General features: G+C 59.6%; 48 protein-coding genes. 15 read left to right on the forward strand and 33 right to left on the reverse strand.

Translation table 11 applies throughout. The annotated features are described in order from the left end of the window. Nucleotides 1–78: 78 nt before the first annotated feature. Nucleotides 79–591, reverse strand: coding sequence for a dihydrofolate reductase (locus tag Q1W15_RS22375; protein WP_300732660.1), 513 nt, complete (start codon nucleotides 589–591; stop codon nucleotides 79–81). Nucleotides 592–681: 90 nt separating this feature from the next. Here Q1W15_RS22375 and Q1W15_RS22380 point away from each other — a divergent pair, with 90 nt between their 5' ends. Further along, nucleotides 682–2,061, forward strand: a complete 1,380-nt coding sequence (locus Q1W15_RS22380) for a DUF2868 domain-containing protein (RefSeq protein ID WP_300732663.1) — start codon at nucleotides 682–684, stop codon at nucleotides 2,059–2,061. Beyond that, complete coding sequence (locus Q1W15_RS22385; protein ID WP_300732666.1) at nucleotides 2,054–3,418, forward strand: GTPase/DUF3482 domain-containing protein; 1,365 nt, start codon at nucleotides 2,054–2,056, stop codon at nucleotides 3,416–3,418. Before Q1W15_RS22380 ends, Q1W15_RS22385 begins: the two co-directional genes overlap by 8 nt. A gap of 23 nt (nucleotides 3,419–3,441) precedes the next feature. On the opposite strand, the gene Q1W15_RS22390 is transcribed toward Q1W15_RS22385, so the two are convergent. From Q1W15_RS22390 to Q1W15_RS22420, 7 genes are all read right to left on the reverse strand, one after another. After that, nucleotides 3,442–3,999: a phosphonate degradation HD-domain oxygenase gene (locus Q1W15_RS22390; RefSeq protein WP_300732669.1), complete on the reverse strand. Its 558-nt coding sequence runs from the start codon at nucleotides 3,997–3,999 to the stop codon at nucleotides 3,442–3,444. Continuing rightward, nucleotides 3,999–5,126: a TIGR03364 family FAD-dependent oxidoreductase gene (locus Q1W15_RS22395; protein ID WP_300732672.1), complete on the reverse strand. Its 1,128-nt coding sequence runs from the start codon at nucleotides 5,124–5,126 to the stop codon at nucleotides 3,999–4,001. The genes Q1W15_RS22390 and Q1W15_RS22395 overlap by 1 nt, the downstream gene beginning before the upstream one ends. A 145-nt stretch (nucleotides 5,127–5,271) precedes the next feature. Next, nucleotides 5,272–6,294 carry a putative 2-aminoethylphosphonate ABC transporter substrate-binding protein gene (locus Q1W15_RS22400; protein ID WP_300732675.1) on the reverse strand — a complete coding sequence of 341 codons (1,023 nt, stop codon included), beginning with the start codon at nucleotides 6,292–6,294 and terminating at the stop codon, nucleotides 5,272–5,274. 26 nt (nucleotides 6,295–6,320) lie between these two features. Further along, nucleotides 6,321–8,045 carry a putative 2-aminoethylphosphonate ABC transporter permease subunit gene (locus Q1W15_RS22405; RefSeq protein WP_300732678.1) on the reverse strand — a complete coding sequence of 575 codons (1,725 nt, stop codon included), beginning with the start codon at nucleotides 8,043–8,045 and terminating at the stop codon, nucleotides 6,321–6,323. Beyond that, nucleotides 8,035–9,123, reverse strand: a complete 1,089-nt coding sequence (locus Q1W15_RS22410) for a putative 2-aminoethylphosphonate ABC transporter ATP-binding protein (RefSeq protein WP_300732683.1) — start codon at nucleotides 9,121–9,123, stop codon at nucleotides 8,035–8,037. Before Q1W15_RS22410 ends, Q1W15_RS22405 begins: the two co-directional genes overlap by 11 nt. A 131-nt stretch (nucleotides 9,124–9,254) precedes the next feature. Continuing rightward, nucleotides 9,255–10,118 carry a LysR family transcriptional regulator gene (locus tag Q1W15_RS22415; RefSeq protein ID WP_300732686.1) on the reverse strand — a complete coding sequence of 288 codons (864 nt, stop codon included), beginning with the start codon at nucleotides 10,116–10,118 and terminating at the stop codon, nucleotides 9,255–9,257. Between the two features lie 16 nt (nucleotides 10,119–10,134). After that, a complete protein-coding gene (locus Q1W15_RS22420; RefSeq protein ID WP_300732689.1) occupies nucleotides 10,135–12,408 on the reverse strand; it encodes a heavy metal translocating P-type ATPase in 2,274 nt (757 codons plus the stop codon). Between the two features lie 85 nt (nucleotides 12,409–12,493). Between Q1W15_RS22420 and cadR the strand changes: the two genes are divergently transcribed. After that, the gene (gene cadR / locus Q1W15_RS22425) at nucleotides 12,494–12,943 is read left to right on the forward strand and encodes a Cd(II)/Pb(II)-responsive transcriptional regulator (RefSeq protein ID WP_300732693.1); all 450 of its coding nucleotides are present in this window, start codon (nucleotides 12,494–12,496) and stop codon (nucleotides 12,941–12,943) included. A gap of 89 nt (nucleotides 12,944–13,032) precedes the next feature. Here cadR and Q1W15_RS22430 read toward each other — a convergent pair whose 3' ends face one another. Genes Q1W15_RS22430 through Q1W15_RS22440 form a run of 3 tightly spaced genes read right to left on the reverse strand, consistent with a single transcriptional unit; the run spans nucleotide 13,033 to nucleotide 17,170 of the window. Beyond that, nucleotides 13,033–14,622: an aldehyde dehydrogenase (NADP(+)) gene (locus Q1W15_RS22430; protein WP_300732696.1), complete on the reverse strand. Its 1,590-nt coding sequence runs from the start codon at nucleotides 14,620–14,622 to the stop codon at nucleotides 13,033–13,035. A gap of 21 nt (nucleotides 14,623–14,643) precedes the next feature. Continuing rightward, nucleotides 14,644–15,981, reverse strand: a complete 1,338-nt coding sequence (locus tag Q1W15_RS22435) for an MFS transporter (RefSeq protein WP_300732699.1) — start codon at nucleotides 15,979–15,981, stop codon at nucleotides 14,644–14,646. A gap of 46 nt (nucleotides 15,982–16,027) precedes the next feature. After that, entirely contained in the window at nucleotides 16,028–17,170 is a 1,143-nt protein-coding gene (locus Q1W15_RS22440; RefSeq protein WP_300732702.1) for an iron-containing alcohol dehydrogenase, read from the reverse strand. A 141-nt stretch (nucleotides 17,171–17,311) separates the two neighbouring features. Here Q1W15_RS22440 and Q1W15_RS22445 point away from each other — a divergent pair, with 141 nt between their 5' ends. Beyond that, complete coding sequence (locus Q1W15_RS22445) at nucleotides 17,312–18,256, forward strand: LysR family transcriptional regulator (protein ID WP_300732705.1); 945 nt, start codon at nucleotides 17,312–17,314, stop codon at nucleotides 18,254–18,256. A 56-nt stretch (nucleotides 18,257–18,312) separates the two neighbouring features. Here the strand turns inward: Q1W15_RS22445 and Q1W15_RS22450 are convergent, their stop codons facing one another. From Q1W15_RS22450 to Q1W15_RS22460, 3 genes are read right to left on the reverse strand one after another with little or no spacing between them, the layout of a single operon-like run. Next, nucleotides 18,313–19,284 (reverse strand): thymidylate synthase, encoded by a 972-nt coding sequence (locus Q1W15_RS22450; RefSeq protein ID WP_300732707.1) that lies wholly within the window; start codon nucleotides 19,282–19,284, stop codon nucleotides 18,313–18,315. A gap of 53 nt (nucleotides 19,285–19,337) precedes the next feature. Then, nucleotides 19,338–20,141, reverse strand: a complete 804-nt coding sequence (gene lgt / locus Q1W15_RS22455) for a prolipoprotein diacylglyceryl transferase (protein WP_300732710.1) — start codon at nucleotides 20,139–20,141, stop codon at nucleotides 19,338–19,340. A gap of 12 nt (nucleotides 20,142–20,153) precedes the next feature. Further along, nucleotides 20,154–20,936, reverse strand: coding sequence for a sulfite exporter TauE/SafE family protein (locus tag Q1W15_RS22460; RefSeq protein ID WP_300732713.1), 783 nt, complete (start codon nucleotides 20,934–20,936; stop codon nucleotides 20,154–20,156). A 119-nt stretch (nucleotides 20,937–21,055) separates the two neighbouring features. Here Q1W15_RS22460 and Q1W15_RS22465 point away from each other — a divergent pair, with 119 nt between their 5' ends. Beyond that, nucleotides 21,056–21,802 (forward strand): NRDE family protein, encoded by a 747-nt coding sequence (locus tag Q1W15_RS22465; RefSeq protein WP_300732715.1) that lies wholly within the window; start codon nucleotides 21,056–21,058, stop codon nucleotides 21,800–21,802. A 168-nt stretch (nucleotides 21,803–21,970) separates the two neighbouring features. Here the strand turns inward: Q1W15_RS22465 and ptsP are convergent, their stop codons facing one another. Together ptsP and Q1W15_RS22475 are read right to left on the reverse strand one after the other, a co-directional pair. Beyond that, on the reverse strand, nucleotides 21,971–24,250 hold the full coding sequence (gene ptsP, locus Q1W15_RS22470; RefSeq protein ID WP_300732717.1) for a phosphoenolpyruvate--protein phosphotransferase: 2,280 nt from the start codon (nucleotides 24,248–24,250) through the stop codon (nucleotides 21,971–21,973). 21 nt (nucleotides 24,251–24,271) lie between these two features. Next, a complete protein-coding gene (locus tag Q1W15_RS22475; RefSeq protein ID WP_300732721.1) occupies nucleotides 24,272–24,751 on the reverse strand; it encodes an RNA pyrophosphohydrolase in 480 nt (159 codons plus the stop codon). A 143-nt stretch (nucleotides 24,752–24,894) separates the two neighbouring features. On the opposite strand from Q1W15_RS22475, the gene Q1W15_RS22480 reads away from it, so the two are divergent. Then, nucleotides 24,895–25,551, forward strand: coding sequence for an HAD family phosphatase (locus Q1W15_RS22480; protein WP_300732724.1), 657 nt, complete (start codon nucleotides 24,895–24,897; stop codon nucleotides 25,549–25,551). A 66-nt stretch (nucleotides 25,552–25,617) separates the two neighbouring features. Here Q1W15_RS22480 and Q1W15_RS22485 read toward each other — a convergent pair whose 3' ends face one another. Beyond that, nucleotides 25,618–26,046 carry a DUF2269 family protein gene (locus Q1W15_RS22485; RefSeq protein WP_300732727.1) on the reverse strand — a complete coding sequence of 143 codons (429 nt, stop codon included), beginning with the start codon at nucleotides 26,044–26,046 and terminating at the stop codon, nucleotides 25,618–25,620. A 41-nt stretch (nucleotides 26,047–26,087) separates the two neighbouring features. Next, on the reverse strand, nucleotides 26,088–27,602 hold the full coding sequence (gene ilvA, locus Q1W15_RS22490) for a threonine ammonia-lyase, biosynthetic (protein WP_300732730.1): 1,515 nt from the start codon (nucleotides 27,600–27,602) through the stop codon (nucleotides 26,088–26,090). Between the two features lie 142 nt (nucleotides 27,603–27,744). Here ilvA and rpiA point away from each other — a divergent pair, with 142 nt between their 5' ends. Next, on the forward strand, nucleotides 27,745–28,416 hold the full coding sequence (gene rpiA, locus Q1W15_RS22495; protein WP_300732732.1) for a ribose-5-phosphate isomerase RpiA: 672 nt from the start codon (nucleotides 27,745–27,747) through the stop codon (nucleotides 28,414–28,416). A 69-nt stretch (nucleotides 28,417–28,485) separates the two neighbouring features. Here the strand turns inward: rpiA and Q1W15_RS22500 are convergent, their stop codons facing one another. Continuing rightward, complete coding sequence (locus Q1W15_RS22500; RefSeq protein WP_300732735.1) at nucleotides 28,486–29,394, reverse strand: SdiA-regulated domain-containing protein; 909 nt, start codon at nucleotides 29,392–29,394, stop codon at nucleotides 28,486–28,488. A 111-nt stretch (nucleotides 29,395–29,505) separates the two neighbouring features. Then, nucleotides 29,506–30,432 (reverse strand): SdiA-regulated domain-containing protein, encoded by a 927-nt coding sequence (locus tag Q1W15_RS22505; protein WP_300732738.1) that lies wholly within the window; start codon nucleotides 30,430–30,432, stop codon nucleotides 29,506–29,508. A gap of 647 nt (nucleotides 30,433–31,079) precedes the next feature. On the opposite strand from Q1W15_RS22505, the gene Q1W15_RS22510 reads away from it, so the two are divergent. From Q1W15_RS22510 to Q1W15_RS22540, 7 genes are all read left to right on the forward strand, one after another. Next, nucleotides 31,080–31,844, forward strand: coding sequence for a hypothetical protein (locus Q1W15_RS22510; RefSeq protein WP_300732741.1), 765 nt, complete (start codon nucleotides 31,080–31,082; stop codon nucleotides 31,842–31,844). A 209-nt stretch (nucleotides 31,845–32,053) separates the two neighbouring features. Beyond that, nucleotides 32,054–33,295, forward strand: a complete 1,242-nt coding sequence (locus tag Q1W15_RS22515) for an SfnB family sulfur acquisition oxidoreductase (RefSeq protein WP_300732744.1) — start codon at nucleotides 32,054–32,056, stop codon at nucleotides 33,293–33,295. Between the two features lie 15 nt (nucleotides 33,296–33,310). Beyond that, the gene (locus tag Q1W15_RS22520) at nucleotides 33,311–34,507 is read left to right on the forward strand and encodes an SfnB family sulfur acquisition oxidoreductase (RefSeq protein ID WP_300732746.1); all 1,197 of its coding nucleotides are present in this window, start codon (nucleotides 33,311–33,313) and stop codon (nucleotides 34,505–34,507) included. Then, a complete protein-coding gene (locus Q1W15_RS22525; RefSeq protein WP_300732748.1) occupies nucleotides 34,507–35,868 on the forward strand; it encodes an LLM class flavin-dependent oxidoreductase in 1,362 nt (453 codons plus the stop codon). The genes Q1W15_RS22520 and Q1W15_RS22525 overlap by 1 nt, the downstream gene beginning before the upstream one ends. Nucleotides 35,869–35,948: 80 nt before the next feature. Continuing rightward, complete coding sequence (locus Q1W15_RS22530; protein WP_300732751.1) at nucleotides 35,949–36,755, forward strand: MetQ/NlpA family ABC transporter substrate-binding protein; 807 nt, start codon at nucleotides 35,949–35,951, stop codon at nucleotides 36,753–36,755. A 2-nt stretch (nucleotides 36,756–36,757) separates the two neighbouring features. Continuing rightward, the gene (locus Q1W15_RS22535; protein ID WP_300732754.1) at nucleotides 36,758–37,879 is read left to right on the forward strand and encodes a methionine ABC transporter ATP-binding protein; all 1,122 of its coding nucleotides are present in this window, start codon (nucleotides 36,758–36,760) and stop codon (nucleotides 37,877–37,879) included. Continuing rightward, a complete protein-coding gene (locus Q1W15_RS22540; RefSeq protein ID WP_300732757.1) occupies nucleotides 37,869–38,513 on the forward strand; it encodes a methionine ABC transporter permease in 645 nt (214 codons plus the stop codon). Before Q1W15_RS22535 ends, Q1W15_RS22540 begins: the two co-directional genes overlap by 11 nt. A gap of 64 nt (nucleotides 38,514–38,577) precedes the next feature. Here the strand turns inward: Q1W15_RS22540 and epsC are convergent, their stop codons facing one another. The 6 genes from epsC to phoB all read right to left on the reverse strand — a co-directional run bounded on the left by epsC (nucleotide 38,578) and on the right by phoB (nucleotide 46,475). Then, nucleotides 38,578–39,504 carry a serine O-acetyltransferase EpsC gene (gene epsC / locus Q1W15_RS22545; protein ID WP_300732762.1) on the reverse strand — a complete coding sequence of 309 codons (927 nt, stop codon included), beginning with the start codon at nucleotides 39,502–39,504 and terminating at the stop codon, nucleotides 38,578–38,580. Nucleotides 39,505–39,600: 96 nt separating this feature from the next. Beyond that, nucleotides 39,601–40,983: a pitrilysin family protein gene (locus tag Q1W15_RS22550; RefSeq protein ID WP_300732765.1), complete on the reverse strand. Its 1,383-nt coding sequence runs from the start codon at nucleotides 40,981–40,983 to the stop codon at nucleotides 39,601–39,603. A 75-nt stretch (nucleotides 40,984–41,058) separates the two neighbouring features. Continuing rightward, nucleotides 41,059–42,717 carry a Na/Pi cotransporter family protein gene (locus Q1W15_RS22555; protein ID WP_300732768.1) on the reverse strand — a complete coding sequence of 553 codons (1,659 nt, stop codon included), beginning with the start codon at nucleotides 42,715–42,717 and terminating at the stop codon, nucleotides 41,059–41,061. A 190-nt stretch (nucleotides 42,718–42,907) separates the two neighbouring features. Beyond that, on the reverse strand, nucleotides 42,908–44,248 hold the full coding sequence (locus Q1W15_RS22560) for a hemolysin family protein (protein ID WP_300732771.1): 1,341 nt from the start codon (nucleotides 44,246–44,248) through the stop codon (nucleotides 42,908–42,910). A gap of 110 nt (nucleotides 44,249–44,358) precedes the next feature. Then, nucleotides 44,359–45,681, reverse strand: coding sequence for a phosphate regulon sensor histidine kinase PhoR (gene phoR, locus Q1W15_RS22565; protein WP_300732774.1), 1,323 nt, complete (start codon nucleotides 45,679–45,681; stop codon nucleotides 44,359–44,361). Nucleotides 45,682–45,785: 104 nt separating this feature from the next. Then, entirely contained in the window at nucleotides 45,786–46,475 is a 690-nt protein-coding gene (gene phoB, locus Q1W15_RS22570; RefSeq protein ID WP_300732777.1) for a phosphate regulon transcriptional regulator PhoB, read from the reverse strand. Between the two features lie 151 nt (nucleotides 46,476–46,626). Here phoB and Q1W15_RS22575 point away from each other — a divergent pair, with 151 nt between their 5' ends. Continuing rightward, nucleotides 46,627–47,004, forward strand: a complete 378-nt coding sequence (locus Q1W15_RS22575; RefSeq protein WP_300732780.1) for a hypothetical protein — start codon at nucleotides 46,627–46,629, stop codon at nucleotides 47,002–47,004. A gap of 111 nt (nucleotides 47,005–47,115) precedes the next feature. Here the strand turns inward: Q1W15_RS22575 and Q1W15_RS22580 are convergent, their stop codons facing one another. The 7 genes from Q1W15_RS22580 to Q1W15_RS22610 all read right to left on the reverse strand — a co-directional run bounded on the left by Q1W15_RS22580 (nucleotide 47,116) and on the right by Q1W15_RS22610 (nucleotide 55,546). Beyond that, a complete protein-coding gene (locus Q1W15_RS22580; protein WP_300732783.1) occupies nucleotides 47,116–48,006 on the reverse strand; it encodes an ABC transporter permease subunit in 891 nt (296 codons plus the stop codon). Further along, a complete protein-coding gene (locus Q1W15_RS22585) occupies nucleotides 48,003–48,923 on the reverse strand; it encodes an ABC transporter permease subunit (RefSeq protein ID WP_300732786.1) in 921 nt (306 codons plus the stop codon). Before Q1W15_RS22585 ends, Q1W15_RS22580 begins: the two co-directional genes overlap by 4 nt. Next, the gene (locus Q1W15_RS22590) at nucleotides 48,920–50,062 is read right to left on the reverse strand and encodes a polyamine ABC transporter ATP-binding protein (RefSeq protein ID WP_300732789.1); all 1,143 of its coding nucleotides are present in this window, start codon (nucleotides 50,060–50,062) and stop codon (nucleotides 48,920–48,922) included. The genes Q1W15_RS22585 and Q1W15_RS22590 overlap by 4 nt, the downstream gene beginning before the upstream one ends. Nucleotides 50,063–50,131: 69 nt before the next feature. Then, the gene (locus Q1W15_RS22595) at nucleotides 50,132–51,226 is read right to left on the reverse strand and encodes a polyamine ABC transporter substrate-binding protein (RefSeq protein ID WP_300732791.1); all 1,095 of its coding nucleotides are present in this window, start codon (nucleotides 51,224–51,226) and stop codon (nucleotides 50,132–50,134) included. 238 nt (nucleotides 51,227–51,464) lie between these two features. Then, the gene (locus Q1W15_RS22600) at nucleotides 51,465–52,580 is read right to left on the reverse strand and encodes a polyamine ABC transporter substrate-binding protein (RefSeq protein WP_300732794.1); all 1,116 of its coding nucleotides are present in this window, start codon (nucleotides 52,578–52,580) and stop codon (nucleotides 51,465–51,467) included. Between the two features lie 184 nt (nucleotides 52,581–52,764). Further along, nucleotides 52,765–54,129, reverse strand: coding sequence for an aspartate aminotransferase family protein (locus Q1W15_RS22605; RefSeq protein ID WP_300732797.1), 1,365 nt, complete (start codon nucleotides 54,127–54,129; stop codon nucleotides 52,765–52,767). Nucleotides 54,130–54,187: 58 nt separating this feature from the next. Continuing rightward, nucleotides 54,188–55,546: a glutamine synthetase family protein gene (locus Q1W15_RS22610; RefSeq protein WP_300732800.1), complete on the reverse strand. Its 1,359-nt coding sequence runs from the start codon at nucleotides 55,544–55,546 to the stop codon at nucleotides 54,188–54,190. Between the last annotated feature and the right edge of the window lie 51 nt (nucleotides 55,547–55,597).

A 55,597-nucleotide genomic window follows, 5' to 3' on the forward strand; every position in this document is an offset into this window, starting at 1 on the left:
TCGCGATCTTTTGATCATTAAAAGATCGCGAGCAATCGAGCGTCGACCGACTGCTCCTACGGGGATGTGAAGTGCGACTTACAGCCGCTCCCACACTTCAAAGCTGAACGCCGGCTTGCCCTCTGCGGCAGCCTGTTTATCTTCTGATACCAGGGTCCACTGCGCCTGATCAAACTCAGGAAACCACGCATCCCCTTCCGGGCTCAGGCCCACGCGCGTCAGGTACAAGCGGTCGGCATCGGCCAGCCCCAGCGTGTACAACTGCGCGCCGCCAATCAGCATGACTTCGCTCACGCCCTGTTCTACAGCCCAGGCTTCCGCGCGCTCAACCGCCGCTTCAAGGGACGCGAACACTTCGGCACCGTCCAGCTGCAAGCCGGCCTGACGGCTGACCACCAGATTCAGGCGGCCCGGCAGCGGGCGGCCCAGCGAATCCCAGGTTTTGCGACCCATGATGATCGGCTTGCCCAGGGTGGTGGCCTTGAAATATTTGAAATCCGCCGGCAAATGCCACGGCATGCTGTTATCGACGCCAATTACGCGGTTTTCAGCAAGTGCCGCGATCAGGCTAAGGGGGAGGGTTTTTTTCATGACGTCGAGGATACCAGAGCGACCCGCGTCGGCAGTACCCCGCCTGACTCACAGCGGTTATGCTCTGGGTTCACTTGAATGGACTGGCCTGTGACTCAACTCACTTCTCTGCAACGCCTGTGGCTGACTGAAACCGTGCGCCTGCGCGAGGAACACGCGGGCAATCTGGATGATCTGGAAGCCAATCGCCGTGCCCGCGCGCTGGGCGGCGACTTGGCCACACGCCTGCAACACCGTGCCCTGTGGCTAGCCGAGCGCGATGGTTTGACCACGGCGCTGCAGCACTGGCTGCAAGGCGCGCGCCTGGCTCTGCTGGCCCTCACGGTGCTGGCCATCATCAGCGGCGCGGGGCTGGCTTTCGCCGCGCTAGGCAATGGGCAAACCCCGGTCAATGTGTTCTGGGCACTCGGCAGCCTACTAGGGCTCAACCTGCTGCTATTGCTCAGTTGGTTGCTGGGCCTGCTGTTTGCCAGCGATCACGGCGCAACCCTGGGGCGGCTGTGGTTGTGGCTGAGCGAAAAACTGGCCCGCGATGCCAAGGCCGCGCAACTGGTGCCTGCGCTGCTGCTGGTGCTGCAACGGCGCAAGCTCAATCGCTGGGCCCTCGGCACGCTGGTCAACGGGTTGTGGCTGCTGGCGATGGTCAGCGCACTGGTGATGATGCTGCTGTTAATGGCCGCCCGAAAATATGGCTTTATCTGGGAAACCACCATCCTGAGCGCCGAGGTGTTTGTCAGCGCCACCCGCGCCCTTGGCACGTTGCCCGGCTGGCTGGGGTTTACCGGGCCGTCCGAAGCGATGATCCGTGCCAGCACCGACACCACGTACAGCAGCGAAGCCGTCCGTCAGGCCTGGGCCGTGTGGCTGGTGGGCGTGGTCGTGGTGTACGGCGTGTTGCCGCGCCTGTTGCTCGCGGCCTTCTGCCAGTGGCGCTGGGTTCGTGGGCGCAACGCGCTGCAACTGGATCTCAACCTGCCGGGCTACAGCCAACTGCGCGAGCGCTTGATGCCGAGCAGCGAGCGCCTTGGGGTCAACGATGCCGCCCCCGAGCAGTTGCACAACGTGCACGCCGGGCAGAGCGATGTGAACACCGATGGCGCGCTGATCGTTGCCATCGAGTTGGACGACCAACAGCCGTGGCCGCCCACGCTGGCGCCCACGGTCAAAGACGCGGGCATCCTCGACAGCCGCGAGTCCCGGCAAAAACTGCTGGAGCAAATGACCCGCTTTCCGCCCGCGCGGCTGGCGATTGCCTGCGACCCACGGCGCTCGCCAGATCGCGGCAGCCTGGCGCTGATCGGCGAACTGGCCCGCAGCGCAGCCGCCACGCGTATCTGGCTGCTGCAAGCCCCCCCCGGCCAGGCGCTGGACGCCGATCGCCTCAGCGATTGGCACACCGCACTGGACCAACTGGGGCTGCCCCACGCGGCCAGCCCACCGCTCACCTGGTTGGAGACCGGTCATGACTAAGCCCCTTGTGCTGGCGGTGGTTGGCCATACCAACGTCGGCAAAACTTCATTGCTGCGCACCCTCACCCGCGATGTCGGTTTTGGCGAGGTGTCTCACCGCCCCAGCACCACGCGCCACGTTGAAGGCGCGCGGCTGTCGGTGGACGGCGAGCCGCTGCTGGAATTGTACGACACGCCGGGCCTGGAAGACGCCATTGCCCTGCTCGACTACCTGGAGCGCCTCGACCCGCCCGGCGTACGGCTGGACGGCCCGGCACGGGTCGCCCGCTTTCTGGAGGGCAGCGAAGCGCGCCAGCGGTTCGAACAAGAGGCCAAAGTGCTGCGCCAGTTGCTGGCCTCTGACGCCGGGCTCTACGTGATCGACGCCCGTGAGCCGGTGCTGGCCAAGTACCGCGACGAACTCAGCGTGCTGGCCAGTTGCGGCAAACCCTTGTTGCCCGTGCTCAACTTTGTCAGCAGCCCCCAGCACCGCGAGCCCGAGTGGCGCGACGCCCTGGCCCGCCTCGGTTTGCATGCGCTGGTGCGCTTTGACAGCGTGGCCCCCCCTGAAGACGGTGAGCGACGCCTCTACGAAAGCCTCGCGTTGCTGCTGGAACACGCCCGTGGCGCACTGCAACGCTTGATCGATGACCTGGCGGCCCAGCGACTCGCCCGTAAACACAGCGCATTGCGCCTGATTGCTGAGTTATTGATCGATTGCGCCGCGTGCCGGCGCAGCGTGGCCAGCGAGAAAGCCGTCGAACAACAGGCCGTCAATCAACTGCGCGAAGCCGTGCGCCAGCGCGAGCAACGCTGTGTCGAGTCGCTACTCAAGCTGTATGGTTTTCGCCCCCATGACGCCGCGGCCAGCGACCTGCCGTTGCTGGACGGGCGCTGGGGCGATGACTTGTTCAACCCCGAAACCCTCAAGCAATTGGGTGTGCGCGTGGGCGGCGGCATAGCGGCCGGTGCCGCTGCCGGGGCGGGCGTGGACCTGATGGTGGGCGGGTTAACCCTGGGTGCCGCCGCGCTGGCCGGGGCCATTGCCGGGGGTGCCCTGCAAACCGCGCGCAGTTATGGCAGCCGCTTGCTGGGCAAGCTCAAGGGTCAGCGAGAGTTGACGGTGGACGACAGTGTGTTGCGGCTGCTGGCCTTGCGCCAACGTCAATTGCTGTTCGCGCTGAATGCACGCGGGCATGCGGCGGTGGACAGCATCAAGGTCGACACCCCGCAAGACAAAACCTGGCGCGAAGGCAAATTGCCTGAAGCCCTTAACAAGGCCCGCGCGCACCCCCAATGGTCGTCGCTCAACCCGCACCCCAAATTGAGCCAGGCCGAGCGCCAGGAACAGATCGAGTTACTGGCCAATACCTTGTAGGCGCGCTTGCTCGCGCCTACGGGTTAGGTGTTCAACAGCTTCAAGGCTTTGGCCTTGAGCAATTGCAACTCGATGATCGGGACGTGCCGTTGCTTGGCGTGTTCGTCCCAATGGCGCAGGCGCAGGCTAAGCGAGCACAGCGGGTCTTGCTCAAACGCATCAGCCTCGGCTTCGCTCATCACGCCACCTTGGTAACCCAACGTCTTGAGGCTGGCTTCGCTCAGCAGGTCGTAATAGCCGGGTTGACGCAACGTCAGGTAGCGCTTGGCCTGTACGTGGTATTCCACCAGTTTGGCCAAGCGCTCACTGAACCCCGCCCGGCGCAGGTAATCAGCGCCCAACTGCTCATGACTGACCACGCCATATCCGTCCATGTTAGGCGCATCTTTGACGCATAAATGCCCAATATCATGAAAGAACGCGGCCAATACCACTTCGTCGTCATGCCCTTCGGCCAACGCCCATTGCGCCGCCTGGGACATATGTTCGAGTTGTGACACCGGTTCGCCGATGTAATCGTCAGTGCCGAACTGCTCATACAAGGCAAACACCTGCGCTACCGCCTGTTGTGCCGGTGTCATCACGCCTCCTCCAGCAAGCGCGCCATGTTGCGCTCGGCCATCGCCGGGCCAACGCTCATGCCCACGCCGGTGTGCATCAGGGCGGCGCTCAAGCCCGGAGCCACGGGCAGCCAGGTAAACGGCTTGGCCCCGCGCGCGCCGTACACGCCCTGCCAGCGCTCGACCACCTGCACCTCACAGCCCAAGGTGTCTTCGCACAGTTGCAGCATCCAGTTATCCACTTGTTCGGCGTTAAACGGCGAAGGATCGCTGCCGTAATCGTGCGAATCGCCGACGATCAACTCGCCATAAGGCGTAGGGCTGATTAACAAATGAATACCGTGTTGATCCAGATGCGGGCTGTCACGCACGATTTCAGCCTGTACGGCGGCGGCTTCGGGCAGGTCGGAAAACGCGCCGTAATGCACACAGCTCAACCCGGTGAGCAAAGCATGTTGCAGGTTCAAAGGGGCCTTGGGCCGTACACGCAACATTTGCAGGCGGCAAATCTGCGGGTTGAGCTGGGCCAACGGTTGGGCCAGCAGGGTGTGATAGTCGTGCCCTGAACACACAATCACCTGGGCACCTTTAAAGCTGCCCGCTGTGGTGTGGATGTGGCCGGGCTCAACGTCGCGCACCAGTGTCGAGAAGTGGAACTCGACACCGAGGTCGCGTTGCAGGTACTGCACCAACGCTGGAATCGCCTCACGCGAGTACACCTGCTGGTCGTCCAGCCCGTGTAACGCGGCGCGGTGATGGCTGAATTGGCCGCCGTACAACGCGTGCAATTCAGCCCCGCGCAGCAGTTCGGCACGGTAGCCGAATTCGCGGGCGCGGCCTTCGCAGAAGGCTTCGAGCAGGTGGTGTTGCGCTTCGGTGCGGGCAAACAGGTACGAACCGTTGCGCTTGAGTTCGAACCCCGCCTGTTGCGCCCAGTCGGCCCAAATGCTGCGGCTGGCACGGGCCAGGTCGAGCATCACGCCCGGTGGCTGGCCGGTAACCAGCGCCTGACCGAAGTTGCGCACCGACGCGCCCAGTGGCGTGTGGGTGCGCTCGAACACATGCACCTTGAGCCCTCGTTTTGCAGCGGCATACGCATGGGACAGGCCCAGAATGCCTGCGCCGACGATAAGAATGGGTTGAGTCATAAACATGTCCTGAAGGGCACAGCCCTGTCGCCGCTGCCGCAGGCTGCGATCGAGCCCGCAGGGGTCGCGCTTTTCAAGCGCGAAGGTCCTTCGGCCCTTATCGCAGCCTGCGGCAGCGGCTACAGGGTTTAGCATCTATGCAACGTTATTTGGCTACTTTCTCGGACTTGCCGTCGTAGCGTTTGCGCCATTCGGTCAAAATCTCATCCCGGTTTTTTGAGGCCCAGGCGAAGTCGTTTTTAATCAGGCGCTGCTCGTAGTCGGCGGGCAACTCGGTCTGCGGCTTGGCAATGCCCGGCTGCGCGAGCACCGCGAAGTTCTCTTTATAAAGCTCCATGGCCGCCGGGCTGGCCGAGAAGTCAGCCAGCTTTTGCGCGGCATCGGCATGCGGCGTGCCTTTGATCACCGCCGTGGCTTCGATCTCCCAGCCCAGGCCTTCTTTAGGCAGGATGATGTCCAGCGGCGCACCCTGGCGCTTGAGCTGCACGGCCGGGTATTCAAACGAGATGCCAATCGGGAACTCCCCCGCCGCCGCCAACTTGCAGGGCTTGGAGCCGGAGTGAACGTACTGGCCAATGTTCTGGTGCAAGCCATCCATGTACGCCCACCCCTGTTTCTCGCCAAAGGTTTGCAGCCACGCACTCACGTCGAGAAAGCCGGTGCCGGAAGACGCCGGGTTGGGCATCACGATCTTGCCTTTGTACTCAGGCTTGGTCAGGTCTTGCCAGCTCACGGGTTTGGTCAGGCCCTGTTTTTCGGCCTCGATGGTATTGAAGCAAATGGTCGCGGCCCACACGTCCATGCCGACCCAGGCCGGTGGGTTGGCGGGGTCACGGTAGTGAGCGCCGATCTTGGCCAGGTCTTTCGGCGCATAGGGCTGCAACATGCCTTGCTGGTCCAGAATCGCCAGGCTCGACGCGGCCAACCCCCACACGGCATCCGCTTGCGGGCGAGCTTTTTCAGCCAGCAACTTGGCAGTGATGATGCCGGTGGAATCACGCACCCACTTGATCTCAACGTCCGGGTTGGCCTTTTCGAAGGCTTGCTTGTAGGTCTTCAGTTGTTCGGCTTCAAGGGCGGTGTACACCGTCAACTCGGTTTTGGCGGCAAACGCGTTAACGCTAACAGCGGTGAGGACTGCAGCGGCAAGAGCCAATGGCTTGAACATGGTGCGGTTCCTATGAGGGTTGAGGGTTACTGCGCAGGCGCGCCTTGACGCCAGGCCTGGGAGCGACGCAACACGCCGCGCGAGGCCCAGGCCAGCAGCAGGGAAACGCCGATGGAGGTAAACAGAATCAAAGTCGACATGGCCGCCGCGCCGCCGACGTTACCGGCGTCGTCCATGTTCAGCACCGCCACGGCCGCGAGCAGGGTGTCGGGGCTGTAGAGGAAAATGGCGGCCGACACGGTGGTCATCGCTGACACAAACAAATAGCGCACGATGTCCAGCAACGCGGGCAGGCAAATCGGTACGGTGACGCGCAGGTAATGGCGGTACAGCGGGGCCTTGAGCGACAGCGCGGCGGCCTCGAACTCGGCATCCAGTTGGCGCAGAGCCGTCGTGGCCGTCATGTGGGCGGTGGTTAAATAGTGAGCAATGGTGCACACCACCAGCAACGTCATGGTGCCGTAAAGCCCATGCAACGGGTTGCCGGCCAAGTTGAAAAAGAACACGTAACCCAGGCCCAATACCAGCCCCGGCACGGCCATCGGCACAAAACTGAGCATGCGCAGCGCCAGGTTAAGGCCCTTTTGACCCCGGGTTTTTTCCATCAGGTAGGCACCGGTGAAAATCAGCACGCTGCCGATCAACGCCGTGCACACCGCCAGCGTCAGGCTATTGCGGTAAGCCAACCAGCCGCCGCCCGCCGTGTCACTGAACTGATAATGCTTAAGCGACAACGATAAGTTGTACGGCCAGAATTTAACCAGCGACGAGTACACGGCCATCCCGAAAACCAGCAACAAGACGCTGCAGATCAGCAGCACGATGAGCAAATAGCAGCGGTCACGGGTTTTCGAAGGCAGCGGCTTGAACACTTGGGCGCGGCCACTCATCGAGTCGCCATGCTGACGGCGCAACCAGGCGTCCACGCCAAAACTCAACAGCGCGGGCAGCAGTAGCACCATGCCGATCAACGCGCCGCGACCAAACTGTTGCTGACCCACCACCGCTTTGTAGGCCTCCAGCGCCAGCACTTGGTAATCCCCGCCCACCACCACGGGCACGCCGAAGTCGGTGATGGTCAGGGTAAATACCAGGCAAAACGCGGCGAACACGGCCTGTTGGGTGCCGGGCCACGTGATGCTGCGAAACGCTTTAAATGGCCCGGCTCCCATGCTGGACGCGGCGTCAAACAGGCGCGCATCGGCCAGCGACAAGGCCGAGAGCAAAATCATCAGGGCATGGGGAAAGGTGTAGATCGCCTCGCCCAGCACAATGCCCCAGAAACCGTAGATGTTGTCTGAAATCAGCCCACGCAACAGGCCCTGATTGCCGAACAGGTACACCAGCGCGATACCGGGCAACATGGACGGTGCCATCAACGGCAACAACGACAGGCCCCGCCAAATACGCTTGCCGGGGATTAACGTGCGTTGCAGGGCGTAGGCAAACAGGTACGCCAGCGGTACAACAATGGCCGCCACGCTGAGCGACACTTTCAGGCTGTTGCCCACCAGCCAATGGAAGTTGTCGCTGGTCACCAGCTCACGCGCCGCCAGCCAGCCGCCGCCTTGGCCGTCGTCGGCACTAAAGCCGCGCCAGAAGATCGCCAGCAGCGGCATCAACACCGCCAAGATCAATAGCAACAGCAGCAGCCATTTGCCACCGATCACGAAGACCCGGTCACCCAGTTCCGCCTTCGAGATCCGACGGGGCACGGTGCTGAGCGTTGGCAAGGCTATTTCAGCGGCCATCTTGGGCAAACACCTGGAGGCTGCTGGGCGGTAGAGCTACAAAAATGTCCTGACTGCCAAGGCGTGAAAGGTCCTGGCTACCCATCTCGGCGGTCAGCGCATGGCCCGGCAGTTGGGTAAGTTCGAAACTCATGCGGCAGCGATTGCCCAGAAAAGTCACGTCATGCACCCGCGCCGCAAACAGGTTTTCCTCATGCAGCACCGGGTTCACGCTGATGGCTTCCGGGCGGCAAAACAGACGGCCCGAGGCCGCACGTCCGGCGTCATCGGCCAGCCGCAAGCTCAGGTCACCGACCCGGGCGTGACTGTCGCTGCTGCGCTGGAACGGCAGCCAGTTACCCTGCCCGACAAACTCGGCCACGAACGGCGTGGCCGGTTTGTTATAAATCGCTTGGGGTGTGTCGTACTGCTCGACCCTGCCGTGGTTCATCACGGCGATCCGGTCGGCCATCAACATGGCTTCGTCCTGGTTGTGGGTCACCATCAACGTGGTCACCCCCAAGCGGCGCTGCAATTGGCGCAATTCGGTGCACAAATGCTCGCGCACGCGGGCGTCCAGCGCTGACATGGGCTCATCCAGCAACAGCAACGAAGGGGCCGGAGCCAAGGCGCGGGCCAGGGCGACGCGCTGTTGTTGGCCGCCAGACAATTGGCCGGGGTATTTCTTTTCGCTGCCGGTGAGGCCGACCAGTTCCAGCATCTCAGCGACACGTTTGCGCACCACGTCGCGGTTGCTGCCCGCCAGGCCGTAGGCAATGTTGGCTTCGACCGTCAGGTTGGGAAACAGCGCATAGGACTGAAACAAGATGCCGTAGTCACGGGCCTGAGGGGCCAGGTCAGACACATCGCGATCGCCCAGGTACAACACGCCGCTGTCCTGGCGCTCGAGCCCGGCGATGCAACGCAATAACGTGGTCTTGCCGCACCCGGACGGCCCGAGCAGGCACACCAGTTCGCCGGCCGCCACCTCCAGCGAAACCGCATCCAGCGCGGTAAAGGTACCAAAGCGCTTGCTGACAGCGCGCACCGTCATGGGTACGCCGGGCGGGGTCAAAGGGGTTGCATTCGAGCCGTTCATGGAGGCACCTCATCAAACAGATGGGGCCATGCTAGAGACGCAATGCGTACACGGTGTGGCAGTTAGGCAAAACCTGCCGATAGCGGTATTGGTGAATTTTGGATGTGGGGGTTTGGAGGCACGAGTCGTTGTCAGGCGGGGGCCATTTCCTGCGCCAGGCCCAGAAATGCGGCAGGCAAACGGGCTGACTTTCGCTCTTTCAGGCAGTACAGATACTCCGCGATCAGCGGCGCACCTTCGAGGGTCAGCACGCGCAACTGTGGGTCGTGGGGGACTTCCTGTCGGGCAATGATACTGATGCCGATATTGCGCAGCACGGCCTCACGGATCGACTCACGGCTACCGATTTCCAATAGCGGCCCGAACCCGACGTTCGCAGTGGCCAATAGGGTTTCCGTGAGCTGGCGCGTGGTGGAGCCTTTTTCGCGCATCAACAGGCAATGCCCGGCCAGCGCGCTAAGCGGCACATGATCGAGTGCCCCCAGCGGGTGGTTACGGTGCACGGCCAGTACCAGCGGGTCGGTGCCCAGTACCCGGCGTATCAGGCGTGGGTCTTCGAGCAATTGTGATGAAGCCGCAATGTCGACGCGGTACTCATCCAACGCTTCCAGCACCTGCTGCGAGTTGCCAATGTCCACCGACACCTCAACCTGCGGTAAACGCTCACGAAAGGTTTTGACCAGATCGAGGATGTAATACGGCGCGGTTGCGGCAATGCGCAGGGTGCCTACGCCTTGGCCGCTGTTGCGCAAAAAGAACTCGATGTTGGCTTCTTGCTGCAACAGCGCCTTGACCATCGGCATCAAGCGCACGCCCTCGTCACTCAGGGTCAAGCGCCGCCCGCCGCGGTAGAACAGCTCCACCGCGTACTGACTTTCAAGCTGGCGAATTTGCGTGGTCACCGTGGGTTGGCTCAGCCCGAGCTTTTTGGCGGCCTGAGTAATGCTGCCCAATTGGGCCACCCGGTAAAACGCTTTCAGCTCGGCACTCAGCACTGCGGCCTCTCTTGGTCTATTTGCGCACCAGGCGCAAGCCGTTAAACACCACCAACAAGCTCACGCCCATGTCGGCAAACACGGCCATCCACATAGTGGCCATTCCGAGGAAGGTTACCGCAAGAAAGATCGCCTTGATGACCAATGCCAGGGCAATGTTCTGTTTCAGGATGCTGGCCGTATCCCGTGACAGGCGAATGAACGCCGGTATTTTGCGCAGATCGTCGTCCATCAGGGCGACATCAGCGGTTTCTATCGCGGTATCGGTACCGGCCGCCGCCATTGCAAAGCCGATTTGAGCGCGGGCCAGTGCCGGGGCGTCGTTGATGCCATCCCCGACCATCCCCACCTGATGGCCTTGGGCATACAAGGCTTCAATCGCCTTGAGTTTGTCCTCGGGCAACAGATTACCCTGTGCCTCGTCGATACCCACTTGGGCGGCAATGGCGCGAGCCGTGTGCGGGTTGTCACCCGTAAGCATCAGGGTTTTGATGCCCAGCGCGTGCAACTCGCGAATGGCCTCACGGCTGCTGGCCTTGACGGTGTCCGCGACCGCGAACAGCGCCATCGGGCCTGTGCTGTCGAGCAGCAGAATCACGGTTTTACCCTGCTCTTCCAGCGCGAAGAGTTGTTTTTCAAGCGCAGGTGAACACAGGCCCAGTTCTTCCACCAAGCGGTGGTTGCCCAAGTGGTAAACCTTGCCGTCGATTTCGCCACGGACACCGCGCCCGGCCAGGGCGGTGAAGTTATCCACAGAGCGTAACGCCAGGTTTTTATCCACAGCCGCATTGGCCACCGCCAATGACACCGGGTGGTCGGAACGCGCGGCGAGGCTCGCGGCCAGCACGACGCCGCTGTCGATATGCAGCGGGTCCAGCGGTACATAGTCGGTTTGCACCGGCTTGCCGTGGGTAATGGTGCCGGTCTTGTCGAGTGCCAGGTAGTCGAGTTTATGGCCGCTTTCGAGGTACACCCCGCCCTTGACCAAAATGCCTTTACGCGCTGCGGCGGCCAGGCCGCTGACGATGGTCACCGGCGTCGAAATCACCAGTGCACACGGGCACGCCACCACCAGCAGCACCAGCGCACGGTAAATCCAGTCAAACCAGGCTGCGCCCATAAACAGCGGCGGGATAACGGCCATCGCCAAGGCCAGTGCAAACACCACCGGCGTATAGATTTTGGCGAAGCGGTCGACAAAACGCTGCGTGGGTGCCCGCGCGCCCTGGGCTTCTTCGACAGCGTGAATAATGCGCGCCAGCGTCGAATGGCTGGCCTGCGCCGTCACCCGATATTCCAGCGCACCGGCCTGGTTGATGGTGCCGGCAAACACCTTGTCGCCAACGGTTTTTTCCACCGGCAAGCTTTCGCCCGTGATGGGAGCCTGATCAATGGTTGAACGGCCCGCGATGACTTCGCCATCCAGGCCGACCCGTTCGCCAGGCCGCACGCGCACGATGGCATCGAGTGCCACCTCCTTGACGTCACATTCCAACCAGGTACCGTCCGCTTGCTGGACGGTGGCTTTATCCGGGGCCATGTCCATCAGGCCGCCAATGGCATTGCGCGCCCGATCGAGGGATTTGGCCTCAATCAATTCAGCCACGGTAAACAGGAACATCACCATCGCCGCTTCAGGCCATTGGCCAATCAGCACCGCGCCCGTCACGGCGATGCTCATCAGGGCATTGATGTTCAGGTTGAGGTTTTTCAGGGCAATCCAGCCCTTTTTATAAGTGCCCAAACCACCGCTCAGGATGGAGACCAGTGCGACCAGCGCAATGACCCAGGTGGGCGCGGCCTCGGTGAAGTGCAACACCTCAGCAGCCAAAGCGCCAACGCCGGACACCGCCAGGGGCCACCAATGCTTTTTGGCCGCCGGTGGCAAAGGCGCGTTATCGCCGTCAGACTCGATCGGGTCCGCCTGCATGCCCAGCGACTTGATGGCCTCTACGATGGCATCGGTGGTTGGCAGGTCATGGGTGACGCCCAGCACCCGGTTGAGCAGGTTGAATTCCAATTGCTGCACGCCGGCCATCTTGCCCAGTTTGTTCTGGATAAGGGTTTGCTCGGTGGGGCAGTCCATCGCCTCAATGCGAAAACGGCTCAAGCGTGCACCGGCCGTGGTGGCCGCACTCACTTTGACCACACTCGGAGCCGCCTTGGCAGACGAGCAGCAGCTCTGAGCATGGGGCGCATGGGCATGGGCGTGGCCATGATCGTGATCGTGATCGTGATCGTGATCGTGGCCAGCGTCGGTCTTTTTGGGGTGGTGAACGGAGTCGCTCATGGGTTGCGTCCAGGAAAGGTGCCTGTTGCCAAGTAAAGACCCTGTAGCCACTATAGGGTCAAGCCCCTATTTGGAGATCATCGTCATGAAGATAGGTGAGTTATCAAAACTGACTGACTGCCAGGTCGAAACCATCCGCTATTACGAGCGCGAGGGGCTGCTGCCAGAGCCGGCCCGCAGCGAAGGCAACTACCGGCTGTACACCCAGGCACACGTTGAACGGCTGACGTTTATCCGCAACTGCCGCAGCCTGGACATGACACTGGAAGAGATCCGCAGCCTGCTGAGCCTGCGTGACAGCCCGCAGGACCAATGCGAAAGCGTGAATGCGTTGATCGACGAACATATCCACCACGTCAAGGCACGGGTCGACAGTTTGCTGGCGTTGCAGGCGCAACTGCTCGACCTGCGCCAACGCTGCAGCGAAGGGCCGAACGGGGAACATTGCGGGATTTTGCAGCAATTGGAAGTCAGCGGCTCAGTGAGCGCGCCGGAAGGCGAACCCAGCCATGTGGGCCGCAGCCACGGGCATTGAGCCCTCTCTGCGAAGCCAAGATCGGTACTTGAGGCGTGAAAGAACCAGGGCCGCAGCCCTGGTTTTTTTGCATCGGCTGGTTCGACTGATCAGTGACGGGGAGCCGTCGGGTTGCCGTCGATCTGGCGCCATACATTGAGCGGGTTGTCTTGTCTAAGGGCCTGTGGGAGCAAGACGTCAGGGACATTCTGGTAGCAGACCGGGCGCAAGAAGCGCTCGATGGCGGTTGAGCCAACCGAGGTTGTGCGGCTGTCCGAGGTGGCGGGGAAGACGCCGCCGTGCACCATGCTGTCGCACACCTCCACGCCCGTCGGGAAGCCGTTGACGAGGATGCGACCCGCCTTTTTCTCCATGGCCCCGAGCAGGCCCCGGGCAATCGTCAGGTCTGAGTCTTCCAGGTGCAGCGTCGCTGTCAATTGCCCCTCAATGGCCTGAGCAAACGCCAGCATCTGGTCAACATGTTCACAGCGAATGACGATGGCTGCCGGGCCAAACACTTCATCCAGCAAGCCGGCATTGGCCGACACATTGGCGAATGCCGTCTGGTAGAGCTGCCCTTGCGCCTGGCTCACACCGGTGTGAGCCTGCCCCGACGCAACCGTTTCTACACACGCTTGGCCCGAGATCTTGCTCAAACCCTGTTCATAAGCCGCGTGAATACCCGGCGTGAGCATGGTCTGAGCGCCCTTCTCTGACAGGTGCGCACCGGCCCGAGCCAGAAAAGCCTCCAAGTCAGGGCCTTCCACTGCCAACACAATACCGGGGTTGGTGCAGAACTGACCCGCGCCCATGACCAGAGCGTCCACAAACGCCGTGGCAATGGGTTCCGCCCGGGCCGCCAAGGCACCCGGCAACAGGAAGACGGGGTTGATGCTGCTCATTTCTGCGTACACCGCAATGGGCTCGGGGCGCGCGGCTGCAGCCCGCATCAACGCCAGGCCACCTGCACGAGAACCCGTGAAGCCCACGGCCTTGATGGCTGGGTGCGAGACCAATTGCTGGCCCACATCACTGCCGTCACCTATCACCAAAGAGAACGTGCCTTCGGGCAATTCGAGGCGCTGCGCCGCCGCCTGAATCACACGGCCGACCAGTTCTGAGGTGCCAAGGTGAGCACGATGGGCTTTCACAATCACTGGGCAGCCTGCGGCCAAGGCCGAGGCGGTATCCCCGCCGGCCACGGAGAACGCCAGCGGAAAATTACTGGCCCCAAAGACCACCACCGGGCCCAAGGGGATTTTGCACAGGCGCAGATCCGGGCGCGGTAAAGGCTGGCGCTCAGGTAATGGCGAATCAAATGTAGCGGTTTGCCACCGCCCCTGACGAAGCACCGTTGCAAACAGGCGCAGTTGCCCGGCCGTACGGCCGCGTTCACCTTCCAGCCGCGCCACGGGCAAACCGGTCTCGAGGTGGGCTCGCTCAATCAGCGTGGAGCCCAGCGCCATGATCCCGTCTGCAATGCTTTCCAGAAACTGAGCCCGGGTCTCGGGATCGGTGGTGCGAAACGGGTCGAACGCTTGCTCCGCCAGTGCGCAGGCCTGCTCGACAAGCGCCGGGGTAGCACAGTTGAAAACGGGGGTGCTAATGGCCTGCCCGTCATGGGGGTTGATCCCCAGCAGTTCACGCCCGTCGCCCCGGATGGCCTGATAACCGATTAATTGTTCGCCAGTGAGTTGCATAAATCGTTGCTCCGAGTCTGATTATTGGTCAGTGGAAATGGGCTGTTTCAGAAGCAGGACGTAGGCCATTGCTGCCACCGCGGCCACGACGGCGCTGATCAAAAATGCAGAGGCAAAGGAACCCGATTGCTGGATGCTGAAGCCGGTGACAATGGGGGCTGCGGAGCCTGCCAGGTAGCCACCAAAGTTCTGGATGGAACCAAAAGAGGCGACGCGACGGCTGTTCACAACGGTGTTCGCGATCATCCAGGCGGTAGAACTGGCCATATTCACGCTGAACAGCGCGCAGCACAGCAGGGCCACGCTCAAGACAATGCCACTGCCAAACGAAAGCGGAATCGTAAAGGCAGCCGCCGACAGCAGTGCGCTCACCACAACGATCTTGCGGCTGCCCAAAACGGTGGCTCCATTTTTCACCAGACGGTCGCAAATACGGCCCGCCACAATGGTGCCCAGCGCGCCGAAGACATAGGCCAGAGAAACCACCCAGGCGGTTTGGTACAGGCTCAGGCCATGCTCGCGCTCGAAGTAGCCAGGCAGCCAGGTCAGGTGCAGCCACAACATGTAGATCACACCCATAAAGCCAAGTACCGCACCCCAGGTGGTCTTGTGGCGAAACAGCTCAGCCCATGCGCTCAGTTGCGCCTTCATCGTTGGCCTGGCGGTCTCAACAGGCAGTGCTTGCGACGCCAGCAGACGCTCACGCTCCTCGCCCGGCAGCTCGGCCAGGTAACGCTCTTTGCTCTTGTAGAAAGCGAACCAGCAGAAGGCCAGCACAATGCCGAACACGCCGGTGACGATAAACATGCCACGCCAGCCCCACGTGACCATCAGCAGAGTCAACAGCGGTGGCGCAATGCAGGGACCGATACACGTCGACGACAGCACAATGCCGGTCGGGGTACCACGCTTCTCAGCTTCAAACCATTCCGCCAGCGCCTTGGCGGCTGAGGGGAACATGGGCGCTTCACCAATGCCCAGCAGGATCCGCAGACCAATAAAGGACGAGAAGCTATTGATCAAACCCGACGCCGTCTGCGCCACCGACCAGCCCAACAGCGCCGCGCCCAGGGAAATCTTGCTGCCAAGACGGTCGATGATGACGCCCAGCGGCAACTGCGCCAGCGCATAGGCCAGAGAAAACGCCGACAAGAGAATACCCATCTCTGAAGGCGTAATACCCATGTCTCGCTGGATAGACGTGTTCGCAATCGACAACGCACTGCGGTCAACGTAGTTGATGATGCCAATCACCAGCAGCAGGCTCACGGTGATGACCTGGTACTTTTTGTAAGGGTTGGGACTCACGGCCGCTGCAGGCTTGTTACCAAGCGCTGCAGGCGCAGATTTATCACTCATGGGGGCGCTCACTTTTATTATTGTTGGTTGCAAAATGGGTCGCTGCTTACATCGAGGCTTCTAGCAGCCACTGATAATCATCAGCACTCGCCTCTCGCGGGTTAGTGCGGTGGCTGTGGTCAGCCAGGGCTCCCTGGATGATTTTCGGGAACAGATCTTCGGTCACACCCAGCTCGCGCAGACCTGTTGGCAGGCCCAACGTGCGCGTCATAGTGCGAATTGCCTCTTCGAGTGTGCTGTCATCAGCCAGGCCAATGGCTTGAGCGATTCGCGCCATTTTGTGCTCGGCCACCACCGTCTCGGCCTTGCGGTTGAACGCGATGACAGCCGGCAAAAAGATCGCATTGAGGGTGCCGTGGTGCAGGCGCGGGTTGATGCCGCCCAGCGAATGACTGAGGCTGTGGACACAGCCCAAGCCCTTCTGAAAGGCCAAGGCACCCTGCAGAGAGGCACTCATCATGTTGGTGCGGCCTTCCAGGTTTTGCGGCTCCCGGGTGGCCGTTTCGATGAAACGCCAGGCACGCCACAAACCATCCAAAGCAATACCGTCCGCCGGGGGATTGAACGCCGGAGCCATGAACGTTTCCAGGCAATGAGCGATGGCATCCATCCCGGTCGCAGCGGTCATCGCCTCAGGCAGCCCAAACGTCAGTTGAGGGTCGCAGATGGCCGATTTAGGGACGACATAAGGGGAAATCACCCCGACTTTGCGACCGTCGTCCAGAATCAGGATGGCACCCCGGCCCACTTCGCTGCCCGTACCGGCGGTGGTAGGCACCGCAATCACCGGGGCGGTCGCTGAGGTGATGCGCGCCAAACCGCCTTCAATAACGGCGAAGCTTTTCAGCGGGCCATCATGCGTAGCACAGACCGCGACCCCTTTGGCCAGGTCGATGGCCGAACCACCCCCGATGGCAATAATGCCGTCACACCCGTGCGCTTTGTACAGAGCTACGGCTTCACGCACGGCGCTTTCGTTCGGGTTAGGCGGCGTGCCGTCGTAAATCTGCAGCGGGTGGGCGAGGTCAGTGAAGGTGCTCAAGGCACTGTCGATGATACCAGCTGCGCGCACACCGCGGTCAGTGACGATCAAAGGGCGAGTTATACCCACTCGTTGGCACTCCGCAGGTAGAAGCGATATGGCCCCCGCCTCGAACTGAATTTGGGTAATGTAATTGATCAGGGACATAGGTCTCCTAGTGCCTTTAGGCTTTGTTATTCTGGGCTAATCGGCCGCATTGAATGCAGCACCGTGGCGCCAGTATAGAAATCAAAACCCAGCTATGGTATTGAGAACAATCCATATAGGTATAACCATGAGCAATACCAGATGACACCTTCGCTCAATTCGATCATGTCCAGACTCCACGCCAGGCACCTGCGCTTGCTGATTGAGCTGGACGAGCACCGCTCGCTGCTCGGGGCCGCGAGCAGCGTCGGCCTCACTCAACCGGGCGCGAGCAAAGCGCTGCAAGAGATTGAAACGACCTTTGGCACAGCGCTCTTCACACGAACCAACCGGGGCCTGGAACCCACAGCGGCTGGCTACTGTGCAATCCGTTACGCACGCGTGGTCCAGACCGATATTTCAAACCTTCGGCATGACCTTGATGCGATCTTGCGGGGTGTGGGCGGGCGTCTTGCTGTGGGCGCAATCATGGGTGCAGTTCCGCTGCTAATGAAGGCCGTTTCTCAACTGATTGCCATCCAGCCCGAGATGTCGTTCGAAATCGTCGAGGACACCAGTGGGTCACTACTGGCACAGATCGAAAGTGGCCGACTGGATATGGCCCTGTGCCGAACGTGCGTGAGCAGCTCGCCGCACCTGCTCTCGAGTTCGCTTATTCAGGATGAAACGCTGGCCGTCATCGCCAGTGTCGATCACCCACTCAAGGGCGCGAAGACGTTAAGCCTGGAGCAATTGGCTGACAGCCGCTGGATCGCGTACCGGGCAAACATGCCGATGCGGGTGCAACTGGAGCGCGAGTTTCACGATGCCGGGATCCGCTTCCCGCTTCACCTGGTCGAGACCACGTCCATTCTGGCGACCTTGTCGCTGCTGCAAAACTTGCCTGATTTCGTGGCCCTGGTGTCGATCGATGTGGCGAACCAATGCGCCCAGCACCATCGAATTCAAATCCTGCCACTCTCAATGAGTTCGGTCAGCGACCCCTACGAACTGGTCACCCGCAGGGGCTCTCAGGCCACGCCGGCCATGAAACACCTGGCGCAGTTACTGCTGCCCCCCGCCCAGAATGAGGTGCCCAGGGCTTGACTCAACCCGCCCAATAAAAAGGCCTCCCGAGGGAGGCCTTGGACGGACACGCGGGCTTACACCGCCATCGGCGCGGTCATGGGGGCGTGGTGCTGGTAGCCCTCAAGGCTGAAGTCGCCCGGTTCGATCAAGCCCAGCCATTCAGGTTGGTACACGCCCGTTTTGGCGAACTCCGGTACGCGGTCCGAAATCACCAGTTTCGGCATCGGGAACGGTTCGCGGGTCAATTGTTCATTGAGCATGTCCAGGTGGTTTTCATACACATGGGCATCGCCAATGAAGTAGGTGAACCAGCGCGGCGTGTAGCCGGTCAGGCGGCCGATCAGGCTCAGCAGTGCCGCGCCTTCGGTCAGGTTGAACGGCGTGCCCAGGCCCAGGTCGTTGGAGCGAATGTAGAGGGTCAGGGAGATTTCCTTGGTCTCGACATTCGGGTGGAACTGGTACAGCAAGTGGCACGGCGGCAGGGCCATTTCGTCGAGCTGGGCGCAGTTCCAACCGTGGAACAGGATACGGCGGCTGCCCGGGTCGTTGATGATGGTGTCCACGCACTGGCGCACCTGGTCGATGGCCTTGTACAGCACCACGTAGGCTTGACCGTCTTCTTCACCTTCGGCGATCTGACGGTAACCTTGGCTCAGGCACAACTCGATAGCCGCCAGGTTGCTGCGCGCGATCTGCTTGTAGGCTGGCCACTTGCGCCATTGCACACCGTAGATTTCACCCAGGTCGTCTTCACCCTGGCGGAACGGGTTGGCCAGCCATTGCGCGTTTTCGTTGGCGTTCTGGTCCCACACCTTGCAGCCCAGCGCACGGAAGTCCGCCGCACTGTTGACCGGGCGCAAGAAGCCGCACATCTCGCCAATGGCCGACTTGAACGCCATGCGGCGCGTGGTGATGGCCGGGAAGCCTTCCTTGAGGTCGTAGCGCAACATCGCACCGGGCAGACTGATGGTCTTCACGCCCGTACGGTTGGCTTGCAAGGTGCCATGCTTGATGACGTTGGCAACGAGGTCGAGATATTGCTTCATGGTTTTCCTACCGTTTGAATGCAGGGCGTTGTGGGCCCTGCGATTCGACTGTATTACGCGGCTTTTTGAGCCGCCGGATCGCGGTGATAAGCCCACCAGATAAGGAACAGGCCACCTGCGACCATCGGGATGCAGAGAATTTGCCCCATCGTCACCCAGCCAAACGCCAGGTAGCCCAGCTGGGCATCCGGCACACGGACGAATTCGACGATAAAGCGGAAGATGCCGTAGAACAGGGCAAACATGCCCGAAACGGCCATGGTTGGGCGCGGTTTGCGCGAATACAACCAAAGAATCAGGAACAGCGCCACACCTTCCAGGGCGAACTGGTAAAGCTGCGACGGATGGCGCGCCAGTTGCTGCGGGTCAGTGGGGAAAATCATCGCCCACGGCACATCGCTGGCCTTGCCCCACAGCTCGGCGTTAATGAAGTTGCCGATGCGCCCGGCCCCCAAGCCGATGGGTACCACGGGGGCGATAAAGTCCATGATCTGGAAAAACGACTTGCCGTTGCGCTTGCCGAAGCCCCAGACAGCCAGCATCACGCCGATCAACCCGCCGTGGAACGCCATGCCGCCCTTCCACACTTCGAAAATCAGCAGTGGGTTGGCGATATAGGCGCTCAGGTCGTAGAACAGCACATAACCCAGGCGGCCCCCGACAATCACGCCCATGGCGACCCAGAACACCAGATCAGAGAGCTTTTCTTTGGTCCAGGTCGGGTCGAAGCGGTTGAGGCGTCGCGACAGGATCAACCAGGCAGCACCAATGCCGATCAGGTACATCAACCCGTACCAATGGATTTTCAGCGGTCCGATGGCCAATGCCACCGGGTCAATCTGCGGGTAAGGCAGCATTGCGACTCCTTGTTAGATCAGGAAACTCACGCCGACACAGAACAACAGTGCGGCAAACAGCCGTTTCAGCAAGCGTGGCGAAAGCTTATGGGCCAAACGCGCACCAAAACGGGCGAAAAACATGCTGGTCAGGGCAATCCCGAGCAGCGCCGGCAAGTAAACGAACCCGAGACTATGCGCGGGTAAGTCGGGGTTGTGCCAGCCAACAATCATGAAACTTAATGCACCGACGACCGCAATCGGCAAACCACAGGCCGCCGATGTCGCCACGGCTTGTTGCATGGGCACGCTGCGCCAGCTCAAGAAAGGTACGGTCAGAGAGCCACCGCCAATCCCGAAAATCGCTGAAGCCCAGCCAATCACGCTACCCGCAAGTGTCAGGCCGACCTTGCCTGGCACCGCTGCGGTGGCTTTGGGTTGCAGGCCAAACGCCATTTGCACCGCGATCACCAACGCAAACACACCAATGATTTTCTGCAAGTGCGGCCCGGCAATCGCTTCGGCCGTCAACGCGCCAATACCTGCGCCAATTAAAATACCCAGGGTCATCCACAAGAACAGTGGCCAACGCACCGCGCCTTTGCGGTTGTGTTCACGGATCGAATTGATTGAGGTGAAGATGATCGTCGCCAGTGAAGTACCCACGGCCAGGTGAGTCAGCACGGCGCTGTCAAACCCCTGCGCAGTGAAGCTAAACACCAGCACCGGCACAATAATGATCCCGCCACCGACCCCGAACAATCCGGCCAGCACCCCCGCGAAACCTCCCAATACCAGATAGAGCAGAAATTCCATGACGCCCCCCACAGTGTGATCCGCATGGTAACGGAGCAAGGGCTTGGGCTCCACTGCATGGCGCGAGACGCTCGGGCAATCTATAAGTAGTGTGGTTAAAAAAACATTAAGGACCGCTCATGTGTCTGATCGTCTTCGCTTGGCAACCCGGCCAGGCGCACCCTCTGGTGGTTGCCGCCAACCGTGATGAATTCTATGCACGCCCCAGCAAAGCGCTGGCGCAGTGGGCCGAAGCGCCGCAGGTGTACGCCGGTCGCGACCTCCAGGCGGGCGGTACCTGGCTGGGCGTGGGGGCCGATGGCCGCTTTGCCGCACTGACCAATATTCGTGAACAGCACCAATCGCCCGGGCGGCATTCACGGGGCGAGTTGGTGTCTGATTTCTTGAGTGGCAGCCTGCCCATTGGTGAATATTTCAAAAAAGTAGGACTCCGTTCAGTTGATTACGCCGGATTTAACCTGCTGTTAGGCACCCGCGATCAACTCTGGCATTTCAACTCACAAGACCTGGCCCCGCAGCCCTTGAGCCCAGGCGTTTATGGCTTGTCGAATGCCGGGCTGGATACGCCGTGGCCCAAGCTGCTCAGGGCCAAGGCAGCACTGACCGAGGTGCTGGGCGACCCTCACCCGCAAGCGTTGTTGGCGCTGCTCAAAGACCCCGAACAGGCACCGTTCAGTGAACTGCCGGACACCGGGGTCGGGTTGGCCACTGAGAAGCTGTTGTCGAGTGTGTTTATCGCCAGCACCAATTACGGTACACGCGCCAGCACCGCGCTGATCGTCAACGCCGATGGCTCACGGGTGATGGTGGAGCACAGCTTCGGGCCACATGGCGGGCACTTGGGCGAGGTGCATTTAACCGTGTAGGAGGGGCCGCCCCGCCTTCAACGCCGCGCTGTCATTCAGCACTCCTTGGCCGTGTCGCGGCTAACCCGGTGTGAGACCAGCGTGGTTTAAGGGGGCCCTTTAGATCAAAAGCCAGATCAAAAGATCACGAGCAAGCTCGTTCCCACAAACGCTGCTCCTACACAAGGCTCAATACGGTTTGATCGCCGCCGGGTTCATCATGCGGGTCAGGCCCATGTTTTTCAGGGCCAGTTGCACGGTGCTGCGAATCACTTGAGGGTTGTCGATGGTCATGACTTCAGCCAGCAGTTCACGGGCGCGGCTCAGGCTGACCTGGCGCAGCATCCATTTCACTTTCGGCAGGTTGGTGGCGTTCATCGACAAGCTGTCAAAACCCATCGCCATAAGCAGAATCGCCGCGGCCGGGTCACCGGCCATTTCACCGCAGATACTCACCGGTTTGCCTTCGGCATGGGCGTCGCGCACCACGGTTTGCAGCGCTTGCAGCACCGCCGGGTGCAGGTAGTCGTACAGGTCGGCCACCCGTGGGTTGTTACGGTCCACGGCCAACAGGTATTGCGTCAGGTCATTGGAGCCCACTGACAGAAAGTCGACCTGGCGGGCCAGCTCTTTGGTCTGATAAACCGCTGCCGGAATCTCGATCATCACACCAATCGGCGGCATGGCCACGTCGGTGCCTTCGTCGCGCACCTCGCCCCAGGCACGGTGCAACAGGTGCAAGGCTTCTTCGAGTTCATGGGTGCCGGAGATCATTGGCAGCAAGATACGCAGGTTGTCCAGGCCTTCGCTGGCCTTGAGCATGGCGCGGGCCTGCACCAGGAAAATTTCCGGGTGGTCGAGGGTCACGCGAATCCCGCGCCAGCCCAGGAACGGGTTGTCTTCCTTGATCGGGAAGTAAGACAGTGACTTGTCGCCGCCAATGTCCAGGCTGCGCATGGTCACGGGTTGCGGATGGAAGGCCGCCAATTGCTCGCGATAAATCGCCAGTTGCTCCTTTTCGCTCGGAAAACGTTGGTTGATCATGAACGGCACTTCGGTGCGGTACAGACCCACACCTTCGGCCCCACGCTGTTGCGCCCGCGCCACATCGGCCAGCAAGCCAGTGTTGACCCACAACGGCATGCGGTGATTGTCCGGGGTGATGCACGGCAGTTCACGCAAGGCATCCAGCCCTTGGGACAACTGGCGCTCTTCCTCCACGACATCGGCGTATTGCTTGCGCAACACGTCGCTGGGGTTGGTGTAGACCTCGCCGTGATAGCCATCGACGATCATCTGAATGCCATCGACCTTGGAGTACGGCAGGTCAACCAGGCCCATCACCGTCGGGATGCCCATGGCCCGCGCCAGAATCGCGACGTGGGAGTTGCCCGAACCCAGTACCGACACCAGACCGACCAGTTTGCCTTCGGGCACTTCACCGAGCATGGTCGCGGTCAGTTCTTCGCTGACCAGAATGGTGTTGTCCGGGTAGACCATGGTCTGCTGGCGATCATGCTGCAAGTAAGCCAGCAGACGCCGCCCCAGGTCGCGCACATCGGACGCCCGCTCGCGCAGGTAATCGTCGTCCATAAGTTCGAAGCGGTTGACGTGATCGGTCACCACCTGGCGCAGCGCGCCTTGGGCCCATTGGCCGGTGTTGATCACTTTTTTGACTTCGAGGCCCAGCGACGCGTCGTCGAGCATCATCAGGTACACGTCGAACAGGGCCTGTTCTTCGGGGCGCAACTGAGTGGCGAGTTTTTTGGACACCGCGCGCATGTCATTGCGCACGCCTTCGAGGGCCGTTTTGAACAGGGCAATTTCAGCGGGAATGTCGGTGACGGCTTTATCAGGCACCACGTCCAGATCTGCCGGCGGCAGCATGACCACCGCCGTGCCGACCGCTGCACCGGGCGAACCCGGTACCCCCACGAACTTGGCTTCCTGAATTCCCTTGCCCTGACGCCCCAAGCCACGAATCGAGCCTGTGGCTTCAGCGTGGGCAATAACCCCCGCCAGCTGTGCGCTCATGGTCACAAGGAAGGCTTCTTCGCCTTCGTCGAACTGGCGGCGTTCCTTTTGCTGGATGACCAGAACCCCCACCACGCGGCGGTGGTGAATGATCGGTGCACCGAGGAAAGAGGCGTAGCGCTCTTCACCCGTCTCGGCAAAATAGCGGTAGCGAGGGTGATCGGCGGCGTTTTCGAGGTTCAGAGGTTCTTCGCGGGTACCCACCAGGCCTACCAGGCCTTCGTTGGGGGCCATGCTGACCTTGCCGATCGAACGCTTGTTCAAGCCTTCGGTCGCCATCAGCACAAAACGGTTGGTCTCTGGATCAAGCAAATAGACCGAGCAGACCTGACTGCCCATAGCCTCTTTGACGCGCAACACAATAATCCCCAACGCCGCCTTCAGATCTTTGGCGGCGTTAACTTCCTGGACGATCTTGCGCAGCGTATTGAGCATGGCTCGGGGTCGAACTCCGTGTCAGGCGCGCGTTAAAAGGCGCGGGGCAAGCTCTTTGAGAGCGCGACGGTAAACCTCGCGCTTGAATGTCACCACCTGGCCCAACGGGTACCAATAACTGACCCAGCGCCAGCCATCGAACTCCGGTTTACCGGTCAAATCCATCCGTACCCGTTGTTCGTTAGACACCAGGCGCAGTAAAAACCACTTCTGCTTCTGGCCGATACACAACGGTTGGCTGTGGGTACGGACCAGACGCTGCGGCAAACGATAACGCAACCAGCCGCGTGTACAGGCTAGTATTTCGACATCATCGCGCTCAAGGCCAACTTCTTCGTTCAACTCACGGTACAAGGCGTCTTCAGGCGTTTCGTCAGGGTTGATACCGCCCTGCGGAAACTGCCACGCGTCTTGATTGATACGGCGAGCCCAAAGTACCTGGCCAGCATCATTTGTCAGAATAATCCCGACATTAGGGCGGAAACCATCGGGGTCGATCACGGCAACAACCTCGCAGACGCATATCACCGCATTGTTCCACAAAGGTTGTTAAAGCAGCAACGCGCCTTCCTGCCTTATGTGCACTCTTATTAAAAGACCGTATTCTTGTGGGCTTTCCACCGACAGCACAGCGGGTAATTGCAATGCGTTTGGCTTTATTCGACTTGGACAACACTCTTTTAGGCGGCGACAGTGACCACGCGTGGGGCGACTACCTGTGCGAACGCGGCATCCTGGACTTTACGGCGTATAAGAAACGCAACGACGAGTTCTATCAGGATTACCTGGCGGGCACGCTAGATAACGCCGCCTACCTGAATTTCAGCATGGAAATTTTTGGTCGCCACGACATGGCGCAACTCGACCAATGGCACCGCGAGTTCATGCGCGACCGTATTGACTCGTTGCTGCTGCCCAAGGCCGATGCACTGCTGACCAAGCACCGCGAAGCGGGCGATACGCGGGTGATCATCACCGCCACCAACCGCTTTGTGACCGGGCCCATCGCCAAACGCCTGGGTGTGGAGCATTTGATTGCCACGGAATGTGAGAAGGTCGATGGCCGCTACACCGGCCGCAGCACCGATGTGCCGTGCTTCCGCGAAGGCAAAGTGACACGCCTGAACCGCTGGATCGAAGAAAACGGCTACAGCCTGGCTGACAGCTATTTTTACAGCGATTCGATGAACGACTTGCCGTTGCTGGAGCAAGTAACGCATCCAGTGGCTGTGGACCCGGACCCAAACCTGCGGGCCGAAGCTGAAAAACGTGGCTGGCCGGTGATTTCCCTGCGCGACTGACCATAACCTGCAGGAGCTTGCTCGCGATCTTTTGATCTTTAAAAAAGATCGCGAGCAAGCTCGCTCCTACAGGGGTTTGGCACCCATCATTGCCGCAATGGCGATAAAGCAAATCGCGCAAAAAATCGCCAACACCACGGTAAACCAGGGGTATCGCGCCATCCGCCCCAACCGCAGGCGATTCAGCCGTACCACCAGCCACAGCCAGCTCAGACCTCCCAGCAGGTACAAAACACTTCCCGCCAGTAACCACAGTTGGCTCAGCGGCCAGCCCGCCAGGTGCACCAGAAACCAGCCACTGACCGGCAACGCCAGCAAGCACAGGCCCATCAGCCCCCAGACAAACCCCCACGGGCGGCGCAGCAGGCCACCCGCGAGGAGCATGTCACCGGCACGCCAACGGCGAATCACCACCACCAACAAGGCAAGGGCGCTAACGAACAGCAGCACCGTCGACACGCCATGCAGTAATTTCAGCGCTGCGAAATGTTCCATGTCATCGATTCCTGGGGGCGATTCATTCAGCGTAGCGTCAATCAGCCAAGAAACAGTTGATAGGCCGGGTTATCGCTTTCGTCCCAGTACGGGTAGCCAATTTCGGCCAGCACCGCCGGTACCAGGTGACGCTCATCGGCCGGGACTTGCAGGCCCGCCATCACACGGCCATCGGCCGCACCGTGGTTACGGTAATGGAACATCGTGATGTTCCAGTGACCGCCCAATTTGTTGAGGAAGTTGAACAACGCGCCCGGTCGATCCGGAAACTCGAAGCGGAACAACAATTCATCGCTGACTTTGGCTGCGTGCCCGCCCACCATATGGCGAATGTGCAACTTGGCCAGTTCGTTGTCCGTCAGGTCCACCACCTTGAAACCTTGCTCGGCGAGGCTGCTCAACAGCCCGCTGCGCGGGTCGTTCACCGGGTGCGTCTGCACGCCAACAAAGATGTGAGCTTCGCTGGCCGTGTGATAGCGGTAGTTGAATTCGGTGATCTGCCGCTTGCCAATGGCCTGGCAGAAGGCCTTGAAGCTGCCGATTTCTTCCGGGATGGTCACCGCAATGATGGCTTCACGACCTTCGCCCAACTCGGCGCGTTCGGCCACATGGCGCAAACGGTCGAAGTTGACATTGGCACCTGAATCGATGGCCACCAGCGTCTGGCCGGTCACACCGTACAGCTCGACGTATTTTTTGATACCGGCCACGCCCAACGCGCCGGCAGGTTCGGTGATCGAGCGGGTATCGTCGAAGATGTCCTTGATCGCGGCACAGATCTCGTCGGTGCTGACGGTGATCACTTCGTCGACATAGTCTTTGCAGATATCAAAGGTGTGCTGGCCAATCTGGGCCACCGCCACGCCGTCGGCAAAGATCCCGACCGATGGCAGTACCACACGTTCACCCGCCGCCATGGCGGCTTGCAGGCAATTGGAATCATCGGGTTCGACGCCGATGATTTTGATGTCTGGCCGCAGGTATTTCACATACGCCGCGATGCCCGCGATCAGCCCGCCGCCGCCCACCGGTACGAAAATCGCGTCCAGCGGTGCCGGGTGTTGGCGCAAAATCTCCATCGCCACGGTGCCCTGCCCGGCGATGGTATGCGGGTCATCGTAGGGGTGAACATAGACGTAGCCTTCCTGCTCCACCAGTTTGAGCGAGTAGGCCAGGGCTTCAGGGAAGGAGTCGCCGTGCAGCACCACAATGCCACCGCGCGAACGCACGCCTTCAATCTTGATCTCAGGGGTGGTTTTAGGCATGACGATGGTGGCTTTGACACCCAGCACTCTGGCCGCCAGGGCCAGGCCTTGGGCATGGTTGCCCGCCGAGGCCGTCACCACGCCACACGCACGCTCAGCGTCGCTCAGGTGCATCAGCTTGTTGTAAGCGCCACGAATCTTGAACGAGTACACCGGCTGCAGATCTTCGCGTTTAAGCCAAATATGGTTGCCCAACCGTTCGGTCAACTGGTTGGCGGCTTGCAGGGGCGTTTCAACGGCGACGTCATACACGCGCGAGTTGAGGATCTTCTTAACGTACTGTTCGAGCATCGGAAAGCGTCACTGTGCGAGTTAGCAGGGACTCAGGAGTCTACCCCAGCGTTTACACGGCCGACCATACGAATCCAAAGGTTTTGACCGCTTGGGTTATACTTGCCGCCCTTCTGTTTACCCTTCCCGCCCCGGAGCCCGCATGACCCAGGATCAACTCAAACAGGCCGTTGCCCAGGCCGCTGTCGACTTCATCCTTCCAAAACTGGATGACAAGAGCATTGTTGGGGTTGGCACCGGCTCTACCGCCAACTGCTTTATTGACGCGCTGGCCCAACACAAGGGCGCTTTCGACGGTGCCGTGGCCAGCTCCGAAGCCACTGCCGCACGCCTGAAGGGCCACGGCATTCCGGTGTATGAGCTGAACACGGTCAGCGACCTGGAGTTCTACGTTGACGGGGCCGATGAAAGCGATGAAAACCTGAACCTGATCAAAGGCGGCGGCGCAGCCCTGACCCGCGAGAAAATCGTCGCGGCCGTGGCCAAAACGTTTATCTGCATCGCCGACGCCAGCAAACTGGTGCCTGTGCTGGGTGCGTTCCCGCTGCCGGTCGAAGTTATCCCGATGGCCCGCAGCCACGTGGCCCGCGAATTGGTCAAGCTGGGCGGCGACCCGGTGTACCGCGAAGGTGTTATCACGGATAACGGCAACATCATCATCGACGTGTACAACATGACTATCGTCAACCCGGTTGAGCTGGAAGCTCAGATCAACGCCATCGTCGGTGTTGTGACCAACGGTTTGTTCGCCGCCCGCCCGGCTGACCTGCTGTTGCTGGGTACCCCTGAAGGCGTGCAAACCCTGAGCAAGTAAGCATTGCGACAGCGTTTGTAGTCGCTGCGCCAGCTGCGATAAGGGCGGCAGCGACTACAAACATGGATGCTATGGTTTTTTGAACACGTAAAACAGGTTCGGCTCGCTCACCACGTACACCGTCCCGTCATCGTCCATCGCAATGCCTTCGGCCTGCGGCACTGAAGCCTTGAGCCCATGCCGGCCCTTTTTCAGCGACAACGCGCTGATAGGGCGACCGTTCATATCCAGTTCCAGCAACAACTTCGACTCATCAGACAGCGCCAGTAAATGCCCGCTGCGCTCATCAAACTGCAAACTCGATAAATCACGCACAAACAACCGCGCATCACGGCGGGGGTTGGTGACCACATGGACGGCGTAAGGCGTTTTCGGGTCGTCGTGGGGGAAACCTCGCACTTCGTAAATCAGCATCGGGTCACGCTCTTTGGCCACAAACAAGCGCTTGCCCGCCACGTCATACGCCAGCCCTTCGAAGCCTTTGTTGCCCGCGCTATTGATGCCCAGGGTCAGTTGCTCAGCGTCAGCCGCGTCCAGTACCTGGGTGTGATCATCGACCTTTACCTTGATCAACCGCTGTTGACGTTCGTCGGTGATCACGTAAGTCCCCTCCCCCACATACTCAACCGCCTCGGCATCCCCAAAGCCGATCAGCGGGATGCGCCGCAAAATTCGCCCATCAAGAGACAGCTCGATCAGTTCCGCTTTCTGGTTAGTCACGGTAAACAGGCTTTTACGCAGTGGGTCGTAGGTCAGGGCCGACACATCGTCATCCAGCCCTTCAATAACCTTGCCTTGCAGTACCGCGCGGTATTCACCCAGATGGATGCCATTGGGGTTTTCAGGTGCCCACACCCGGCTCACGTTGAACCAGGCGCGCTCGAACAGCCGATAGTGATGGGCGGCATAGGTGGCCGTTACCAGGGCCACAAGGCCGAGGCAGATAATGAACAGGGTTAAGCGGTGGGTACGACGCATGGGCTGGGCTCTAGGCAGATCAGGCCGCTGGAATACCACGGCGCAATGAATTCAAGCTTAAACCCGATGTATGACCTGTGAAGCGAGCATCTCGCTCCACAGTATGTCGCCCTATTTCGGCTTTTTCTCAAAGCGATAAAACAGGTTCGGCTCACTGACCATATACAACGTGCCGTGTTCATCAATCGCGACGCCTTCGGCCCTCGGAATGGTATTTTTCAGGCCATTCAAACCCCGCAGCAACGCCATGAAGCTGACTTGTTCACCCAACTCATCCAGTTCGAGCAGCATGTGCGAATCGGCTGACAATACCAGCGTATGACCGGTGCGCGGGTCGATGCTCAAGGCTGACAAATTACGCAAATCCAACTCATCGCTGGGGACTTTTTGCTTGTCACCCGTGAGTACCTGGCTGCCATCGCTCTTCCACACAAACAACGCAGGCGGACGCTCTTCACCCAGCAGTAATTGCTGACGACGTGGGTCCCAGGCGATCGCCTCAAAAGCCTTGTTCTGGTTCTTGGAAACACCCAGATCGTATTTCGGGAAGTCAGCCATGTTCAGGGTGGTGGTGTCAGCGTCAACCTTGACGATGCTCAGCATGTGCTCACGCTCATCAACGATGGCAATTAGCCCGTTTTCCAGCACCGCAAGGCCTTCCGGGTTGCTCCAACCCACCAGCGGGATTTTGCGCAGAACGTCCCCCTCAAGGGTCAGCTCCACCAGGAACGGGTTTTTACCCATCACCGAAAACAGTGTTTTAGTCAGCGGGTTATAGGACAGGTCCGACGCCTCATCCTTTTCCATGCCCGGCAACGGTTTGGCATCAATCACGGCAGTGTAATCCGGCAACCAGACGCTCTCGTTTTGCTCGGTCTGGCTCTCAAACTGCTCCAACACCCACAACATACTCCGGTCATCCCAATGCAGGACGTACGCCACTGCGTAAAACGCTATGGCGAACAGCAAAAACCAAGAGTACCAACGAAAGCGCAAGCGCGAGCGGCCAGAAGGGGGCAAGTGAGGGGCTGAGACCATTGCGTGATTTTCCAGTAATTTGAGCGTACCTAAATATCACAAAGCAGATAAACCGACTGCTTCGCTCACGCTGATTATGCACATTGTCTGTGAAAGAAATGGTAAAGCCCCCCCGCGCCTCGGCCTGTATGGCCAGCGTGCCAGGAACCCCGGCAGCACCGCATGAATCACGCCCACCCGAGAACAAACCACACTCCGAATATATAAAATAATACGTAGGAGTTGTCTTTAACTAGCACTAGCGAGAACAGCCGCTAATATTCAAGCATCTACGGCCCGACTCTTGAGCCGTGCTCGCCCCCTGCAAAAAATGCACATAACGGCATAGGTGCATTAATCGTCACACCGTTCATGACATGAAGCGTCCCCCTGTAATAACGCGCTTGACCAGTAGGAATTTTCTGAATAAACAGGAAACTTACTTATTCACAACCACCTTGCTTGACACTAAAGCTTCTAGCCTCTTATCTAATAAAACCAACTGAGGCCTGCACCTTAAAGTAAACACTGAACAACCGGCTGCCGTGCATCCGCTCGTTCAGCATGAGCATTCCGGCTACACGACATAATCTGTGATCTGCACCCCTACGCAGCGGCTGTATCGACAGGACTCGTCCTTACATAGAAGCAAGACAGGAAGTTTAGAAATGCCCTTCACCTCACACGCCAACAAGTTAATAGCACCCACACTGTCAAGTCCGGGAAAGTACACTATTTGTGCTCGGGCCGCCGAACACTTAGTTATTACGATAATGCCGTACGACACAATGGAAGAAGGTGATCTGATTGAGCTGTTCTGGGACGGCCGTTACATAACTTCATGCCAACTTGGCAAGTACGACCTCTATCAACCCATCTCATTAAGAGTACCGCAAAGTTTTATTCAAAATGGCACAGCCCGCCTTTATTATCGGGTGATGCATATTGGCTGTAGCCCTGCGCTTTCATTACAACTTAAAGTCTTTATCAAACTTGACTGCCCTGGCGGCGAAGCCATCGGTGAAGAAAACCAGGGCCTCGCTCCCGTGATGATCCCCGCTGGCCTGCAACGGTATGGCGTCAACCCTATCCAAATGAAACGTGGCGTGCCCCTGACCATTGAGCCTTATCGCAATATGGCCAGCGACGATGAAATTACCGTGAGGTGGGGCGACGTGCGTATGGACCTGCCCAAACTGCGCAAGGTGGATATCGGCAAGCCGGTAAACGTGTTTATCCCCCCCGACATCATTCAAGAAGCCGGCGAAGACCCCGCGCTGGAAATCACCTATTGCGTGATTGACCGCGTGGGCAATAACTCGCGCTGGGCCCCCGGCCGGACACTCAAGGTCGGCACCAACAAACGCTACATCAACCCTGCCCCACGCGAGCGGCTGCGTGCGGCCGAGCCGCGCCCCAATTGGGGCAACTAGCCCGAGCGGAATCATCTATCCATATTCCTAAAAGTTAGTTTTTTAAATTTTTATACTCGATTAGGGTATATGCACCGGACCACCGGACCTCTGCTGTAATTCGCGCCGCTCAAGCGGCGCTCCACACAACGATGAGAGGTAGGTATGGTCGGTACAATTACCCTTGTGCAGAACGCCAGGGCATTGCGTGCACTCAAGGAGAGACGCTGATGTCAAACCTGGCCAATGCACAACGTCAAAGCGACCTGGATGTCGCTCCCGAGTTGCTCAAAGCGCATGTCCTGCGCACTGACAACGAAGCCCTTCAGGCCGCCCATGACCTGGCGAACGCCGCGCGTGAGCATGCCGCCAAACGTGACCAGCAACGGAAATTGCCGTGGTCGCATATCGAGCAATTTACTCGCAGTGGCTTGGGCAGTATTTCCATCCCGCGCGAATTCGGCGGGCCGCAGGTGTCATTCGTCACCCTGGCTGAAGTGTTTGTCATCATCTCCGCCGCTGACCCCGCGCTAGGGCAAATTCCACAGAATCAGGTGGGCATTCTCAATCTGATTTCGGCCACCGCCACACCGGCGCAAAAAAAAGACCTCTTCAGTCACGTTCTGCAAGGCTGGCGCATTGCCAATGCCGGGCCTGAGCGCGGCAGTAAAAACACCCTGGAACTCAAAGCTCGCATCACGGCCGACGGTGATGAATTCATTATCAACGGCCAGAAGTTTTATTCCACTGGCTCACTGTTCGCGCACTGGATCGCCGTCAAGGCGCTTAATGAAGACGGCAAACAGGTCATGGCCTTTGTACGCCGTGGCACACCGGGCCTGCGCGTGGTCGATGACTGGTCGGGTTTTGGCCAGCGCACCACCGCCAGCGGCACCGTACTGCTCAATAACGTGCGGGTCGACGCCGAGCGGGTGATCGATAACTGGCGCCTCAACGAAACCCCGCATATTCAGGGTGCCGTGTCGCAATTGATCCAGGCAGCGATCGACCTGGGTATCGCTCGCGAAGCCATTAACGATGCCATCCATTTTGTGCGCGAGCGTTCGCGCCCGTGGGTCGATGCCAAGGTCGAACGCAACAGCGATGACCCTTACGTGATTGCCGACATCGGTAAATTGAAGATTGAACTGCACGCCGCCGAGGCGGTACTGCGCAAGGCCGGCCGCGTGCTCGATGAGGTCAGCGCGGCACCTATCGACGCGCAGTCAGCGGCCCGCGCCTCGATTGCCGTGGCCGAAGCCAAGGTGCTCAGCACCGAGCTGTCGTTGCTGGCCAGTGAAAAACTCTTCGAGCTGGCGGGCAGCCGCGCCAGCCTGGCCGAATTCAACCTCGACCGGCACTGGCGCAATGCTCGCGTGCATACCCTGCACGACCCGGTGCGCTGGAAGTACTACGCCATCGGTGCCTATCGCCTTAACGGCACCTTGCCCGCCCGGCATTCCTGGATCTGACCCTGGAGACACCCCATGTCACTGACATCCCAACAGGTCCCGGTCATCCACAGTGATGCCGAGGCCCTGAGCGTAGCGCGTGAACTGGCCGCGCATTTCAAACGTGAAAGCGCTGTGCGTGACCGCGAGCGGCGCTTGCCCTTTGATGAACTCGAACTGTTTTCACACACCGGGCTGTGGGGCATTACGGTGCCCAAGGCCTACGGCGGCGCAGGCGTATCCAATGTCACCCTGGCTGAAGTGATAGCGTTGATTGCCGCGGCGGACGCGTCGCTGGGGCAAATCCCGCAAAACCATTTTTACGCCCTCGAAGTGCTGCGGGTGAATGGCTGCGAATCACAAAAACAGCGACTGTACGCCGACGTGTTGGCCGGGCAGCGATTCGGAAATGCACTGGCCGAACTCGGCACCAAGACCGCCCATGACCGCACCACGCATTTGGCCAAGGCCGAGCACGGTTACCGCATCACGGGGCGCAAGTTTTACGCCACGGGCGCGTTGTATGCCCAGCGCATCCCCACGTCGGTGGTGGATGACCACGGCGTGCAGCACCTGGCCTTTGTGCGCAGCGACAGCGAAGGCCTGCACGTGATTGATGACTGGAGCGGCTTTGGTCAGCGCACCACGGGCAGCGGGTCGGTGGTGTTCGATAACGTGTTTGTTGCCGCCGATGACGTGATCCCCTTTCAAACCGCCTTTGAACGCCCGACCCCGGTGGGACCGCTGGCGCAAATTCTGCACGCGGCCATCGACACCGGCATCGCCCGCGGGGCTTTTGCAGACGCGCTGCACTTTGTGCGCACCAAAACCCGGCCGTGGATCGACGCCACCACCGACATCGCCAGCGAAGACCCGCTCACCCTCAACAGTTTCGGCCACTTGAGCGTGCGCCTGAGCGCCGCCAACGCCCTGCTGGAACGGGCTGGCGAGTTTCTCGACAGCGCCCAAACCCACACCACCGCCAATACGGTGGCCGCTGCATCCATTGCCGTGGCTGAAGCGCGCGCACTGAGCACGGAAATCGCTCTGGCAGCGGGCAGCACCTTGTTTGAACTGGCGGGCAGCCAGGCCACGCTGGCCGAACACGGCCTCGATCGCCACTGGCGCAACGCCCGCGTGCACACCCTGCACGACCCGGTGCGCTGGAAGTACCACGCCGTGGGCAATTACTACCTCAACGATGAAAACCCACCCCGGCGGGGGACCCTCTGATGAGCAAAAAGAAAATCCTGATCAATGCCTTCAACATGAACTGCATCGGTCATATCAATCACGGGTTGTGGACTCATCCACAAGACACCTCCACCCAGTTCAATACGCTGGAGTACTGGACCGAACTGGCCCAATTGCTGGAGCGCGGGCTGTTCGACGGGCTGTTTATCGCCGACATCGTGGGCGTGTACGACGTGTATCAGAAGTCCATCGACGTGCCGCTCAAGGAGTCGATTCAACTTCCGGTCAACGACCCGTTGCTGCTGGTGTCCGCGATGGCGGCGGTGACCAGGCATCTCGGGTTTGGCCTGACCGCGAACCTGACCTACGAAGCGCCGTATCTGTTCGCGCGCCGTATGTCGACGCTCGATCACCTGACCCGTGGCCGCGTGGGCTGGAACATCGTCACCGGCTACCTGGACAGCGCCGCCAAGGCCATGGGCCTGACCGAACAGGTCGAACACGACCGTCGTTACGACCAGGCCGATGAATACCTGGAGGTGCTGTACAAGCTGTGGGAAGGCAGTTGGGAAGACGACGCCGTGCTCAACGATCCGGTGCAACGCATCTATGCCCGGCCCGACAAAGTGCACAAGGTCAAACACGCGGGCGAGTTTTATCAGGTGGAGGGCTACCACCTCTGCGAGCCATCGCCGCAGCGCACGCCCGTGCTGTTTCAGGCCGGCAGTTCTGAGCGCGGCCTGGCGTTTGCCGGGCGTCATGCCGAGTGTGTGTTTATCAGCGGTCAGACCAAAGCCGCAACCAAAGCACAAGTCGACAAGGTGCGCGCCAGCGCCGTAGCAGCCGGGCGCAACGCCGATGACATCAAGCTGTTTATGGGCATCAATGTGATCGTTGCGCCCACTGAAGCACACGCCCAGGCCAAGCGTGACGAGTACCTGAGCTACGCCAGCGCCGAGGCCGGGGTGGCGCATTTTTCCAGCTCCACCGGCATCGACTTTGCCGACTATGCGTTGGACGAGCCTATCCAACACGTGAAAAGCAACGCCATTCAGTCGGCCACCAGCGTGCTGAAAAACAACGACTGGACACGCCGCAAATTGCTTGAGCAGCACGCTTTGGGCGGGCGCTACATCACCTTGGTGGGGTCGCCGGAGCAGGTGGCCGACGAACTGGAGTCGTGGATAAACGAAACCGGCCTCGACGGCTTCAACCTGACCCGCATCGTCACGCCACAAAGCTATGTCGACTTTATCGACCTGGTGGTACCCGAGTTGCAACGCCGGGGTTCCTACAAGACGGCTTACGACAGCGGCAGCCTGCGGCAAAAACTGTTTACCGACGGTGAGGCGCACTTGCCGCAACGCCATACCGGCGCGAACTACCGCCACACCGCATGACCTGCTCGCGGTCTTTTAACGATCAAAAAATCGCGAGCACGCTCGCACCTAAACGTACGCATTCTGACTGGATATTAATGATGAACAACAAACACTTTTCTCACCCAGTCAAAGCACTGGTTCTGGTCCTCGGGCTGTTCAGCGGCCTTGCCGTGGCTGGGGAAGCCCCGCTCAAGGTCGGCACCACGGCGGCCTTTGCCCCGGCCCTGGAAACCACGGTGGCTGAAGCCAAGAAGCAAGGGTTGGACGTCGAGCTGGTGGAGTTTACCGACTGGATCGCGCCCAATGTCAGCCTGGCCGCTGGCGACATCGACGTGAACTACTTCCAGCACAAACCGTTTCTGGAAAACGCCAACGCGGCGGGCAAATGGAACCTTGAGCCTTACGCACCGGGCATCATCAACAACGTGGGGCTGTACTCCAAAAAGTACAAAAGCATTGAAGACTTGCCGGTGGGCGCAACCGTGGCCATCGCCAATGACCCGATCAACAGCGGCCGTGGCCTGCAGTTGCTGGCCAAGGCGGGCCTGATCACCCTCAAGCCGGGCGTGGCGTACAAGGCCACCGAGGAAGACATCACCGCCAACCCCAAGAAAATCAAAATTTTGCAGGTTGAAGCGGTGCAACTGGTACGCGCCTACGACGATGCCGACCTGGTGCAGGGCTACCCGCACTACATCCGCCTGGCCAAAACCTTTGATGCCGGTTCCGCGCTGCTGTTCGACGGCATCGACCACCCGGAGTACGTCATTCAGTTTGTGATTGCACCCAAGAGCAAAGACGACCCGCGACTGGCCAAGTTCGTTGATATCTATCAGCACTCACCCGAAGTCCGCGCTTCGCTGGACAAGGCCTACGGCACTCTTTACCAACCTGGCTGGAACTGATCATGAATGTGGCAATTGCTCGCGAGCGGCTCGACCAGCCGCAGCCCAGCGCGACCCACACCGAGCTGCACCCTGAACTGAGCAACGCCCATGTGCGCTTTATTGGCGTGGGTAAAACCTATAACGGCCGCCAGGGCCCGGTAGATGCCCTGAAAGGCATCGAACTGGCGATTCTACGCGGGGAAATCTTCGGCATTATCGGCCGCAGCGGCGCGGGGAAATCGTCGCTGATCCGCACCATCAACCGCCTGGAGCAACCCAGCAGCGGCCGGGTGCTGATTGATCAGGTGGACATTGGTGAGTTCGATGAGAACGCGCTGGTGGCTTTGCGCCGCCAAACCGGCATGATTTTCCAGCACTTCAACCTGATGTCCGCCAAAACCGTGTGGCAGAACGTCGAGCTGCCGCTCAAGGTGGCGGGCGTTCCCAAGCTGCAACGCGAACAGAAAGTGCGCGAGTTGCTGGAACTGGTGGGCCTGCAAGGCAAACACACGGCCTACCCGGCGCAACTGTCGGGCGGGCAGAAACAGCGCGTGGGCATTGCCCGGGCGCTGGTTCACGACCCGGCCATTTTGCTCTGCGACGAGGCTACGTCGGCCCTCGACCCGGAGACCACGCAGTCCATCCTCGGTTTGCTGCGCGAGATCAATCAGCGGCTGGGCCTGACCATCATCCTGATCACGCACGAGATGGCGGTGATCCGTGATATTTGCCACCGCGTGGTGGTGCTCGAACAAGGCCGCGTGGTGGAACAGGGGCCAGTATGGCAAGTGTTCGGCAACCCACAGCACGAGGTCAGCAAAACCCTGCTGGCACCGCTGCAAGACAGCCTGCCCGAAGCGCTGCAACACCGCATCACGGCCCTGCCATCGTCGTCGCAATCCAGCGTGATCCTGCGCCTGCGCTTTACCGGCAACCAAGCCCAGGAACCGGATCTGGGCGCACTGTTTTCGGCGCTCGGCGGTCAGGTGCGACTGTTACACGGCGGCGTCGAACAGATTCAAGGGCATGCGCTGGGCCAGTTGCTACTCAGCGTCACCAGCACGTCGCTGGGGGCCGACGAACTGCGCCAGCGCGCCGAACACTGGGCACAACAGGTCGAGGTGGTGGGCTATGGGGTTTGATCGTTTATGGCAGGGCGTGCTCGACACCTTTTTGATGGTGGGCGTGTCGTCGTTTATTGCCTTGATTGCAGGCATTCCGCTGGCAGTGATTCTGGTCACCAGCGACAAGGGCGGTATTTATGAAGCCCCGGCGCTGAACAAGGCGCTGGGCGCGTTCGTCAACCTGTTCCGCTCGATTCCGTTTCTGATTTTGATGGTGGCGCTGATCCCGTTTACCCGCCTGATCGTGGGCACCACGTATGGCGTGTGGGCGGCCGTTGTACCGCTGACCATCGCCGCAACCCCGTTTTTTGCGCGCATTGCCGAAGTCAGCCTGCGGGAGGTGGATCACGGCCTGATCGAAGCCGCACAAGCCATGGGGTGCAAGCGCCATCACATCATCTGGCACGTGCTGCTGCCGGAAGCCTTGCCGGGCATCGTGGGCGGGTTCACCATCACCATCGTGACGATGATCAACTCATCCGCCATGGCCGGGGCCATTGGTGCGGGGGGCCTGGGGGACATTGCCTACCGCTACGGCTACCAGCGCTTTGACACGCAGGTCATGCTGACCGTGATTGTGCTGCTGGTGATACTGGTCGCCCTGATTCAGCGCGGCGGTGACCGCCTGGCGCGCGTGCTGAACAAGCGCTGAACCGTGACGTCGCCCGCCTCGCGCCTACCGACATACACCGTAGGCACGAGGGTGTGGCCATTGCTTACTTCTGCGTACCGTCGTCATGCTGCAGGTTGGCCTGGGTCAGGTTGCAACCGGCCGGTACGCTGCGGGTCAGCCATACATTGCCGCCAATGGTCGAGCCCTTGCCAATGGTGATGCGCCCCAGAATCGTCGCGCCGGCATAAATCACCACATCGTCTTCAACAATCGGATGGCGCGGGTGACCTTTTTGTAGCTGGCCCGATTCGTCGGCCGGGAAGCGTTTGGCCCCCAGCGTTACCGCCTGGTAGATGCGCACACGCTCACCGATGACGGCAGTTTCTCCGATCACCACACCCGTGCCGTGGTCGATAAAGAAACTGCGGCCAATTTGCGCGCCGGGGTGAATGTCGATACCGGTGGCCGAGTGGGCAATTTCTGCGCTGATGCGAGCCAGCAACGGCAGCCCGGCGCGGTACAGGTGATGCGCCAGCCGGTGGTGGATCACCGCCAGAATTCCCGGGTAGCACAGCAGCACCTCGTCCACGCTACGGGCGGCCGGGTCGCCGTGGTAGGCGGCCAGCACATCCGTGTCGAGGATGCTGCGCAGGCTCGGCAGGGCCAGGGCGAAATCCTGGATCAGGTGCGTGGCTTGGGCATTCACATTGTCGTCGGTCAGGCCACCTTGGCGCGCGGCATAACGCAGCTCCAAGCGGGCCTGGCACAGCAGGGCATTGAGCGCCACGTCGAGGGTGTGGCCCACGTAAAAGTCTTCGCTTTCTTCACGCAGGTCGACCGGCCCCAGACGCATCGGAAACAGCGCGCCGCACAGGGCTTCCAGAATATCGGCCATGGCTGCACGCGACGGCAGTTCACGGCCGCCCAGTTCACCTCTGACGCGCCCGTTTTGCGTGCGCCACTGGTTACGTGCCGTGCGCAGTTGGCTGACGATGGTTTGCAATTGCCAAGGATTGGAACGATCACTCACAAGGAAAACTCCGCACGCTGGCGGCTGATTTGAACAGCCGCGAATGGGAAAATATCTTACGGTATGAACGCGTTTAAAGCGTAGTCAATTCCCGGTTTAACGCTGACGGCGACGGTAGGCCCACACGCCCACAATCAGCAGCACACACGCACCAAGAGCACCCAGCACAAGCGCGCTCAAGCCGTTATAACTCAGCAGCGGTTTCTCGATACGCACATAGCCGGGCTCGGCAAACAACGCGCGCATGGCGGCATTGGCCTGTTCCAGGCTGACGTCTGCCAGGCGTTGGGTCGGGTCAGCGAACAGGCCTTCATCGTAGTCACCCAACGCGCTCCAGTAATAGTCCGCCAGCGCGCTGTTGCCTTGCACGGCCCAGGCCTGACGCGTTATGGCGGCGTTCTTGAGCCGTGCAAAGGTCTGCGGGTCCAGGCCGTTCTTGAGCAACTGTGCCCTGAGCTGCGTCAGTAGCTGCTGCACTTCGCCCACGTCCTCGCGGGCAACGTCGGCGTTCAGGCTCATAAAACTGACGCCGCCAAACACCTCACGCTCCGACCACGGGCCGTAGGACACACCGTGCTTAAGCCGCAGCTCGCTGTACAGCGCCCACTCCAGGTAATCGCGCACCAAGCGCCAGGTTTCATCGCTCATGCCTTCAATCAGCGGCTCCGGCAGCAGCCAGTGCACCCTGGCGGTCTCACCCACCACACCACGCACCAACACGCGCTCAGCTTGGGCCGTGGCGGTGATTTGCGGCAAAGGCCTGTGTTCGTGGGGCTCAATCGGCTCCAGTGCCCCGTAAGCGCGCTCCAGGTAAGCCGGCAACAGGCGATCGAGGTCACCGACGATAATCAGCGTCATGTTATTGGGCACGTACCAGTCTTTGCGCACGGCATCGAGCTGCTCACGTGTCAGGTCTTGGACCTGCGCCCGCTCGGCACATTTAAGCCCCAGTTCCACGGCCAATTGATTGCTGGCGCTGTGGCCTAAATCCTGGCGGTCCAGCCAGCGCTGCAGGTGCGAATAATGGCCGCCGTCTTCGCGCTCAACGATGTGTTTGGCAGCGCTGATGCGCGGCTCGGTGAGTTCGGTACGGTTTAACAGGCTCAACAATAAATCGAGCACCTTACGCTGATTATTGGCCGGTGCTTCGATAACGAAGGTCGTGTCGGCAGCGCTGGTGTAAGCGTTCCACTCACCGCCCAGCACTTGCATGCGGGCTTCCAGCCCCCCTTCGCCAGTGTCGTCGATACCGCTGAACAGCAGGTGTTCCAGCAGGTGCGGCAATTGTTGCTCATCGCAACTGAAGTCATCCAGCCCCACGCCCACCACCAGCCGGATAGCCACATGCCCACGCTCAGTGCCGGGCTTGAGGATCAGTTGCAGGCCATTGGGCAGTGAGTAGCCTTCAACGCGGTAACGATCAAGGGCAACGCTCTGGGCTGCGCTCAGCAGCAGGCAGATGAACAGCAGGCAACGCATAAAAAATCCCTGTATCCCTGAGTGCGTGCAGGTTAGCCGCTATTCACCAACTGACAACTGCGAGCGGTGCAACGTTCAAGGCGAATGCTGGGTATCGGGGTGGTCATCGAGGTCCAGCGCACCGGTGTCAGCGGTTTCCAGGACCACGTAGGCGCTGCTGCAAAACAAGGAGTTAAGCCGTTTCATGTCGGCGATCAGTTCCAGGTGCAGCGAACTGGTTTCGATGCTTTGCACCACTTTGCGCTGCAGGCGGCTGACGTGGGCATGCGCTAGGCGGCGCTCCTGTGCCCGAAAGCGGCGTTTTTCCCGCAACAGTTGCCGTGCACTGTTCGGGTCGGCGGTGAGAAAAACCGTCAGACCCAGGCGCAGGTTATCGATCAACTGGCGCTGCAGGCCCTCCAGTTCTTCGAGGCCGTCTTCGGAGAACTGCCGGCGTTTGGTGGTTTTCTGCTGCTGCACCTTGCGCAGCATGCGCTCGATCAAGTCACTGGCGAGTTTAAGGTTGATCGCCAGCTCTATGATTTCAGCCCAGCGGCGGCTGTCATGCTCACTCAAGTCCTCCCGGGGCATCTGCGCCAAGTACAGTTTGACGGCGCTGTAGAGCACCTCCACTTCGTCGGTGAGGGTGCGCACTTCCTGAGTGAGCGCCGTGTGTTTGCCGCGCAGGACCTCCAGCATTTCCAGCAACATGGTGTCGATCAGGTCGCCAATGCGCAGGGTTTCTCGCACGGCATTAGCCAGCGCCAGGCTTGGGGTTTCGAGCGCGGCCGGGTCCAGATGCCGGGGCTTAACAACGCCGTTGGCGTGTTCACGCTCAGGCAATAACCAGGCACACAAGCGCCCCATGGCAGCGACCGTAGGCAGCATCAGAAAGCAGCGGAGGGTGTTGTAGAGCAAGTGAAAGCCGATCACCAATTCCTGAGCGCTGTAGGTGAGGCTGTCCATCCAGGCCACGAGCGGGTCGAGCACAGGAATGATCAACAGCAGGCCGATCAATTTGTACAGCAAGCTGCCGAGCGCCACCTGACGCCCCGGCGCGTTCTGCATGCTGGTGCTGAGAAAGGCCAGCACGCCGCTGCCGATGTTGGCACCAATCACCAGGCCAATCGCCACATGCAGGCTGATGACCCCAGCGCCAGCCAGCGTCGCGGTCAGCAGTACCGCCGCCAGGCTGGAGTAAGACACCATCGCAAACAGCGCACCGACCAAAGCATCGAGCAACAGGTCGCCGGTCAATGACGCAAAAATGACCTTCACCCCTTGAGCCTGGGTGATGGGCGACGCAGCTTCGACAATCAATTGCAGTGCCAGAATAATCAGGCCAAGGCCAATGCCCACGCGACCCAGTTGCCCGGCACGGGTTTGCTTGCGCGACAAAAAGAAGATCACGCCGAGGAAAATCAGCAGCGGAGACAGCCACGACAGATCGAAGGTCAGCACCCGGGCCATCAAGGCCGTACCGACATCGGCACCCAGCATGGTGGCCAGCGCGGGCGTCAGCGTCATCAGGCCCTGGCCCACAAATGAGGTGACCAACATGGCCGTGGCATTGCTGCTTTGCACCATCGCCGTGACCACGATGCCCGCCACAAAGGCCAGCATGCGTTTGGACACATTTTGCCCAATGACCTGGCGCAGGTGGGAACCGAAGACCCGCAGAATACCGGTTCGCACGATATGCGTGCCCCAGATCAACAAGGCCACGGCGGAGAGCAGATTAAGCAGGGTCAGCATGCAGGCTCCCTGTGACGGCGGCTTCAAAAAATCAAACAGCTGCGCAGCTTTCCTACAGACGTTTCTTAAGCTGTAGTCGGCTAATGAGCAGAACGCCAGCATCGCATAGCGGGCGTCACGTTGAAACATTTCTGAAACATTTGCCGCTCAACCGTAGGCGCGAGTTGCTCGCGCCTACAGGAGGGAAGGATTAACCGATTTTGAGGACTTTCGCGAGGACGATTTTCGGGCCTTTCATCTTTTTGATGATGATGCGCAGGCCTTCGACTTCCAGTTGCTCTTCTTCAGCGGGCACACGCTTGAGCGTGTCGTAGATAAGCCCTGCAACGGTTTCGGCTTCAATGTGGTCAAGGTCAATGCCCAGCAGGCGCTCGATCTTGAACAGAGGCGTGTCGCCGCGCACCAGCAACTTGCCAGGCTGATACGACAGGATGCCCCGCTCGGCCTTGCGGTGTTCGTCCTGAATATCGCCCACCAGCACTTCCAGCACGTCTTCCATTGTCAGATAGCCCACGACTTTACCGTCGGCCTCTTCCACCAGCGCGAAGTGCGCGCCACCCTTGCGAAACTGCTCCAGCAATTGCGCCAGCGGCATATGGCGCGACACACGCTCCAGCGGCCGGGTCAGTTCTTCGAGATTGAAGGTCTCAGGCAAATGGTCAAGGTCGGCCAGCTCAAGCAGCAGGTCTTTGATGTGCAACAGGCCCACAAAGGTATTCGTCTCGGCGTCGTACACCGGGTAGCGGCTGAATTTGTGACGGCGGAACATCGCCAGGATTTCCTTGAGCGGAGCCTTGGAGTCCAGCGTCACGAGGTCTTCACGGGAGTTGGCCCAGTCGACCACTTCCAGCTCACCCATTTCCACGGCCGAAGCCAGCACACGCATCCCTTGATCGCTAGGGTTCTGACCACGGCTGGAGTGCAGGATCAGCTTGAGCTCTTCACGGCTGTAGGCGTGCTCATGGTGAGCGCCCGGCTCACCCTGGCCGGCAATGCGCAGGATGGTGTTGGCGCTGGCGTTGAGCAGGTAAATCGCCGGGTACATGGCCCAGTAGAAGAGGTACAGCGGCACGGCTGTCCACAGCGACAGGGTTTCAGGTTTGCGAATGGCCCAGGATTTGGGAGCCAGCTCACCGACCACGATGTGCAGGTACGAAATGATGAAGAAGGCAGTAAAGAACGACACACCTTTGATCACTTCAGGCGATTGCACACCCAAGGCCCCCAACAGCGGTTCCAGCAGGTGGGCAAACGCCGGCTCACCGACCCAGCCCAGGCCCAGCGACGCCAGGGTAATACCCAATTGGCAGGCGGAGAGGTAAGCGTCGAGCTGGCTGTGAACCGTACGCAGAATCTGACCACGCCAGCCGTTAACGTCGGCGATGGCCTCGACCCGGGTTGAGCGCAGTTTGACCATGGCAAATTCGGCCGCAACGAAAAAACCGTTGAGCAGTACCAGGATCAGTGCAAAAAGAATCATGCCGAAGTCGGCAAACAGTGTCGCGAGGGTCAAGCCAGGGGAAGGGTCCATGATGGAGTTTTACGGGTTCCGTTGTTTCGAATAGTGGGATGGCACCGGGCCAGAATTATGGCCCGGTCGGGCAATGTAGCGACTGGCGCGCCTGTTGCCTAGGCATCTTTTCAGTCAACAGACGCCCGGATACCCGGTTTTATGACCTGCGTCAGGGGAAAATGGCAGGTGAACGTGCTGCCGTGCCCCAGCACGCTACTGATCTCCAGGTGTGCGCGATGGCGCAGCAGGACGTGCTTGACGATGGCCAGCCCCAGCCCTGTGCCGCCGGTGTTGGCATTGCGGCTGGAGTCGACACGATAGAAACGCTCAGTCAGGCGCGGCAAGTGCTTATTGTCGATGCCTACGCCGGAATCTTGCACGGTCAGATGCGCACCCGAGGTATCGACCCACCAGCGAATCCGAATTGAGCCGCCGTCCGGGGTGTATTTAACGGCGTTAAAAATCAGATTGGAGAAGGCGCTGCGCAGCTCGGCTTCGCTGCCTTTGAGCGCAACCTCGGCTTCGAGGTCCAGCGTGATGGTTTGATTACGCTGCCCGGACAACGCTTTCGCATCGCCTTTGATCGAGTTCAACAGCGCACTGACCGGCACCGGCTGATTGTCGGACGGGTAATCCGTGGCTTCGAGCTTGGCCAGCAGCAGCAGATCATTGAGCAGCGTCTGCATGCGCTCGCCCTGTTGCTGCATCTGCGACAGTGGCCGCTTCCAGCGCGGGTTCACGTCTTCAACGTTATCGAGCAAGGTTTCCAGATACCCGCAAATCACCGTCAGCGGGGTCCGCAGTTCGTGGGACACGTTGGCGATAAAATCTTTGCGCATTTGTTCAAGCTGATGAATGCGCGTGACATCACGCACCAACATCAGGTGTTCATTGTTGCCATAGCGTGTGAGGTAGAGCTGGATGCGCAGGTGATCGTTGACAGGCGACGGGATATCCAGCGGCTCGGCGTAGTTGCCGGCCTCGAAGTACTCCTTGAAGCGCGGGTGGCGCACCAGGTTACTCACCGGCTGGCCGCTGTCTTGCGGGGTTTTCAAGCCCAGTAAGGTTTCAGCCGCACGGTTCCACCACTCCAGGTTGCCGTCGCTGTCGAGCATCACCACCGCATCCTTGAGTGCAGCGGTGGACTCTTGCACACGGTCAATCACCGCTTGCAGCCGCCCGCGCACCCGCTGATCGCGGCGCTGCAAGTGGTAAATGCTGTCGAAGACTTCGCCCCACAGGCCATAGCCATCGGGCGGTGCCTGGTCGGGTTGGTGATTGCGCAGCCAGTCGTGCAAACGCAACAACTGCTTGAGGGTCCAGCCCAGATAGAGCGCCAGGCCTGCGGCCAGGCTCCAGCCATAATGACCACTGATCACACCGACCAGCAGGCAGCCAGCTACCAGAAACAACAAATGACGAATCAGAGTGCCATGCCAGTTTTGATTCAAGTTCACATGTCCTGTTGTGAGCTTTAAGGTGTGAGCTTCAAGTGGCACGCTTCAAGCGGCACGCTAAGGCCTTGAAGCGTGTAACGTGCAGCTCGCAGCCGCATTCAACCCTTCGTCGAAAACCGATACCCGGTGCCGCGCACGGTTTGTACCAGATTTTCATACGCCTCACCGAGGGCTTTTCGCAAGCGGCGGATGTGAACGTCCACGGTGCGCTCTTCCACGTATACATTGCCGCCCCAGACCTGATCGAGCAGTTGCCCACGGGTGTAGGCGCGCTCCTGGTGAGTCATGAAGAACTGCAGCAGGCGGTATTCGGTGGGCCCCATTTCGGCCGGTGTGCCATCGATGGTCACGCGGTGGCTGATCGGGTCGAGCAGCAAGCCACCGATTTCGATCGGCGCTTCAGTGTCGGCCGGGCCGGTACGCCGCAGCACGGCCTTGAGGCGGGCCACCAGTTCACGCGGGGAAAACGGTTTGGTGATGTAGTCGTCTGCACCGACTTCCAGGCCCTGGATCTTGTTGTCTTCTTCGCCCTTGGCCGTGAGCATGATGATCGGGATGTCACTGGTCAGTTCTTCACGCTTGAGGCGACGGGCCAGCTCAATGCCTGAGGTGCCGGGCAGCATCCAGTCCAGCAGGATCAGATCGGGTTTGCGGTCAACGATGATGGCGTGAGCTTGTTGTGAGTTCTCAGCTTCGAAGCAGTCGTAGCCTGCCATTTCCAGGGCCACCGCAATCATTTCGCGGATCGGCGCCTCGTCATCAACGATCAGAATGCTCCTGCCAACCATGCCGTAATCCTCGTGTCATTTAACTGTCTTGTGCGCATTAGATAACGGAATTATTGCAGTCGTGTGACAGCCCGGGCGAAGTCCTGCGCTCACCAGATTAGTGAACTACGCTTTTAACTCAAATCGTACAACCACAAAGAGGACGATTCAGATGAGCCACAGTCTACTCTCCTTCAAGGCCGTGCTCTTGGGTGCCGTATTGGCCTTGCCGGGGCTCGCGCTGGCCGAGCCGGCGATGACCCACGACGGCGTGCTGGTCACCCACGACAACAAGACCTTGTACACCTTCGCCAAGGACTCAGCCGGAAAATCAGCGTGCAACGACGCCTGCGCCAAGAACTGGCCACCGCTGGAAGCCGCCAGCACCGATAAAAGCATGGGCAAATGGACCGTCATCACCCGCGATGACGAGCACCTGCAATGGGCCTACGACGGCAAACCGCTGTACACCTTTGTAAAAGACGAGAAGGCCGGGGACAAGACCGGCGACGGCAAAATGGACGGTGCGTGGAAAGTCGCCAAGCCTTAAAAGATCGCGAGCCTGCTTGCGCCTACCGGTGACGTGTAAAACGGCCATGCGCAACCCAAAAAAAACCTCGCCCCCCGTTGAACGGGAGGCGAGGTTTTTTAGGGCGCGGTCTTAAACCGCAGTAGGCGATTTTGGACGGCGTACATCGGGCTGTTTCCAGGACTCGGCCACCGATTCGTCGATGGCTTGCTGGATGGCCTTTTTACGATGTTCTTCAGCACGGCGGCTGAAGAACCACACCATGAAGGTCACCAGCGACACCGCCAGCAGAATCAGGCTGGCCACGGCGTTGATCTCGGGTTTAACCCCAAGGCGCACCGCCGAAAACACTTCCATCGGCAGGGTCGTAGAACCCGGCCCGGACACGAAGCTGGCCAGCACCAGGTCATCCAGCGACAGCGCGAACGACATCATCGCACCCGCCGCCAGCGAGGGCGCAATCATCGGGATGGTGATCAGAAAGAACACCTTCCACGGCTTGGCACCCAGGTCCATGGCCGCTTCCTCGATGGACAGGTCCAGTTCACGCAACCGCGACGACACGACCACGGCCACGTAGGCCGAGCAGAACGTGGTGTGGGCGATCCAGATGGTGACCAGGCCACGCTCTTGCGGCCAGCCAATCATTTGCGCCATGGCCACGAACAGCAGCAACAGCGACAGACCGGTGATCACTTCCGGCATCACCAGCGGTGCCGTGACCAGGCCGCCAAACAGCGTGCGGCCCTTGAAGTGGCTGATGCGGGTCAGCACGAAGGCCGCCAGTGTGCCCAGCGCCACCGCTGCAATCGCCGTGTAAAAGGCGATTTCCAGCGAGCGCATGACCGAGCCCATCAGTTGGGTGTTGTCGAGCAACCCCGTGTACCACTTCAGCGACCAGCCCCCCCACACCGTCACCAGCTTGGAGGCGTTGAACGAGTAGATCACCAGAATCAGCATCGGCAGGTAGATAAACACCAACCCCGCCACCAGCATGAAGCTTGAGAAACGGATGCGGTTCATATCTTGCCCTCCAGCTCTTTAGCCTGGCTGCGGTTGAACAGGATGATGGGCACGATCAGGATCGCCAGCATGACCACGGCGAGCGCGGACGCTACCGGCCAGTCACGGTTGTTGAAGAACTCTTGCCACAACACTTTACCGATCATCAGGGTTTCCGGGCCGCCCAGCAGCTCTGGAATGACAAACTCACCCACCACCGGAATAAACACCAGCATGCAGCCCGCGATAATGCCGTTCTTGGACAGCGGCACGGTGATTTTCCAGAAGCTGTTGAAGGTGCTCGAGCCCAGGTCGGAGGCGGCCTCCAACAAGCTGTGATCGTGTTTCACCAGGTTGGCGTACAGCGGCAGGATCATGAACGGCAGGTACGAATACACGATGCCGATATACACCGCGATATTGGTGTTAAGGATCTGCAACGGTTCGTTGATCAAGCCGATCGACATCAGGAAGCCATTGAGCAAGCCGTTGTTGCTGAGGATGCCCATCCAGGCATACACGCGAATCAGGATGGCCGTCCAGGTCGGCATCATGATCAGCAGCACCAGCACCGTCTGCATCTCTCTGCGCGCATTGGCGATGGCGTAGGCCATCGGGTAGCCGATCAGCAGGCACAACAAGGTGCTGAAAAAGGCCATCTTCAGGGAGCCCAGGTAAGCGGCGATGTACAGCTCATCGTCGCCCAACAGGGCGTAGTTACCCAGATTCAACAGCACTTGGATCTTTTGGTCCACGTAGCTGTAAATTTCGGTGTACGGCGGAATCGCGACATCGGCCTCAGCAAAGCTGATTTTCAGCACGATGAAGAACGGCAACATGAAGAACAAAAACAGCCACAGGAATGGAATCCCGATGACCGCATGGCGGCCACTGGGGGTTATTCGTTGCAGTCGGCGTTTGAGCTTTCGCATGTTCATGAGCGCAGTACCACGCCGCTGTCGTCTTCCCACCATACGTAGACCTGGTCGTCCCAGGTAGGGCGTGCGCCCTGGCGTTCAGCGTTGGCCACAAACGATTGCACCAGCTTGCCGCTTGGCAACTCGACGTAGAACACCGAATGGCCGCCCAGGTAAGCAATGTCATGCACCTTGCCGCGCGACCAGTTGTGCTCATAGGTCGGCTTTTCGGTGGTGATCAGCATTTTTTCCGGGCGAATGGCGTAGGTGATGCGCTTGTCTTCCACCGACGTGCTGACACCGTGGCCGACGTAAATGTCGTTCTCCAGTTCTGCGCTGTTGATGCGGGCGTAGCCTTCGGCGTCGTCGACCACTTCACCGTCGAACAGGTTGACGTTACCGATGAACTCGCACACCAGGCGGCTGACCGGGGTTTCATAGATGTCGATGGGGCTGCCGATCTGGGCAATCCAACCCAGGTGCATGATCGCGATGCGCTGAGCCATGGTCATGGCCTCTTCCTGATCGTGAGTCACCATGACGCAGGTCACGCCGACGCGCTCGATGATTTCCACCAGTTCGAGTTGCATCTGCGAACGCAGTTTTTTATCCAGCGCGCCCATCGGCTCGTCGAGCAGCAGCAGCTTCGGGCGCTTGGCCAGCGAACGGGCCAGCGCCACACGCTGACGCTGGCCGCCAGACAACTGGTGCGGTTTGCGCTTGGCGTACTGGCTCATGTGCACCAGCTTGAGCATTTCGCCCACGCGGGCATCGATCTCGGACGCCGACAGTTTGTCCTGCTTGAGACCAAACGCAATGTTCTGGGCCACGGTCATGTGCGGGAACAGGGCGTAAGACTGGAACATCATGTTGATCGGCCGCTCATAGGGCGGCATGTCAGTGATGTCTACGCCATCGAGGAAAATACGGCCTTCTGTTGGGCGCTCGAAACCGGCGAGCATACGCAGCAAGGTGGATTTGCCCGATCCCGATCCGCCGAGCAAGGCGAAGATTTCGCCTTTGTTGATTTCCAGGGACACATCGTCCACGGCAATCGTCTCGTCGAATTTTTTCGTGACCCGGTCGATTTTGACCAGAACCTGTTTAGGGGTCTGATCGCCCTCGAGGGCTTTCTTATAGGCGCCGGAGGCAACTGCCATTTACGAAACTCCCAACAAATTTAGCAGCCCGCCCGAAAGGAGCGGACCTTGGATAGGTGGTCTTGCGCACTATTTGCCCGTTTTAACCTTGGTCCATGTGCGCGTCATCAAGCGCTGGATGTTCGGGGGCAGTTCGGTCGACACATACGTTTTGTCCAGTACCGCCTGGGTGGGGTAAACGGCTTCGTCGGTACGAATGGATTCGTCCATCACCGTGTCAGCGGCCGGGTTAGGGTTGGCGTAGCCCACATAGTCACTGACCTGAGCAATCACATCGGGCTTGAGCAAGTAGTTGATGAACGTATGGGCTTGCTTGACGCTGCTGGAATCCTTGGGAATGGCCAACATGTCGAACCACAAGGCACCGCCTTCCTTGGGCACGATGTACTCGATGTTCACGCCCTTTTGGGCATCTTCGGCACGGGACTTGGCCTGGAACACATCACCGGAGAACCCGATGGCGACACAGATATTGCCGTTGGCCAGGTCAGAGATGTACTTGGAGGAATGGTAGTAGGTGACGTAAGGACGCACCGACAGCAGGACTTCTTCCGCTTTTTTGTAATCCTTGGGGTTGGTGCTGTTGGCATCCAGGCCCAGGTAGTTCAGGACCGTCGGCAGCATTTCATCGGCTGAGTCCAGGAAAGCAACACCGCACTTGGTCAGCTTTTCCATGTTTTCAGGCTTGAACACCACGTCCCAGGAATCGATTTTGTCGACGCCCAGCACTTCTTTGACTTTATCGACGTTGTAACCGATGCCATTGGTGCCCCACAGGTAGGGCACGGCATACAGGTTGCCCGGATCGTTTTGCTCAAGACGCTTGAGCAGGGCCGGATCCAGGTTGGAATAGTTGGGGAGCTGCGACTTGTCGAGCTTCTGGAAGGCTCCCGCTTTAATCTGCTTGCCCAGGAAGTGGTTAGACGGAACGACCACGTCATAACCGGTGCGCCCGGCCAGCAATTTGCCTTCAAGGGTTTCGTTGGAATCGAAGACGTCATAGATCGGCTTGATGCCGGTGGTTTTCTCGAAATCGGCCAAGGTGTTCGGCGCGATATAGTCCGACCAGTTATAAATGTGCACAGAAGGTGCTGCTTGTACGCTGACGGCAAGCGTCAAACCGGCACCGGCCAGCAGGGTCTTGCAAAACAAAGATTTAGACACGTGATGGTCCTCTAAATAGTTGGGCCTGACTCGCCCGCGTCACACGGCAGCAGAACTGCCAAATACAAAACCGGCGCGCAACTTACCCTCGATAAACCGGCACAGCAAAGTTTTCTGCGATTAATTGCTGTAATGCCCTGATTTAGCTTGATTTCACACGGTAGGAGCGAGTTCACCCGCGATCTTTTGATCTTCATCTTTAAAAGATCGCGAGCAAGCTCGCGCCTACAGATCAAGGTTATTTACCGGACTTGATCTTGGTCCAGCTGCGGGTCAGAACCCGTTGCGTCGCCGCAGGCAGGTCAGCAATCGCGTACAACTTGGCTTTCACCTCATCCGACGGGTAGATGCTCGGATCATCCGAGATGTCTTTATTCACGAGCGGTGTTGCAGCTTTGTTACCGTTCGGGAAACGCACGCTGTTCGTAATTTCAGCCATCACTTCCGGCTGCATCAGGAAGTTCATGAACTGGTAGGCGGCATCGACGTTTTCGGCGTCTTTAGGAATCGCCACCATGTCGTAGAAGCTGCCTGCGCCTTCTTTCGGAATCACGTAGCTCAGTTTGACCTTGTCACCGGCTTCTTTGGCGCGGGAAATGGACTGTTCCAGGTCACCCGAGTAACCCACGGCTACACAGATGTTGCCGTTGGCCAGGTCAGAGATGTACTTGGAGGAATGGAAGTAGCCCACCGACGGACGAATTTTCAGGAACAGCGCCTCGGCCTCGGCCAGTTGCTTCTTGTCCTGCGAGTCGGTCGGGTAGCCCAGGTAGTGCAACGCCACCGGGATCATTTCGGTCGGCGAGTCGAGGAAGCTGATGCCACAGCTTTTCAGCTTGGCCGCGTTCTCGGGCTTGAACAGCACGTCCCAGGAATCAATGGTGTCGACGCCCAGTGCGGCTTTGACTTTTTCAGGGTTGTAGCCGATGCCAATAGTGCCCCACATGTAGGGGAACGCATATTTGTTGTCTTTGTCGCTGGCATCGCCCACGGCCTTGAGCAACGCAGGGTCGAGGTTTTTCCAGTTAGGCAGCTTGGACTTGTCCAGTTCCTGGTAAACACCGGCCTTGATCTGCTTGGCCAGGAAGTTGTTGGATGGCACCACCACGTCATAACCGGACTTGCCCGCCAGTAATTTGGCTTCGAGGGTCTCGTTGCTGTCGAACACGTCGTAAACCACTTTGAGGCCGGACTGCTGCTCGAATTTTTTGACGGTGTCTGGCGCGATGTAATCGGACCAGTTGTAGATGTGCAGCACTTTGTTGTCCGCCGCCTGAGCCGCCCCCGCCATGACGCCCATCAACGAGAGGGCGAGAAGGGTCTTGCCAGCTTTTTTAAAACCTGATGCCTTCATCTGTAATGCTCCAATTGTTCTTTTAAACCACCGATTCAGCGACCTGATCTCAGGATGACTAAAGCCGACGGCTAGTCTGGCAAGATCCGGGGCAGGCTTTCAAGGGAAGAGCCTTGATTCCTATGGCTCCGAGCGCAACTGCCTACGTTAATTCGGCCACTATCTTGCGCTCAGAGCCTAGCAGTTAACCTTGCAGAACTTCCAAGGTCAGGTCCAGGCACTTGCGAGCCTTGGTGACCAGCTCATCGATCTCGCCTTTGCTGATCACCAGCGGCGGCGAAATGATCATGGTGTCACCGACGGCACGCATGATCAGGCCGTTATCGAAACAGAACTGACGGCAGATCATGCCCGCCCCTTTGCCTTCGTAACGTTTGCGAGTGGCTTTGTCCTGCACCAGTTCAATGGCACCCAACAAACCAACCCCACGCACTTCGCCCACCAACGGGTGATCGTTCAGCTCACGTAGACGCTTTTGCAAATACGGTGCCGTTTCGTCATGAGCGTTTTCGATTATTTTTTCGTCGCGCAGGATGCGGATGTTTTCCAGCGCAACCGCTGCCGCCACCGGGTGACCGGAGTAGGTAAAGCCATGGTTGAAATCGCCGCCCTCGTTGAGTACGGCCACCACTTCATCGCGCACAATCAAGCCACCCATCGGGATGTAACCCGAGGTCAGGCCCTTGGCGATGGTCATCATGTCAGGCTTCAAATCGTAGAAATCACTGCCAAACCACTCGCCGGTACGGCCAAACCCACAGATCACTTCGTCGGCGACAAACAGAATGTCGTACTTGGCCAGAATCTCTTTGATGCGCGGCCAGTAGGTCGCAGGTGGAACAATCACACCCCCGGCCCCCTGGATAGGTTCGGCAATAAATGCACCGACAGTGTCCACGCCCAGCTCGAGAATTTTTTCTTCCAGTTGGTTAGCCGCCCAAATACCGAACTCTTCGGGAGACATGTCGCCGCCTTCACCGAACCAGTACGGCTGCGCGATGTGCGTGATGCCCGGGATCGGCAAGTCGCCCTGCTCGTGCATGTAGGTCATGCCGCCCAGGCTGGCACCCGCCACGGTGGAACCGTGGTAGCCATTTTTGCGGCTGATGATGGTTTTTTTGTTGGGTTGGCCTTTGATCGCCCAGTAGTGGCGAACCATGCGCAACATGGTGTCGTTGCCTTCGGAACCGGAGCCGGTGAAGAACACATGGTTCATGCCTTCAGGGGCGATGTCGGCGATGGCTTTGGACAGTTCCAGGACCGGCGGGTGGGCAGTCATGAAGAACAGGTTGTAGTACGGCAGTTCGCGCATTTGCTTGCTGGCGGCTTCGGCCAGCTCGTCACGCCCGTAACCGATGGCGACACACCACAGGCCGGCCATGCCGTCGAGAATCTTGTGCCCTTCGCTGTCCCACAGGTACACGCCTTTGGCGTGGGTGATGATGCGCGGGCCGACTTCTTTTAACTGTTTGAAGTCACTGAACGGTGCCAGGTGGTGATCGTTGCTCAGCTGTTGCCATTCGAGGGTTTGCGGGTTTTTGTTGCTCATACGGCTCTCCTTGTATTCAGTGGGGAGGGTGCGCATTCCAGGCGCACCCTCCGGCGTGTCAGACGGCGAACAGCAGGAATTCCCGCTCCCACGAACTGATAACGCGTTTGAAGTTTTCATGTTCGGCACGTTTGACGGCCACGTAGCCCGTGATGAACTTGTTGCCCAGGTATTTTTCGATGGTCTTGCTGTTTTCCATCCGCTCCAGCGCATCCTCAATGGTCAGCGGCAGGCGCAGGTTACGGCGCTCATAGCCACGGCCCACCACCGGTGCACTCGGGTTCACACCTTCGACCATGCCGATGTAGCCACACAGCAGGCTGGCGGCAATCGCCAGGTACGGGTTGGCGTCAGCGCCCGGCAGGCGGTTTTCCACGCGACGGTTTTGCGGGCCGGCATCCGGCACACGCAGGCCCACCGTGCGGTTCTCTTCGCCCCACTCCACGTTAACCGGTGCCGAAGTGTCCGGCAGGAAGCGGCGGAAGGAGTTCACGTTCGGTGCAAACAGCGGCAGCAGTTCAGGGATGTATTTCTGCAACCCGCCGATGTGATTAAGGAACAGTTGGCTCATGCTCCCGTCTTCATTGGAGAAGACGTTTTTGCCGGTTTCGATATCAATGATGCTCTGGTGCAAGTGCATCGCGCTGCCCGGCTCGCCGGTCATGGGCTTGGCCATGAACGTGGCGGCCACGTCGTGCTTGAGCGCGGCTTCACGCATGGTGCGCTTGAACACCAGAATCTGGTCGGCCAGCGACAAGGCATCGCCGTGACGGAAGTTGATTTCCATCTGCGCCGTGCCGTCCTCATGAATCAAGGTATCCAGGTCCAGCTCTTGCAGCTCGCACCAGTCGTAGACGTCTTCGAACAACGGGTCGAATTCGTTGGCCGCCTCAATAGAGAACGACTGACGGCCGGTTTCCGGGCGGCCCGAGCGGCCGACCGGCGGTTGCAGCGGGTAGTCCGGGTCGTCACTGCGCTTGGTCAGGTAGAACTCCATTTCGGGAGCCACAATCGGCTGCCAGCCATGGTCGGCATAGAGTTTGAGCACCTTTTTAAGCACGTTGCGCGGCGACAGCTCAATCGGGTTGCCCTGCTTGTCATAGGTGTCGTGGATCACCTGCGCGGTGGGCTCGACAGCCCAAGGCACGACAAAGACAGCGTTCTGGTCGGGGCGGCAGACCATGTCGATATCAGCCGGGTCGAGCAGCTCGTAATAGATGTCGTCTTCGACATAGTCGCCCGTCACGGTTTGCAGCAATACGCTCTCGGGCAGGCGCATGCCTTTTTCGGCAATGAACTTGTTGGTCGGCGAGATCTTTCCGCGAGTAATGCCGGTAAGGTCGGCGATCATGCATTCGACTTCTGTGATCTTGTGGTCTTTCAACCAATCGGTGAGCTGGTCGAGGTTGTTACTCATAAATGCCTCTGGGCTGAGTTTCCTGACTTGAATAAGTCAGGCGTTTACTGA

This window comes from Pseudomonas sp. (genome assembly GCF_030150285.1).
Classification (GTDB): domain Bacteria; phylum Pseudomonadota; class Gammaproteobacteria; order Pseudomonadales; family Pseudomonadaceae; genus Aquipseudomonas.

Coding starts and splice junctions, on each gene's coding strand:
- Q1W15_RS22530 (WP_300732751.1), top strand. CDS start 35,949: ATGAACAACAAACACTTTTCTCACCCAGTCAAAGCACTGGTTCTGGTC.
- Q1W15_RS22560 (WP_300732771.1), bottom strand. CDS start 44,248: ATGGACCCTTCCCCTGGCTTGACCCTCGCGACACTGTTTGCCGACTTC.
- Q1W15_RS22525 (WP_300732748.1), top strand. CDS start 34,507: ATGAGCAAAAAGAAAATCCTGATCAATGCCTTCAACATGAACTGCATC.
- Q1W15_RS22405 (WP_300732678.1), bottom strand. CDS start 8,045: ATGGCCGCTGAAATAGCCTTGCCAACGCTCAGCACCGTGCCCCGTCGG.
- ptsP (WP_300732717.1), bottom strand. CDS start 24,250: ATGCTCAATACGCTGCGCAAGATCGTCCAGGAAGTTAACGCCGCCAAA.
- Q1W15_RS22590 (WP_300732789.1), bottom strand. CDS start 50,062: ATGGCAGTTGCCTCCGGCGCCTATAAGAAAGCCCTCGAGGGCGATCAG.
- Q1W15_RS22515 (WP_300732744.1), top strand. CDS start 32,054: ATGTCAAACCTGGCCAATGCACAACGTCAAAGCGACCTGGATGTCGCT.
- Q1W15_RS22440 (WP_300732702.1), bottom strand. CDS start 17,170: ATGTCCCTGATCAATTACATTACCCAAATTCAGTTCGAGGCGGGGGCC.
- Q1W15_RS22555 (WP_300732768.1), bottom strand. CDS start 42,717: ATGCTGACCCTGCTTAATCTGCTCTCCGCCGTGGCCTTGTTGATCTGG.
- ilvA (WP_300732730.1), bottom strand. CDS start 27,602: ATGCTCGAACAGTACGTTAAGAAGATCCTCAACTCGCGCGTGTATGAC.
- Q1W15_RS22465 (WP_300732715.1), top strand. CDS start 21,056: ATGTGTCTGATCGTCTTCGCTTGGCAACCCGGCCAGGCGCACCCTCTG.
- Q1W15_RS22520 (WP_300732746.1), top strand. CDS start 33,311: ATGTCACTGACATCCCAACAGGTCCCGGTCATCCACAGTGATGCCGAG.
- Q1W15_RS22410 (WP_300732683.1), bottom strand. CDS start 9,123: ATGAACGGCTCGAATGCAACCCCTTTGACCCCGCCCGGCGTACCCATG.
- Q1W15_RS22480 (WP_300732724.1), top strand. CDS start 24,895: ATGCGTTTGGCTTTATTCGACTTGGACAACACTCTTTTAGGCGGCGAC.
- Q1W15_RS22420 (WP_300732689.1), bottom strand. CDS start 12,408: ATGAGCGACTCCGTTCACCACCCCAAAAAGACCGACGCTGGCCACGAT.
- Q1W15_RS22500 (WP_300732735.1), bottom strand. CDS start 29,394: ATGCGTCGTACCCACCGCTTAACCCTGTTCATTATCTGCCTCGGCCTT.
- Q1W15_RS22535 (WP_300732754.1), top strand. CDS start 36,758: ATGAATGTGGCAATTGCTCGCGAGCGGCTCGACCAGCCGCAGCCCAGC.
- Q1W15_RS22610 (WP_300732800.1), bottom strand. CDS start 55,546: ATGAGTAACAACCTCGACCAGCTCACCGATTGGTTGAAAGACCACAAG.
- Q1W15_RS22510 (WP_300732741.1), top strand. CDS start 31,080: ATGCCCTTCACCTCACACGCCAACAAGTTAATAGCACCCACACTGTCA.
- Q1W15_RS22430 (WP_300732696.1), bottom strand. CDS start 14,622: ATGCAACTCACTGGCGAACAATTAATCGGTTATCAGGCCATCCGGGGC.
- lgt (WP_300732710.1), bottom strand. CDS start 20,141: ATGCTGCCTTACCCGCAGATTGACCCGGTGGCATTGGCCATCGGACCG.
- cadR (WP_300732693.1), top strand. CDS start 12,494: ATGAAGATAGGTGAGTTATCAAAACTGACTGACTGCCAGGTCGAAACC.
- phoB (WP_300732777.1), bottom strand. CDS start 46,475: ATGGTTGGCAGGAGCATTCTGATCGTTGATGACGAGGCGCCGATCCGC.
- Q1W15_RS22375 (WP_300732660.1), bottom strand. CDS start 591: ATGAAAAAAACCCTCCCCCTTAGCCTGATCGCGGCACTTGCTGAAAAC.
- Q1W15_RS22605 (WP_300732797.1), bottom strand. CDS start 54,129: ATGAGCAACAAAAACCCGCAAACCCTCGAATGGCAACAGCTGAGCAAC.
- Q1W15_RS22450 (WP_300732707.1), bottom strand. CDS start 19,284: ATGAAGCAATATCTCGACCTCGTTGCCAACGTCATCAAGCATGGCACC.
- Q1W15_RS22505 (WP_300732738.1), bottom strand. CDS start 30,432: ATGGTCTCAGCCCCTCACTTGCCCCCTTCTGGCCGCTCGCGCTTGCGC.
- Q1W15_RS22395 (WP_300732672.1), bottom strand. CDS start 5,126: ATGACTCAACCCATTCTTATCGTCGGCGCAGGCATTCTGGGCCTGTCC.
- Q1W15_RS22580 (WP_300732783.1), bottom strand. CDS start 48,006: ATGAACCGCATCCGTTTCTCAAGCTTCATGCTGGTGGCGGGGTTGGTG.
- Q1W15_RS22540 (WP_300732757.1), top strand. CDS start 37,869: ATGGGGTTTGATCGTTTATGGCAGGGCGTGCTCGACACCTTTTTGATG.
- Q1W15_RS22390 (WP_300732669.1), bottom strand. CDS start 3,999: ATGACACCGGCACAACAGGCGGTAGCGCAGGTGTTTGCCTTGTATGAG.
- Q1W15_RS22585 (WP_300732786.1), bottom strand. CDS start 48,923: ATGAACATGCGAAAGCTCAAACGCCGACTGCAACGAATAACCCCCAGT.
- Q1W15_RS22575 (WP_300732780.1), top strand. CDS start 46,627: ATGAGCCACAGTCTACTCTCCTTCAAGGCCGTGCTCTTGGGTGCCGTA.
- Q1W15_RS22485 (WP_300732727.1), bottom strand. CDS start 26,046: ATGGAACATTTCGCAGCGCTGAAATTACTGCATGGCGTGTCGACGGTG.
- Q1W15_RS22400 (WP_300732675.1), bottom strand. CDS start 6,294: ATGTTCAAGCCATTGGCTCTTGCCGCTGCAGTCCTCACCGCTGTTAGC.
- Q1W15_RS22550 (WP_300732765.1), bottom strand. CDS start 40,983: ATGCGTTGCCTGCTGTTCATCTGCCTGCTGCTGAGCGCAGCCCAGAGC.
- Q1W15_RS22445 (WP_300732705.1), top strand. CDS start 17,312: ATGACACCTTCGCTCAATTCGATCATGTCCAGACTCCACGCCAGGCAC.
- rpiA (WP_300732732.1), top strand. CDS start 27,745: ATGACCCAGGATCAACTCAAACAGGCCGTTGCCCAGGCCGCTGTCGAC.
- Q1W15_RS22460 (WP_300732713.1), bottom strand. CDS start 20,936: ATGGAATTTCTGCTCTATCTGGTATTGGGAGGTTTCGCGGGGGTGCTG.
- Q1W15_RS22435 (WP_300732699.1), bottom strand. CDS start 15,981: ATGAGTGATAAATCTGCGCCTGCAGCGCTTGGTAACAAGCCTGCAGCG.
- Q1W15_RS22385 (WP_300732666.1), top strand. CDS start 2,054: ATGACTAAGCCCCTTGTGCTGGCGGTGGTTGGCCATACCAACGTCGGC.
- Q1W15_RS22600 (WP_300732794.1), bottom strand. CDS start 52,580: ATGAAGGCATCAGGTTTTAAAAAAGCTGGCAAGACCCTTCTCGCCCTC.